Here is a 57,671-nt window from a genome sequence, read left to right as displayed (position 1 = left end):
GCGCTCGCCCCAAATTGCGGATGGTTACGGTATAAGCAAAAACGTAACGTTCATCACCAGGTGAAGATTGCGCCTCAATGTAGACGCTTTGTACCTGAACACATACTCGGGGCGAATTGATCATGCTTAACTCTCCTTCGAAGGCGCGTTTTCTGACAGATAGTTCGCCATCTGGCAGTACTGCGCGACAGAGATATTTTCCGCTCGCATAGCCGGGTCAACGCCCAGTTTCGTCAGAACCTCAACGCTGAACAGATTGCTGAGGCTGTTACGAATCGTTTTACGACGCTGGTTAAAGGCTTCGGTCGTGATGCGACTCAGAACACGAATATCCTTAACCGGATGAGGCATCGTGGCATGAGGTACCAGGCGTACGACGGCAGAATCCACTTTAGGTGGCGGCGTGAAGGCAGATGGTGGTACTTCAAGCACCGGGATCACATTGCAATAATATTGCGCCATAACGCTCAATCGACCATACGCTTTACTGTTCGGACCTGCAACCAGACGGTTAACCACCTCTTTTTGCAACATGAAGTGCATGTCAGCAATGGCATCAGTATAGCTAAACAGGTGGAACATCAGCGGCGTGGAGATGTTATACGGCAGATTGCCAAACACGCGCAGCGGTTGTCCCATCTTTTCAGACAGTTCGCCAAAGTTCATGGTCATGGCGTCTTGCTGGTAAATGGTCAGCTTTGGCCCTAAAAACGGGTGCGTTTGCAGACGCGCAGCCAGGTCGCGATCAAGCTCGATAACGGTGAGCTTGTCCAGACGTTCGCCTACCGGCTCGGTCAGCGCAGCCAGACCCGGACCGATTTCGACCATTGCCTGATCTTTTTGCGGGTTAATGGCCGAAACAATACTGTCGATCACAAACTGATCGTTGAGAAAGTTTTGCCCGAAACGTTTGCGGGCTAAGTGGCCCTGATGGACTCGATTATTCATTGGGTATTAACAATCATTTTGATGGCGAGATTAAGCGCCGTAATAAAACTGCCGACATCTGCGACACCCCGGCCCGCCAGTTCAAGGGCGGTGCCGTGGTCAACGGATGTGCGAATAAAGGGCAGGCCCAGCGTGATATTCACGCCACGGCCAAATCCCTGGTATTTTAGCACGGGGAGACCCTGATCGTGGTACATTGCCAGTACGGCATCCGCGTGGTCGAGATATTTGGCCTGAAACAGCGTATCGGCGGGCAATGGACCGTTTAGTTTCATCCCCTGCGCGCGCAATTTGTCGAGAACCGGAATAATGATGTCGATCTCTTCGCTGCCCATATGGCCGCCTTCACCCGCATGCGGATTGAGGCCACACACCAGAATATGCGGATCGGTAATACCGAATTTGGTGCGCAGATCGTGATGCAGGATGCCGATCACCTCATGCAACAGCGCGGGCGTAATGGCATCAGCCACTGCACGAAGCTGCAGGTGAGTGGTCGCCAGCGCCACACGTAGTTCTTCCGTTGCCAGCATCATCACGACTTTCTTCGCCTGTGAGCGCTCTTCAAAGAACTCCGTGTGTCCGGTGAAGGGGACGCCAGCGTCATTGATGACACCTTTGTGTACCGGGCCGGTAATCAGCGCGGCAAATTCACCTTGCAGGCAACCGTCACAGGCACGCGCCAGCGTATCCACCACGTATTGCCCATTTTCTATCGCCAGCTCACCAGGAACAACGGAGGCACGCAGCGCGACCGGCAGCAGGGTCAGCGTTCCGGCGGCCTGGGGGATGGCCTGGGTATGGGGAGACCAGGGGCGGAGCGAGAGGGGAAGACCGAGCAGTTTTGCCCGGTCGGAGAGTAGCGCGGCATCGGCACAGACGACAAGTTCTACCGGCCACTCACGCTGTGCAAGCTGGACCACAAGGTCCGGACCAATCCCGGCGGGCTCGCCAGGAGTGATTGCTACACGTTGAACAATAGTCATTAATTGCCCAGGATTTTAACGTAAGCGCTGGCGCGCTGTTCCTGCATCCAGGTTGCTGCTTCTTCCGAGAACTTACGGTTCATCAGCATACGATAGGCTCGATCTTTCTGCGCTGCGTCAGTTTTATCAACGTTACGCGTATCCAGCAGTTCGATCAGGTGCCAGCCAAAGGAAGAGTGCACCGGTGCGCTCATCTGGCCTTTGTTCAGACGGGTCAGCGCGTCACGGAAAGCAGGATCGAAAATATCCGCGGCTGCCCAGCCCAGATCGCCGCCCTGGTTGGCAGACCCCGGATCCTGAGAGAACTCTTTTGCCGCATTAGCGAATGTGGTTTTTCCGCTCTTGATATCGGCTGCAATCTGTTCCAGCTTCAGGCGTGCCTGCTGATCGGTCATAATTGGCGACGGCTTAAGCAGAATATGGCGAGCATGAACTTCGGTCACGGAAATACTCTGGCTTTGACCGCGCATGTCGTTCACTTTCAGGATATGGAAACCCACACCTGAACGAATCGGACCAACGATATCGCCTTTCTTCGCCGTACTCAGCGCCTGAGCAAAGATGCCCGGCAGTTCCTGAATACGTCCCCAGCCCATCTGGCCGCCTTTCAGCGCCTGCTGATCGGCCGAATAGGTGATGGCCAGTTTGCCGAAATCGCTACCGTTACGCGCCTCATCCACAATGGAGCGCGCCTGACTTTCTGCTTCATTTACCTGATCGGACGTTGGGTTTTCCGGCAGCGGGATCAGGATGTGGCTCAGGTTCAGCTCGGTGCTGGCATCGTTTTGATTACCGACCTGCTGTGCCAGCGCGTCAACTTCCTGCGGCAGGATTGTTACGCGGCGGCGAACTTCGTTGTTACGCACTTCAGAGATGATCATCTCTTTACGGATCTGGCTACGATAGGTGGAGTAGTTCAGGCCGTCGTAAGCCAGACGGCTGCGCATCTGATCCATCGTCATATTGTTCTGTTTGGCGATGTTGGCGATAGCCTGATCCAACTGCTCGTCAGAGATCTTCACCCCCATCTTTTGGCCCATCTGCAGAATGATTTGATCCATAATCAAACGTTCCAGGATCTGATGACGCAGCGTGGCATCATCCGGAAGCTGTTGACCAGCCTGACCTGCGTTGAGTTTTACGGATTGCATTAAGCCATCGACGTCGCTTTCCAGCACAACGCCGTTATTGACGACGGCTGCAACTTTATCGACTACCTGCGGGGCAGCGAAACTGGTATTCGCGATCATGGCGATACCGAGAAGCAGCGTTTTCCAGTTCTTCATACTTTTTCCATTATTAATTAACCGCAATGCGGATTACGTTGTATACCCGTCGTCTTTCAGGCTGCATTTTTGTTGGCTGCCTTCACTCACCCCGGTCATTTACTGCTGTAAGCGCCGGGGGATTCTCTCAGTTGCCGCCTCAATGCAGCTCGAAATTCATTGGGTATAAATCAATCAAATCACAAAGAGCTTTGATACGGCAGAATGTTCGAACGCAGCATCTCTTTCGTGCCGAGACCATAGTTGGAGCTCAGGCCGCGAAGTTCGATGTTGAAGCCAATCGTGTCATCATAAACCGCATGTTGTTTGTCATTATCCCAGCCGTTCAGCTTACGCTCGTAACCGACACGAATCGCATAACAGCAGGAGTTGTACTGCAAGCCGAGCATGGAATCCGCAGCTTTGTTCACATTGGTATCGAAGTAATAAGCACCGACGATCGACCAACGATCGGCAATCGGCCAGCTTGCCACGCCGCCAACCTGCGAAATCCCGTTTTTATACTGCTCTGCGGTGGAATAATTTTTCGGCAGCGTGGCCTGAATATATTCCGGGCTGGCGTAACGGTAGTTCAACTGCACCATGCGGTTTTCATCACGACGGTATTCGAGACTGGTGCTGCTGGTGGCAACGTTGTCCAGACGGGTGTCGTACTGGATCCCACCACGCAAACCCCAGCGATCGGTCATCCGCCAGTATGTGTCGCCCGCCCATACCAGTGAGCCGGTTTTGTCATCTTTCTCCCAGTTAATGTTGTCATCGCCGGTGCGTGACTCCGTGAAATAGTAGATTTGACCCACGGAAACATTAAAACGTTCAACGGCGACATCATCATATACACGAGATGTGATACCGGTCGAAACCTGGTTGGCGGAAGCGATACGGTCCAGGCCGCCATAAGTACGATCGCGGAACAGGCCGGTATAATCCGATTGCAGAAGAGAGGAGTCGTAGTTGTAGATTTTGCTCTGGTCGCGGTATGGCACGTACAGATACTGCGCGCGCGGCTCCAGCGTCTGGGTATAGCCTGGCGCAAGCATGTTCATGTCGCGCTCAAAAACCATCTTGCCGTCAACTTTAAACTGCGGCATGACGCGGTTGGCGGAATCATCGAGCTTGTTAACGTTACCCGGGTTGTTGTTGTACCAGTCCAGGTTGGTCTGCTGGTAGTGCGTCGCCATCAGCTTCGCTTCAGTATTGATGCTGCCCCAGTTGTTCGACAACGGCAGATTAATGGTCGGCTCCAGGTGCACACGGGTTGCTTCTGGCATGTTATCTTTCGTGTTAACAAATTTTACGGCCTGACCATAAATACGCGTATCAAACGGACCGACGTCATTCTGGTAGAAATTGACGTCTAACTGCGGTTCAGCGGAATAGCTACTTCTGTTCTGATCGTCAAAGACCTGGAACTGTTTGGTGGAGACTGTCGCATTAAAATTCTGTACCGCATAGCCAACGCTGAATTTTTGCGTGGCGTAACCGTCGGTACTGGAGCCGTACTTGTTGTCAAAATCGTTAAAGTAGCTGGAGTCGCTGACTTTGGTGTAATCGACGTTAAAACGCCAGACCTGATCCATGACGCCAGAGTGCTGCCAGTAGAACAGCCAGCGACGGGAGTTACTGTCGTTCGGATGTTCATCGTCATAAACGCGATCGGAATTCAGGTAATCGAGCTCCATCAAACCCGCACCGGCCTGGCTGAGGTAGCGGAATTCGTTTTCCCACATGATACCGCCACGACGGTGCATATAGTGCGGCGTGATGGTGGCGTCCATGTTCGGCGCGATATTCCAGTAGTACGGCAGATAGAACTCAAAATAGTTCTTGGTACTGTATTTCGCGTTCGGGATCAGGAAGCCGGATCGACGTTTGTCACCAACCGGCAGCTGGAGATATGGGCTATAAAAGACCGGAACCGGACCCAGTTTGAAGCGGGCGTTCCAGATTTCTGCGACCTGTTCTTCACGGTCGTGAATGACTTCGCTACCGACAACGCTCCAGGTATCAGATCCAGGCAGGCAGGAGGTGAAGCTACCGTTTTCCAGAATGGTGTAGCGATTTTCACCACGCTGCTTCATCAGATCCGCTTTGCCGCGCCCCTGACGTCCCACCATTTGGTAATCACCTTCCCAGACGTTGGTATCTTTGGTGTTGAGGTTTGCCCAACCCTTTGGCCCCTTCAGAATGACCTGATTGTCGTCGTAATGAACGTTACCGAGCGCATCGACGGTGCGTATTGGCTCTGGCTGGCCCTGCGCCTCTTTTTGATGGAGCTGCACCTCGTCGGCTTGCAGACGACTGTTGCCCTGCATGATATCCACATTGCCGGTAAACACTGCATCGTCAGGGTAATTCCCTTTGGCATGGTCGGCATTGATGGTCACAGGTAATTCGTTCGTATCGCCCTTCACCAGAGGACGGTCGTAACTTGGCACGCCCAGCATGCACTGTGAGGCGAGATCGGCTGCCAGACCCTGTTGACTATAAAGGGCGGTGGCAATCATGGTGGCCAGGAAGGTGGGAATACGTTTTTTCATACGTTGTATTTTATTGTTCCATCATCGGTAGCGTTGCGCGTGACAAACGGTCAGAGACTAACTTACTCATCATCATAGCGCTAGTGTTAATCATACACGTCATCCTTCAGGCTGCCTCTGCGTTAGCTGCATTCGTTATTCGGCCATCCCTGCGCCTCACCCCAGGAGGGCTGCTGCTTGCTACCTTGATGCAGCCTGAATGATTTTGTGTATCTACCCTTTATCGTCATGATGCTTTCCACAATCGAGCGGGTATCACGTTTGTGGGGTTAGGCACGGCATTGAATGACAGGTATGATAATGCAAATTATAGGCGATGTCCCACAATTGACCGTGACCGTGAAACGGTAAAAGCGTCCTGTACCCAATGGATTTCGAATTGCATTGAAGCGGCAACTGAGAGAATCCCCCTGGCGCTTACAGCAGTAAGTGTCCGGGGTGAGCGAAGGCTGCCAACAAAAATGCGGCTTGAAAGACGAAGGGGATATATTGTGGGGGATCGCTTGAGAGCATGACGCTTAACAGCGTGAAGATTTGGGGAACGTATGCAGTACTGGGGAAAAATAATTGGTGTGGCCGTGGCTCTGATGATGGGCGGCGGCTTCTGGGGCGTGGTGCTGGGGCTGCTGGTTGGGCATATGTTTGACAAAGCCCGTAGCCGCAAAATGGCGTGGTTTGCGAATCAACGAGAGCGTCAGGCGCTGTTTTTTGCCACGACCTTTGAGGTTATGGGCCATTTAACCAAATCGAAAGGACGGGTCACCGAGGCCGATATTCATATCGCCAGCGTATTGATGGATCGCATGAACCTGCATGGGGATTCCCGCTCCGCGGCGCAGAATGCCTTCCGGGTGGGAAAATCAGACAATTACCCGTTACGTGAAAAAATGCGCCAGTTTCGCAGCGTCTGCTTTGGCCGTTTTGACCTGATTCGCATGTTTCTGGAGATTCAGATTCAGGCTGCGTTTGCCGATGGTTCATTGCACCCTAACGAACGCGAAGTGTTGTATGTCATTGCGGAAGAGCTGGGTATCTCCCGGACGCAGTTTGATCAATTCCTGCGGATGATGCAGGGCGGCGCGCAGTTTGGCGGGGGGTATCAGCAGCAGTCTGGCGGTGCCGGCTGGCAGCAGGCGCAGCGGGGACCCACGCTTGAGGATGCCTGTAATGTGCTGGGTGTGAAGCAGACTGACGATGCCACCACGATCAAGCGCGCCTACCGTAAGCTGATGAGTGAGCACCACCCGGACAAACTGGTGGCGAAAGGCTTGCCACCGGAAATGATGGAGATGGCGAAGCAGAAAGCGCAAGAGATTCAGAAAGCCTACGAGCTCATCAAAGAGCAGAAAGGGTTTAAGTAAATATACACGGCATCCTTCAGGCTGCCTCTTTGTTGGCTGCGCTGTGAAACCCCAGTCACATAGTTATCTATGCTGCTGGGGATTTCTTCGCTTGCCGCCTCGAGGCATCTCGAATGATTTGTGTCGATAACCCGAGACATAAAGCCAGTAGGCCGGGCAAGCGAAGCGCTCCCGGCACAAGCAGGTACAGAATTTAAAAATCCACCGGGGCTTTGAAGGTCATACTGTTGCCGTAGGCGGGATGGGTGATGGTCAGCATCTCAGCATGCAGCAGCAGGCGCGGCGCCATCGCCAGCGCTTTTGGTGAAGCGTAGAAGCGATCGCCAAGAATCGGGTGCCCGAGCGCCAGCATATGGACGCGCAGCTGATGAGAACGCCCGGTGATGGGTTTAAGCACCACCCTGGCGGTATTATCGTCAGCAAACTCGACGACGTCATACTCAGTTTGCGCCGGTTTGCCGGTCTCATAACACACCTTCTGTTTTGGCCGGTTCGGCCAGTCACATATCAGCGGTAAATCAACCAGCCCTCTGGCCGGAGTTGGATGGCCCCACACGCGCGCAACATATTGCTTTTTCGGCTCGCGCTCGCGGAACTGGCGCTTCAGCTCGCGTTCGGCCGCTTTGGTCAGCGCCACGACAATCACGCCGCTGGTCGCCATATCCAGACGATGCACCGATTCTGCCTGCGGGAAATCACGCTGAATGCGCGTCATTACGCTGTCCTTGTGCTCTTCCTGGCGACCAGGCACGGACAACAAGCCGCTCGGCTTGTTGACCACCATAATGTGCTCATCCTGATACAGAGTGACCAGCCAGGGCTCCTGCGGCGGATTATAGTTTTCCATCCCCATTTCCGGCTCCGTTACTGATGCGTCACGACGATCAGGCGTAAGGCATCCAGACGCCAGCTGGCCTGATCCAGGCTTTCCATTACCTGCTGACGGTTGCTCTCAATCGCGGTAAGTTCGTCATCACGGATGTTTGGGTTAACGGCGCGCAGCGCTTCCAGACGCGACAGCTCGGCAGACAGTTTTTCATCCGCTTCATGACGTGCCGCGTCGATCAGCGCACGAGCAGACTTCTCAACCTGTGCTTCACCCAGTTGCAAAATGGCATGGACATCCTGCTGAACGGCGTTGACCAGCTTACTGCCGGTATGACGGTTAACGGCGCTTAACTGACGGTTGAAGGTTTCAAACTCCACCTGTGCGGCCAGGTTGTTGCCGTTCTTATCCAGCAACATGCGGACCGGGGTCGCTGGCAGGAAACGGTTCAACTGCAGTTGCTTCGGCGCCTGCGCTTCGACAACGTATACCAGTTCAACGAGCAGTGTACCAACAGGTAAGGCTTTGTTTTTCAACAAAGAAATGGTGCTGCTGCCGGTTTCGCCAGAAAGGATCAGATCCAGCCCGTTGCGAATCAGCGGATGCTCCCAGGTAATGAACTGCGCATCTTCGCGCGACAGCGCCACGTCCCGTTCGAAAGTGATCGTGCAGCCATCCTCCGGCAGACCAGGGAAGTCCGGCACCAGCATATGGTCAGATGGCGTCAGGACAATCAGATTCTCACCACGATCGTCCTGGTTAATTCCCACAATATCAAACAGGTTCATGGCGAAGGCGATAAGGCTTGTATCATCATCCTGTTCTTCAATACTTTCAGCAAGCTGCTGCGCCTTTTCACCGCCGTTGGAGTGGATTTCCAGCAGGCGGTCACGACCTTGTTCCAGCTGTGCTTTCAGCGCTTCATGCTGCTCACGGCAGGTTTTAATCAACTCATCGAAACCGTCCGTCTCTTCCGGTGCTGCCAGATAGCCGATCAGGTTGTTGTACACCGTGTCATAAATGGTACGACCGGTCGGGCAGGTGTGCTCGAACGCATCCAGACCTTCGTGATACCAGCGAACCAGTACTGACTGCGCGGTTTTTTCCAGATACGGAATGTGGATCTGGATATCGTGCGCCTGGCCAATACGATCCAGACGGCCAATGCGCTGCTCCAGGAGATCCGGGTTAAACGGCAGATCAAACATCACCAGATTGCTGGCAAACTGGAAGTTGCGTCCTTCAGAGCCGATTTCTGAGCACAGCAGAACCTGCGCACCGCTGTCTTCTTCAGCGAACCAGGCGGCAGCACGGTCGCGCTCGATGATGGACATCCCTTCATGGAACACGGCGGCGCGGATACCTTCACGTTCGCGAAGAACCTGCTCCAGCTGTAGCGCGGTGGCGGCTTTGGCGCAGATCACCAACACTTTTTGCGAACGGTGGCTGGTCAGATACCCCATTAGCCATTCAACGCGTGGATCAAAGTTCCACCAGGTGCCGCTATCCCCTTCGAATTCCTGATAAATCTGCTCCGGGTAGAGCATGTCGCGTGCTCTGTCTTCTGCGCTTTTGCGCGTGCCCATGATGCCGGAGACTTTTATCGCCGTCTGATATTGGGTCGGCAGCGGCAACTTGATGGTATGGAGTTCGCGTTTCGGGAAGCCTTTTACGCCATTGCGCGTGTTGCGGAACAGCACGCGGCTGGTGCCGTGGCGGTCCATTAACATGGAGACCAGCTCCTGACGGGCGCTTTCTGCATCCTCGCTGCTGCTGTTTGCGGCCTGCAGCAGCGGTTCGATATCCTGCTCGCCAATGAGCTCGCCGAGCATGTTCAGCTCGTCGTTGCTGAGCATATTACCAGCCAGCAGCATGGCGACGGCATCGGCCACCGGGCGGTAATTCTTTTGTTCTTCAACAAACAGCGCAAAGTCGTGGAAACGATTTGGATCCAGTAAACGCAGACGGGCAAAGTGGCTTTCCATACCCAGCTGTTCCGGCGTCGCGGTCAGCAGCAGGATACCAGGAATACGCTCTGCCAGCTGTTCTATCGCCGCGTATTCGCGACTCGGCGCGTCTTCGCTCCACACCAGATGGTGCGCTTCGTCGACGACCAGCAGATCCCACTCGGCATCGCACAGATGCTCCAGGCGCTGCTTGTTACGGCGGGCAAAATCCAGCGAGCAGATAATCAGCTGTTCGGTTTCAAACGGATTACAGGCGTCGTGCTGAGCCTCCGCGTAACGTTCGTCATCAAACAGGGCGAAGCGCAGGTTGAAACGGCGCAGCATTTCTACCAGCCACTGATGCTGTAATGTCTCCGGGACGATAATCAGTACGCGCTCTGCCGCACCTGACAGCAGCTGTTGATGCAGAATCATCCCGGCTTCAATGGTCTTTCCTAAGCCCACTTCGTCGGCCAGCAGGACGCGCGGCGCGTGGCGACGACCGACATCATGGGCAATGTTGAGCTGATGAGGGATCAGGCTTGCACGCTGACCGCGCAGGCCACTCCACGGCATACGATATTGCTCGCTCTGGAATTTACGTGCACGGTAACGCAGGGCAAAACGGTCCATGCGGTCAATCTGACCCGCGAACAGACGGTCCTGAGGTTTGCTGAAGACCAGCTTACTGTCGAGCAGAACTTCACGCAGCGTGACGTTTGCTTCCTCGGTATCAAGGCGGGTACCCGTATAAGCAAGCAAACCGTTTTCTTCTTTTACATCATCGATTTGCAGTTGCCAGCCTTCATGGCTGGTGATGGTATCACCAGGGTTAAACATCACGCGGGTCACCGGAGAGTCACTGCGCGCATACAGACGGTTTTCACCTGTGGCCGGGAAAAGTAAAGTGACAGTTCGCGCATCCATTGCGACAACGGTTCCAAGTCCCAGTTCGCTTTCTGTATCGCTGATCCAGCGTTGACCAAGTGTAAAAGGCATATTTGTCGGCTCTATATCTTTAATTGCAGGCAATACTCGTCATATTTCAGTCTGCGGGCTCGCCAGTCACCTGGTTATACAGGCTCCCGGAGATTTGCGGCTTCGCCGCCCGTCTGCGACTCGAATTATTAAGAGTAAACGACATCGCTACCCGCAAAATGGGCAGCAATGTACATTGGGTCCAGGAATGGAAAGGGCGCTATGGTAATGGATGGCGGCGCATTCGTCACGTGTCAAAATAACCCTAATTGTCCAGTGAGCAGTGTAGCAAAGTTATCATCAATAAAGGGAAGTATCCCCTCTGCCACCGGCTGTAGCTGGCGTGTGAGATAATGTTCATAATCCAGCGGTGAACGTCGGTAATCAAGCGGTTCCGGACCGTTTGTCGTCCAGACATATTTGATGGTCCCCCGGTTTTGATACTGCGCAGCGCGCCCCAGCTGGAGATTTTGTTCATCTGCGAGCCTGGCGGCACGCACGTGTGGTGGAACGTTGCGCTGGTATTCGCTGAGCGGACGGCGCAGACGCTTGCGGTAAACCAGCAGCGAATCCAGCTCTCCCGCCATCAGTTTGTCGATGGTCTCGCGAACATACTCCTGATACGGTTCGTTACGGAAAATACGCAAATACAGCGCCTGTTGAAACTGCTGCGCCAGCGGCGTCCAGTCGGTACGTACCGTTTCCAGCCCCTTGAACACCATGCGTTGTGTCTCACCGTCCTGAATCATCCCGGCGTAACGCTTTTTACTGCCGGTATCCGCACCGCGGATGGTGGGCATCAGAAAGCGACAAAAATGGGTTTCAAATTCCAGTTCCAGCGCGCTGGTTAGCCGTTGCTGCTGTAGCGACTCCGCCCACCAGTTATTGACATACTGTACCAACGAATGGCCAATTTTTGCGGCATCGTCTTCAGAATGCGCCTGTTTCAGCCAGACGAAAGTGGAATCGGTATCGCCATAGATCACGTCATAGCCTTGTGCTTCAATCAGCGCTTTGGTCTGACGCATGATCGCGTGGCCGCGCATGGTGATCGACGACGCCAGTCGGGGATCGAAAAAACGGCAGGCGGTGGTGCCAAGTACGCCGTAGAAGGCATTCATGATGATCTTCAGCGCCTGAGACAGTGGTTTATTACCCTGACGCCTGGCGTTGTCGCGTCCCTGCCAGATTTGGGTCACGATTTCCGGCAGGCAGTGCTTTTCTCGTGAAAACCAGGCGTCGAGGAAACCCTCGGTGCTGTGCGCGGGATCCGGCTGCGCCATTCCTTCTATCAGACCCACCGGGTCGATCAAAAAGGTGCGGATAATGGACGGGTACAGGCTCTTGTAATCCAGTACCAGCACCGAATCATACAGGCCGGGACGCGAATCCATCACGTAACCGCCGGGGCTGGCATGTGGCGGAACCTCTCCCAGATTTGGCGCAACATAACCCGCGCGATGCATGCGTGGAAAATAGAGATGACCAAAAGCGGCGACCGAACCGCCGTGCCTGTCGACAGGCAGGCCGTTAACCGTTGAACGCTCCAGTAGAAAGGGCATTATTTCGGTTTTATGAAAAATCCGTGTGACCAGTTCGCAGTCTTTGAGGTTGTAAGTGGCGAGCGCGGGCTTATCTTCGGCGAACCGGCGGTCAATCTCGTCCATTCTGTCCCAGGGGTTATCAATGGACTTACCTTCACCAAGCAGCTCCTGCGCGACGGTTTCCAGCGAAAATGAGGAGAAATTCCAGAAGGCGGATTTGAGCGCCTCAATACCGTCAACGATCAGGCGTCCCCTGGCCTGGGCAAAAAATACGCCGTTTTTAAAACCGTGTTCGCGCCATTCCAGTTCGCTGTTATCGCGGCCAAAGCGTAAGGGTATTCGGTAACGTTCGGCGTGTTTTTGCAGGACGCGAAGATCGAATTGCACCACGTTCCAGCCGATGATGACATCCGGGTCGTGGCGGGCAAGCCATTCATTTAGCTTTTCCAGCAACTGCGGGCGGCTCGTCACATACTCAAGCTGGAAATCGAGCGCGGAGGCATCGCCATTTGCCGGGCCGAGCATATAAACGATGCGCTGTCCGCAACCTTCCAGACCAATACAGTACAGCTCGCCGTGGCGGGTGGTTTCGATATCCAGCGAGACCCACTTCAGCGGCGGGCGGTAATCCGGGTACGGTTTCAGGCGTGCGTTGACGATAGCGCCATTACGCCTGTCGCCGTCAATCCAGACGGGCGAGGTGATAAAGCGTTCCATCAGATAACGTTCCGGGGGGCGCACGTCGGCTTCATAAACCGTCACGCCATTTCCGCGCAGCAGCTTTTCCAGACGCATGAGCTGGCGATGAGAACGACAGTACAGACCCGAAACGGGCTGGCGATGAAAATCCTGCAGATTGAGAGGGGAAAGCCGATAGCCATTTTCCGCACTCAGCAGCGAGGTGACGCGGGAGTGTTGGTGTGTGGGGATAAACGCCACCGATTCCTGCGGCGCAAGCGTTACCTGCAAAGGACCGTCGTCCGTTGCCAGCCAGAATGAAACCTCCGTTCCCTGCGATGTATCCCGCCAGTGCCGGGTTAAAATAAAACCTGCCTGCGCCACGCTGAGTATCCGTCAAACAAACCAACGACAATTATAACCTAGTTTACTCGATAATACTGTTATTTTGTACAGGCGTGAGGCGCAGAACGCCATGCCCACTGAAAAGGTCTCACGAAGTAAAAGCGCGCCAGCGAGCCGCAGACCAACAGTGTCGTTTTCCACGGCGGTTATTTATATTTAAGTGATGAATGAAGAACTAATATTCAGTGCGTGTGATTTGTTGTATTCCTGTGGTTTATTTCTTTTTCCTGTTTATTTCCCTTAATTGATATGTTTAATTGTGCATTCAAGTCCATTCTCAGATAATCATCGGTTTTTAGGAATTATGCCTGTTTAATTCTGTTACATATTTCTCGGAACAGTAAAAAAATGGTTTTTAGATTTGTTTTTATTTATGGTTAATGTAAGAATTTATTTAAAACATCCGAATGATTTGATTGAATATAATATATATTTAAATGGGTTACTATTGCTGAATAAAAATGGATTTTCAGTTCGATCTCGTCGGGATATCTCTCTGTATAATTTTATTTTTATTTCTGGCTATACTCTAAATAATTCGAGTTGCGGGACAAAAAGCGTAGTCGTTTTGAACAGCGCTTGCCTGGCCCCGAAGAGGCGAGGCCGAAGGCCGAGTAATAAAGCCAACGCACCCGCAACCTGGAGTATGACGAGTATATAAATTATTTTCAGAGAATTGTCCGGATGTTTTTCAATGAATATCTGGGAGGGTTTATGAATATTTATACTCAGGCGCTGCAGGTAGGGTACAACCACTACCTGTTTGTTAACACTCAGTTATCTAATCCATCCATTAAAAACGTATGCAAATATATTGAGTATAAAACATGGACGGGGCAAATTTGGCGTGCTGAGATTATTGAACACGGTAACGCTTTTTTTCACTGGCAAGGTCATGACAGACGAAATGGACATCGCGATACGGTGATCAATTATCTGTTACACGGGCAGCGATGGCAGTCAACTATTGCGGATTATATTTTCTTTCATTCGCTGGAAGGAGAAGAGCAGCAGGGGCATTATGACAACGTGATTGATTATCTTTGCTCGAATAATTGTGTGTATCGAAGCGAGTTTGCTGAATATATTTCTGAGTATACTCTAAATAATTCGAGTTGCGGGAAGGCGGCAAGCGAGTGAGTCTCCAGCAGCATAGATAACTATGTGACTGGGGTGAGCGACAAATCTGCCGGGAGCAGATTTGAACGCTGCTTGCAGCGGCCCCGAAGATGGGCCGAGTAACAACGCCAGCACAGAGGCAGCTTGAAGGATGACGTGTGTAATATGAAAGCGCACCCCGTTCAGGATGCGCGGCTTATGTTTATTGCTGTCCGTAATAGGCTTTTGCACCATGTTTACGCAAGTAATGTTTATCTAACAGCGTTTGCTGCATATCGGGCAACTGCGGTGCGAGCTGACGACAGAAGATCCCCATATAGGCGACTTCTTCCAGCACGATAGCATTATGTACCGCATCTTCGGCATTTTTCCCCCATGCGAAAGGACCGTGGGAATGCACCAGTACGCCCGGCATTTGGGCTGCATCTATTCCTTTTTTTTCAAAGGTTTCCACAATGACATTACCCGTTTCCCATTCATATTCGCCGTTAATTTCCGTGTCGGTCATTTTGCGCGTACAGGGAATCGAACCGTAGAAATAGTCGGCATGAGTGGTGCCCGTTGCCGGGATGGATTGCCCCGCCTGCGCCCAGATGGTCGCATGGCGTGAGTGGGTATGTACGATGCCGCCAATCGTCGGAAATGCCTGATACAGCAGGCGATGGGTTGGCGTATCGGAGGAGGGTTTTTTAGTCCCCTCGACAACTTCGCCCGTGGCGATGCTGACGACCACCATATCGTCTGCGCTCATGACGCTGTAATCGACGCCGGAAGGCTTAATCACGAAGACACCATGCTCACGGTCAACGGCGCTGACGTTCCCCCAGGTGAGGGTGACCAGGTTGTGTTGTGGCAGCGCAAGGTTGGCTTCCAGTACCTGACGTTTAAGATCTTCAAGCATGTTGATTCCTCTGTGCCGGATGACGGGCAAGCGCAGCGCCATCCGGCAGCAACATAATTAACGTTTAAAACCGTAATACACTTCGTTCCAGCGCAGTGCGTCTTTAAATGCAGGCAGGCGGGTATCGTTATCAATCACCGTGATTTCGATATCGTGCATTTCGGCGAACTGGCGCATGTCATTCAGATCCAGCGCATGGCTGAAAACGGTGTGGTGCGCGCCACCGGCCAGGATCCAGGCTTCGGAAGCGGTTGGCAGATCCGGCTGGGCTTTCCACAAGGCGTTGGCTACCGGCAGTTTTGGCAGGTCGTGAGGCGTTTTTACCGTGTCGATGCAGTTAACCAGCAGACGATAACGATCGCCGAGGTCGATCAGGCTGGCAACGATCGCCGGGCCGGTTTGGGTGTTGAAGATCAGACGCGCGGGGGCGTCTTTACCGCCGATACCCAGATGCTGGACGTCGAGGATCGGTTTTTCTTCCACAGCGATGGTTGGACACACTTCCAGCATATGCGAGCCGAGCACCAGATCGTTGCCCTTCTCAAAGTGGTAGGTGTAATCCTCCATAAATGAGGTGCCGCCCTGCAGACCGGTTGACATCACCTTCATGATGCGAAGCAGAGCGGCAGTTTTCCAGTCGCCTTCGCCAGCGAAACCATAGCCCTGCTGCATCAGGCGCTGTACGGCCAGACCCGGAAGTTGCTTCAGGCCGTGCAAATCTTCAAAGGTGGTGGTGAAAGCATGAAATCCCCCCTGTTCGAGAAAACGCTTCATCCCCAGTTCAATGCGCGCAGCTTCCAGCACGTTCTGCCGTTTTTCGCCGTGGATCTGCGTGGCGGCGGTCATGGTATAGCTGCTTTCGTATTCGTCGATTAGCGCGTTGATATCCCCGTCGCTGACAGCGTTAACCACCTGGACCAGATCGCCTACAGCCCAGGTATTGACGGAGAAACCAAACTTAATCTGCGCGGCAACTTTGTCACCGTCGGTCACTGCGACCTCACGCATGTTGTCGCCAAAGCGGCATACCTTCAGATGACGGGTATCCTGTCTGGAGACCGCCTGACGCATCCATGAACCGATGCGTTCCTGCGCCTCTGCATCCTGCCAGTGTCCGGTCACCACCGCGTGCTGTTGACGCATGCGTGCGCCGATAAAGCCGAACTCACGGCCACCGTGCGCGGTCTGGTTCAGGTTCATAAAGTCCATATCAATGCTGTCCCACGGCAGTGCGGCATTGAACTGGGTGTGGAACTGGAGCAGCGGCTTGTTGAGAAGGGTCAGGCCGTTGATCCACATTTTGGCCGGAGAGAAGGTATGCAGCCAGACCACCAGGCCTGCGCAGCGATCGTCATAGTTGGCGTCACGACAAATCGCGGTGATTTCGTCAGGCGTGGTGCCCAGCGGTTTCAGCACCACTTTGCAGGGCAGTCTGGCTTCGCTGTTCAGCGCCTTAACGACGTGCTCAGCATGCTGATTGACCTGGCGCAGCGTTTCAGAGCCATACAGATGCTGGCTACCAATCACAAACCACACTTCATAGTTATCAAAAATCGTCATTGTCGTGTCCTTAATGAGTCAGGGTTGCCTGGTGGGCCGGATTTTTTTGTGCCGGCGCGGCGGTCGGAAGGTATTGTTGTTCAGCGCTGAGCGCCCACTGCTGATAGCGGCGATAAAGCTGTTCAAAGCGTTGTGCCTGTTCCGGGCGTGGTTGCAACGTGTTTTCAACGGCGCTGGCCATTTTTTGCTGGGCGGTCGGGATATCGACATGCACTTTTGCGGCAACGGCGGCAAAGATGGCGGCACCGAGCGCACAGCACTGATCGGATGCGACAATCTGTAGCGGACGGTTAAGCACGTCGCAGCAGGCCTGCATGATGACCTGGTTTTTGCGTGCGATTCCGCCCAGTGCCATGACGTTGTTGACCGCAATCCCCTGTTCGGTAAAACACTCCATAATGGCACGTGCGCCAAATGCGGTTGCCGCAATCAGGCCGCCAAACAGCGCCGGGGCGTCGGTGGCGAGGTTCAGATCTGTAATGACGCCTTTCAGACGCTGATTAGCGTTTGGCGTGCGGCGACCGTTAAACCAGTCGAGCACTACCGGCAGGTGGTCCAGCGATGGATTATTGGCCCATGCTTCGGTCAGCGCCGGGAGGAGCTGCTTCTGGCTGGCTTTAATCTGATCCTCAAGCTCCGGATGCCGGGCGGCGAGCTGCTCCAGCGGCCAGCCGAGAATGCGGCCAAACCAGGCATAGATATCGCCAAAGGCGGACTGTCCCGCCTCCAGACCAATAAAGTCAGGCACCACGCTGCCGTCGACCTGGCCACAAATACCTTTCACCGCGCGTTCGCCGACGCTGGCTTTGTCGGCAATCAGGATGTCGCAGGTGGAGGTGCCAATGACTTTTACCAGTGCATTTGGCTGCGCTCCCGCCCCCACCGCGCCCATGTGACAGTCGAAGGCACCGCCGGAGATGACCACGCTTTCCGGCAGGCCGAGGCGTTGCGCCCACTCGCTGCACAACGTGCCAACCGGCAGATCGGCGGTGCAGGTATCCGTAAACATGGGATAGTGCAGGTGGCGGTTGATTATGGGGTCGAGTTCATCAAAGAAACTTGCTGGCGGCAGGCCGCCCCAGCTTTCGTGCCACAGGGATTTATGCCCGGCGCTACAGCGACCGCGACGAATATCCTGTGGGCGAGTGGTACCAGAAAGCAGGGCGGGCACCCAGTCGCACAGTTCAATCCAGGAGGCCGCGGCTTGTGCAACGGCGCTGTCCTGACGGGTAACGTGGAGGATTTTCGCCCAGAACCATTCACTGGAGTAGATGCCGCCAATGTAGCGGGAATAATCGATCTTGCCCGGTGTATGGCACAGACGGGTAATCTCTTCCGCCTCTTCCACCGAGGTGTGATCTTTCCACAGAACAAACATCGCATTCGGGTTTTCTGCAAATTCCGGGCGTAGCGCCAGTACGTGACCGTCGGTATCAATGGGGGCTGGCGTGGAGCCGGTACTATCGACGCCGATGCCGACGACATTCGCCCGTTGGTCGGCGCTCAGTTCGGCAAGAACGCTTTTCAGCGCCGCTTCCATGGACTCGATGTAGTCGCGTGGATGATGGCGGAACTGGTTGTTCGGGCCGTCGCAGTAACGACCTTCCTGCCAGCGTGGATACCATTCCACACTGGTGGCGATCTCTTCTCCGGTGGCGCATTCCACCGCCAGAGCTCGCACTGAATCACTGCCAAAATCGAGGCCAATTGCAATCGCCATCGTCTAACTCCATCCAAGAATACGGTATGGAGAAACAGTAGTGAGTGGGGATAAAAAACGTCAGGTCGGATCCGCTAATCTTATGGACTAAAATGCTATGAGGATGCAAAGTGTGACGCCGTGCAAATAATCAATGTGGACATTTCTGCCGTAGTTATAGACACTTTTGTTACCCGTTTTTGTCGCTGCCATTGCTCGTCTTTATTACAGGATGCTTTTCACATGCGGGGTTGGTGGTAGGACATGTCGCACATCGTCCGGGCGCAGGGGTAAAATCAATGCGGCCTCGCGCAATATGGACGATTTGTTTCCTGAACGCACGTCGGGAGTATTGAATTTATGGCTGAAACGCAAAACGATCCCCTGCTGCCTGGTTACTCATTTAACGCCCACCTGGTGGCGGGGTTGACGCCGATTGACGCGAACGGATATCTGGATTTTTTTATCGACCGTCCACTGGGCATGAAGGGTTATATTCTTAATCTCACCATTCGTGGCGAAGGGGTAATCAATAATCAGGGCAAGCAGTTTATCTGTCGACCGGGCGATATCTTGCTGTTTCCGCCTGGAGAGATTCACCACTATGGTCGCCATCCTGACGCCAGTGAGTGGTATCACCAGTGGGTCTACTTCCGTCCACGCGCTTACTGGCAGGAGTGGCTGGCCTGGCCGGCCATCTTTGCTCAGACCGGCTTTTTCCGTCCGGATGAGGTGCATCAACCGCACTTTAATACGCTGTTTGGTCAGATTATCAACGCCGGGCAGGGGGAGGGGCGCTACTCGGAGCTGCTGGCAATAAACTTGCTGGAACAGCTACTCCTGAGACGCATGGAGGCGATCAACGAGTCGCTGCATCCACCGATGGATAACCGTGTGCGCGACGCCTGCCAGTACATCAGCGACCATCTGGCTGACAGCCATTTTGATATTGCCAGTGTGGCGCAGCACGTCTGCCTGTCGCCTTCCCGCCTGTCGCATTTATTCCGCCAGCAGCTGGGGATTAGCGTATTAAGCTGGCGTGAAGATCAGCGAATCAGTCAGGCAAAGCTGCTGCTCAGCACCACGCGGATGCCGATAGCCACCGTCGGGCGCAACGTCGGCTTTGACGATCAGCTCTATTTCTCACGCGTGTTCAAGAAGTGTACCGGTGCCAGCCCGAGCGAGTTCCGTGCGGGATGTGAAGAAAAAGTGAATGATGTATTGGTAAGGTTGTCATAGTCTGTAACTATTCAGAAAATTGACCGCTTGACGAAGCTGGACAAGGTTTGCAGAATCCCTGCTTCGTAAATCTGACGGGCATCTTATGCAAGCACTGCTGGAACACTTTATTCTCCAGTCCGCCATCTACTCGTTGATCGCCGTGGCGCTGGTGGCTTTCCTGGAATCGCTGGCGCTGGTCGGTCTGATTTTACCCGGCACCGTGATGATGGCGGGGCTGGGGGCACTCATTGGCAGTGGTGAACTTAATTTCTGGCATGCATGGCTGGCGGGGATTATCGGTTGCCTGTTGGGGGACTGGATCTCCTTCTGGCTGGGCTGGCGTTTCAAAAGGCCGCTGCACCGCTGGTCCTTCATGAAAAAGAACAAAGCGTTGCTGGATAAAACGGAACATGCGCTGCATCAGCACAGCATGTTCACTATTCTGGTGGGTCGCTTTGTTGGACCGACGCGCCCGCTGGTGCCAATGGTGGCGGGTATGCTGGATCTGCCGGTCGCTAAATTTATCACGCCAAATATTCTTGGTTGCCTGCTCTGGCCGCCGTTTTACTTTCTGCCGGGGATCCTGGCGGGGGCGGCGATTGATATTCCTGCGGGGATGCAGAGCGGGAACTTCAAATGGCTGCTGCTGGCGACGGCGCTGTTGCTGTGGACCGGCGGCTGGCTGTGCTGGCGCTTGTGGCGTAGCAACAAAGCGGGGCAAGATCGCTTAACTCAGTATTTGCCCCGTGGTCGTTTGCTGTGGCTGGCTCCGCTGATGCTGGGGGTGGGAATTGTCGCGCTGGTTGCGCTGATTCGTCATCCGCTGATGCCGGTATATATCGGTATCTTGCAGAAAGTTGTGGGTTACTGATTTTTGATGCCCAGCAGCGCCGAGGCGCTGACATTACCGCTTAATAGTTCAGCCGTTTTTCCCTGCCAGGCAATCCGCCCGTCGGCGACCACGATGGCGCGCGAGGCAATTCGCGCCGCGTCCTCCACGCTGTGCGATACCATCAGCAGCGTCAGCTGCTGATCACGGCAAATGTCACTCACCAGCGTCAGCATCTCCTGCCTTAATGCCGGGTCGAGGGCTGAGAACGGTTCATCCAGCAGCAACACCGGCTGCTCACGCACCAGACAGCGCGCCAGCGCCGCGCGCTGACGCTGGCCGCCGGAAAGCGCTCCCGGCAGGCGTTCCAGCAGGTCATCAATCCCCATTTGTCGCGCGATATGGTGCATTTTCTCTTTCTGAATCGCGTTCAACTTCAATCCTGGATCCAGCCCCAGTGCAATGTTTTGCCGCACGGTCAGATGGCTGAACAGGTTGTTCTCCTGAAAAAGCATCGAAACCGGACGACGCGAAGGTGGTGTCGCGGTGTGATCCTCATTGCCGATCGTCAATGATCCGCTGACCGGGGCAAGGAAACCGGCGATCAGGTTTAACAGTGTGCTTTTCCCGGCGCCGCTGGGACCAAGAACCGCCACCTGTTCGCCGCGTTCTACGGACAACGTAAAGCGCATCGGCAAATGGTTGTACAGCCAGGTGATATCAGTCAGTGTTAGCATTTCGCCCCGGAAGCTTTTCAATAATGGTAAACAGCATAAAACAGAGCAGCAGCAACAGCAGCGCCGTTACCGCGCCATCCTGACTGCGGTAAGAGCCGATTTGCTGATACAGATAAAACGGCAGCGTGCGGAAATCATCATTGCCGAACAGTGCCACCACGCCAAAATCGCCGATAGAGAGCACGCAGGCAAAGGCCAGCGCCTGCGCCAGAGGACGCTTCAGCGCGCGCAGCTCCACCACTTTCATTCGCGACCAGCCTTCAATACCCAACGACTGACACAGCATACCGTAGCGTGCGGTGATATCACGCATTGGGTTTTCCAGCACTTTTAGCGCGTAAGGAATAGCCATCAGGGCGTTGGTGAAAATCACGATGCCGTCGGCAGATTCCGGTAATCCAGTACTGTTGTTCAGCAGCAGGAAGAAGCCGGTCGCCAGCACAATGCCCGGCATGGCGAGTATTAACATTCCGCTGAGTTCCAGCGCCTGCCCCGCCAGCATCCGCTGCCGTGCGCGCAGTTCCCGACTGCTCCACAACAGCATCATCGTCAGAACGACACACAGCAGTCCGGCGGCAAGCGCAATGCGCAGTGACGTCCACAGCGCCTGCCAGAGGACTGGCTGAACAAGCACCTCCGGCAGCTGGTGGTTAATACCGTCAACAACGACCGCCAGCAGCGGCGGTAACAACAGCAGGAGCGCCAGCACGATCAACAGCGTATCGGCCAGGCGGCTGTGCAGACGGTCATCCGGATCGCGCCAGCCCTGAACCAGCGTGGCGCCGGGGGCAATGGCGCGGCTCAGACGTTGGCTGAGCAGCACCAGCGCAAGGCAGCACACCATCTGAATCAGCGCCAGCATTGCGGCGCGGGCAGGATCGTAATCGAAGTTCAACGCCTGATAAATCGCCAGCTCTATGGTTGTGGCCTGCGGCCCACCCCCCAGGGAGAGCACGGTGGCAAAACTGGCGAAACAGAGCATAAAGATGAGCGCCGCGACGGGAGGAATCTGCCGACGCAGCCAGGGCCACTCAACGAAACGGAAGAAATTCCAGCCGCGCAGACCCAGCTGTGCGGCAAGCTGGCGCTGCTCGCCGGGAATATTTTCCAGCGACTGTAATAATAAGCGGCTCGCCATCGGCAGGTTAAAAAAGACGTGAGCCAGCAGAATGCCCTGCAACCCATAAGGGGAAAAACGCCATTCCAGCCCCAGCGTCTGCCAGAGCGAGGCCAGCCAGCCCTGGCGACCGTAGACGCTCAGAATGCCGAACACGGCAACCAGCACCGGGAGGATCAGCGTCATGGCGCACAGACGCAGCAATGCCTGTCGTCCAGGAAAGCGTCGTCGGTAGAGCGCCCGGGCGAGGAAAATCGCCGGAACCACGGAAAGCGCCGCCGACAAAAAAGCCTGCCAGAAGGAAAAACGCACCACGTGCCACAGGTAGCTATCCTGCCAGATGGCGGACCACTCTCCCTGCGGCGCGTTAAGCCATAGCGCCAGAAAAGCCGCCAGGGCGACGGCCACCATTAATGTGGCAGCACAGAGTCCGGGTATCAGCCAGCCGGGAATTAACGGCTGACGGCGCGTTGCCATTCACTAATCCAGGACTGACGCCGGGAGGCCACTTCTGCCGGGGTAAACTCCAGCGTGGCGGCAGGTTGGGCTAACGGTTCGAAACCCGCAGGCAAGGGGACATGGGTCACCGGATACATCCAGTTGCCGGTTGGGATGGCGTTCTGGAATGCCGGAGAGATTACAAACTGGAGGAATTTTTCTGCGAGCACAGGCTGCTTACTGGCAGCGGTACGGGCCGCCACTTCCACCTGTAGATAATGGCCTTCACTGAAGTTTGCGGCAGCGTAGTTATCTTTCTTCTCTTCGATGATGTGATACGCCGGAGAGGTGGTATAGCTCAGCACCAGATCGCTTTCACCTTTCAGGAACAGACCATAGGCTTCGCTCCAGCCTTTGGTGACGGTGACGGTTTTTGCCGCCAGTTTTTGCCAGGCCTCCGCTGACTTATCGCCATAAACTTTTTGCATCCACAGCAGCAGCCCCAGACCCGGCGTGCTGGTACGCGGATCTTCATAGATGACGCGCCATTTTTCCGGGCTTTCCACCAGCTCTTGCAGACTCTTCGGCGGGTTTTTCAGCTTGTTTTTATCGTAGACGAAGGCGAAATAGCCGTAATCAAAGGGGACGAAGGTGTCGTTGTTCCAGCCGCCGGGGACGTTAACGGCGTCGTTCGCCACACCGCTTTTGGCAAACAGCTTAGTTTGCGTGGCGGCTTCCAGCAGATTGTTATCCAGCCCCAGAACCACATCGGCTTTGCTGTTTTTCCCCTCCATGCGCAGACGGTTGAGCAGAGAAACGCCATCTTCCAGCGCCACCAGCTTTAGCTCGCAGTCGCAGTCGGCTTCAAAGGCTTTCTTGATGGTCGGTCCGGGGCCCCAGTCAGCGGCGAAGGAGTCGTAGGTATAAACGGTGAGTACCGGTTTGGCGAAGACCGGCGCTGCGCACAGGAGTAGCAGGGGAAGATATCTGTTTAACACTTTGCACCTCAATACGTTTGGGTGGCAAAGGATTTTGAGCTATAGCCTCAAATCCCTTCGCCGGCATTATCCGGATCAGGTTCGACGGGTATCTCTCAGCCCATACACGTCATCCATTCACGCTGCCTCTGTGTTAGCTGCGTTACTCGGCCCATCCCCGGGCCTCGCCCCTTCGGGGCCGCTGCAAGCAGCGTTCAAATCTGCTCCCGGCAGATTTGTCGCTCACCCCAGTCACATAGTTATCTATGCTGCTGGGGACTCACTCGCTTGCCGCCTTGAGGCATCATGAATGATTTTGTGTATGTTTTTTTATTTGGCACCCCGTTGAGAACGGCGTTAGTGTAATGATTTTGTTGCTATGCGGCAATCAAGAGGCAAGGCTCTATGGATCTGGCGGCGCAAACCACGCAGATTTAAAGTCGAACCAGCCCAGCGTGTTCATGCGCAGCCCGCGCATACTGCGCTGCCCCTGGATGATCAGCCAGTGGTGGATCAACGGAACGATCGCTTTACTGGCAAGTAATTGCTGACACCATGCCGCGAGGTTCATTTCGCCGGTACGCCAACGGGCAGCATCGGTTTCCCAGTCCCGTGGAATACAGTTTTGCAGCAGGGGGACTTCGCATAAATGGGCGAACAGTGAGAAGTCGAGCGGAAGAGTAAAGTTGGCGCTGTTGAGCCAGATATCGCTCTCGATTTCACCGGCATACCACTCATCGTAGCTAATTTCCTGAATTTCCAGCGTTACCTGATGTTTCGCCAACAGTTGACTCATAATCTGCGCGATAATCCGGTGTTCAATGTGATCGTGATAGTAAGTGAGGGTCAGGGTTTCCAGTCCGGCAGGCTTTTCTCCCTGACCCGGGCGGGCATGATGCCAGCGAGGTAACAACCCGTAAGCCGGAAACCAGTGCCGCTGATACTGCTCGTCGGCAAAGTAGAGCAGATTACTGGGAGAAAGCACGCGGCTTACCCACTCTCTGACTTCCTGATTTCCTCCGCGATGAGTCCGGGCGTCAAAAAGCAGGTAATAGCAGCCCTCTTCCAGTCGGCTTTCAATCGCTTTTTCATCGTCAGTGGGACCTTTCAGCGTTAAACCACCGTTCGGCTCGTCGCCAATATCCGGAAGCACCCAGACATTCACTTCATCAATCAGCGCCCGGTAGCCGAAGAAATCATCAAAGGCATGAATCTTTAGTTGATTACGCGTATTTCGCATCACCGCATAGGGGCCGGTACCAATTGGCTGGCTGGCGAAATTACTCAGCGTTTCCCATTCTCGCGGCAGGATCATCGCCGGAACCTGCCCAAGCAACAGCGGCAGCCAGCGGTCTGGTTGCGACAGATGGATATCCAGCGTCCAGGCGGTGGGAGAGACGATCCGGGTGATATGCGAGTAGAGCGGAAGGGCATTAATTCGCGTGAGCGAGGCAATGACATCTTCCATCTCCAGCTCGCGACCGTGGTGAAAATGAATGCCTGGACGCAGAAAAAATCGCCATTGCAAAGGTGAAATCTGCTGCCAGTGGTGGGCGATATCGGCTTCCAGTTCCCCATTTTCCTCATTTATGCGGGTCAGGGCGCTGAAGATTTGTCGGGCGATATGGGTTTCTGAACGGCGCAGCGCCGTTCCCGGCAGCAGGTTTTGCATTGGCCGGTAGTAGAGGACGCGCAGGATATGTCGCCCCTGGCGGAAGCTGCGTCCCAGATGAGAAACCAGCATCTGCCGGACGGCGGTTTTATCGCCAACCAGCTGTACCAGCTGATCGATACGATCCTGCTCCAGCAGGTCTTCCGCCCGCTGTTGCTGTAACGCCAGACCGGTATAAAGGAAGGTCAGGCGTGAACGTTTTCCGCGACCTACTTCGGCCTCCCATGTCAGCCAGCCGCGCTCCTGCATGGTGTTAAGCAGGGTGCGCATATGGCGACGGGAGCAGCTCAGCAGTTCCGCCAGTTCGTTCAGCGTCGTGTCCTGTGTTTTACCGTCGCAGCACTGCCAAAGACGGATGAACTGTTGTTGCAAACGGCCTGAAGACATAAAAGGGGAACTCCTGCGGAAAACTCAGCAATTTTATAATCCCTATATTAAGCCAATAATAGAATCCGATGAAGCGAAGAGGTGAATATGAAGAGGTCATCTATGCGTCAGTTTTACTTGCAGTACTTTACCGCGATCCAGAAAGGGTCCTGGTTGGCTTGCCTGAGCGTACCGCAACGCTTAAAGATGCTCGAAGAACTGATGCAGTGGGAGGTGACAGCCTGACCTCGGATTTCCGACTTGCAGACATCATGTGTGACTGAGTATTGGTGCTGGCTGTATCCTGCCATTATCCCTGAGCGTTGATGCCAGGTATAATGGCAGGATACAGCCTCGATTCACCCGCCAGCAGATTATTTCTGCTGGCTTTTTTCGTTTCAGCTGCGCTTAAGGAACTGGTAATGCTCTGGATTATGACGATGGGACGACGCCTTAACGGTGTTTACGCGGCATTTATGCTGGTCGCTTTTATGATGGGCGTTGCCGGTGCGCTCCAGGCGCCGACGCTAAGCCTGTTTCTCAGCAGGGAGGTGGGGGCGCAGCCGTTCTGGGTTGGGCTATTTTATACCGTTAACGCCATCGCCGGGATTCTGGTCAGCCTTACGCTCGCCAGACGTTCGGACAGCCGGGGCGATCGCCGTAAGCTCATTATGTTTTGCTGCCTGATGGCGATTGGCAACGCGCTGCTGTTTGCCTTTAATCGTCATTATTTAACCCTGATTACCTGTGGCGTTTTGCTGGCGTCGCTGGCGAACACGGCGATGCCGCAGCTGTTTGCGCTGGCGCGGGAGTATGCCGATAACTCGGCGCGTGAAGTGGTGATGTTCAGTTCCGTCATGCGTGCGCAGCTTTCACTGGCGTGGGTGATTGGCCCGCCTCTGGCCTTTATGCTGGCGCTGAACTACGGTTTTACGGTGATGTTTTCCATTGCCGCCGCCATTTTCGCTATCAGTTTGCTATTGATTACCTTCATCCTGCCATCGGTGGCGCGGGTCGAACAGCCGGCTGACGTGCCCGTTACGCAGGTTAGCGGCTGGCAAGATAAAAACGTGCGTATGCTGTTTATCGCTTCCACGCTGATGTGGACCTGCAACACCATGTACATCATCGATATGCCGCTATGGATTAGCGTGGATCTGGGGCTGCCGGACAAGCTCGCCGGTATCCTGATGGGGACCGCGGCAGGGCTGGAAATTCCGGCAATGATACTGGCGGGTTACTACGTAAAACGATTCGGTAAGCGCCGGATGATGGTCGCCGCCGTTGCCGCAGGCGTGCTGTTTTATCTCGGTCTGATTTTCTTTCACAGCCGGACGGCGCTGTTGGTTTTGCAGCTGTTCAATGCGGTGTTTATCGGCATTATCGCCGGGATCGGCATGTTATGGTTTCAGGATCTGATGCCGGGCAGGGCCGGTTCGGCGACAACGTTGTTTACCAACAGCATTTCGACTGGCGTGATTCTGGCCGGGGTGATTCAGGGGGCGATCGCGCAAAGCTACGGACACTTTGCCGTTTACTGGGTAATTGCGGCAATTTCTGTGGTGACGCTGGTGATGACCGGACGGGTGACGGAGGCATAAAGCCGAATGGCGCTTTTGCGTCACCATCCGGCATGCTGAGAATCAGCGTATAAACGCCGGTTGTTTATCTTCGTATGCGGCAATGGCGTCTTCGTGTTGCAGCGTCAGGCCGATGCTGTCCAGACCGTTGATCATGCAGTGACGGCGAAAATCATCGATGACGAAGGCGTAAGGCTTTTCTCCCGCTTTCACTACCTGCGCCTGCAGATCCACTTCAAAGCGAATGCCCGGATTCGCCTGCACCTGTTTGAACAACTCATCCACTTCTTCTTCGCTCAGCTTCACCGGCAGCAGTTGGTTGTTAAAGCTGTTGCCGTAGAAGATATCCGCGAAGCTCGGCGCAATCACCACTTTAAAGCCATAATCGGTCAGCGCCCACGGCGCGTGTTCACGCGAAGAACCACAGCCAAAGTTTTCCCGCGCCAGCAGAATCGACGCGCCTTTATACTCGGGAAAATTCAGTACAAACTCCGGATTAGGTTGTTGGCCCTTTTCATCCAGAAAGCGCCAGTCGTTAAACAGATGTGCGCCAAAACCTGTACGGGTGACCTTCTGTAAAAACTGCTTGGGAATAATCGCGTCAGTATCAACGTTAGCGGCATCCAGGGGGACAACCAGGCCTGTATGTTGGGTAAATTTCTCTGCCATAGTGGTTCTCCTTATTTGATACTGCGAATGTCGGCAAAATGACCGCTGACGGCGGCGGCGGCGGCCATCGCCGGGCTTACCAGATGAGTACGCCCGCCGCGACCCTGACGACCTTCAAAGTTACGATTGCTGGTGGAGGCACAACGTTCACCTGGGTTCAGCCGGTCATTGTTCATTGCCAGACACATGGAGCAACCCGGCAGACGCCACTCAAAGCCGGCTTCAATAAAGATCTTATCCAGCCCTTCCGCCTCTGCCTGTGCTTTTACCGGACCAGAACCGGGAACAACCAGCGCCTGTACGCCCGGAGCGACTTTACGTCCTTTCGCAACCTCTGCGGCGGCGCGCAAATCTTCAATGCGCGAGTTGGTGCAGGAACCAATAAAGACTTTATCGACAGCCACTTCGGTCAGTGGAATACCCGGTTTTAAGCCCATATAAGCCAACGCTTTCTCAACCGATGCGCGCTCTACCGGATCGGCAAAGGATGCCGGATCGGGGATGTTGTCATTGACGGCGATCACCTGGCCTGGGTTGGTGCCCCAGGTTACCTGCGGTGCAATCTCTTCGGCCTGCAGGGTCACAACGCTATCGAATATGGCACCGTCGTCGGTCTTCAGGGTTTTCCAGTATTCGACGGCATCGTCAAAATCTTTGCCTTTCGGGGCGTGCAAACGACCGTTCACATAGTTAAACGTGGTTTCGTCCGGTGCGACCAGACCGGCTTTTGCCCCCATCTCGATCGCCATGTTGCACAGGGTCATACGACCTTCCATGCTCAGGGCGCGAATCGCATCGCCGCAAAACTCCACTACGTGGCCGGTACCGCCTGCGCTGCCGGTTTTACCGATAATCGCCAGTACAATATCTTTGGCAGTAATACCCGGTGCGGCGGTGCCTTTCACTTCAATCTTCATGGTTTTCGCACGACCCTGCTTCAGGGTTTGCGTTGCCAGCACGTGCTCAACTTCGGAAGTCCCGATGCCAAACGCCAGCGCGCCAAACGCGCCGTGGGTGGCGGTGTGCGAGTCGCCGCAGACGATAGTCATACCCGGCAACGTGACGCCTTGCTCTGGTCCCATCACGTGGACGATCCCCTGATACGGGTGGTTCAGGTCGTACAATTCCACGCCGAACTCATTGCAGTTTTTAATCAACTCCTGCATCTGAATACGTGCCATCTCGCCGGACGCGTTGATGTCTTTGGTTTGCGTGGAGACGTTATGGTCCATTGTCGCAAAGGTTTTGCCCGGCTGGCGTACCGGACGGCCGTGTGCGCGCAGACCGTCAAACGCCTGCGGAGAGGTCACTTCGTGTACCAGATGTCTGTCGATATACAACAGTGGGGTTTCGTTTTGCGCTTCATAAACCACGTGCGCGTCAAATAATTTCTCGTATAACGTTTTAGCCATGATTACACCCCTTGCGCAACGTAGCGGGCAATGATATCGCCCATTTCATCGGTACTGACTGCAGCAGCGCCACGGGCTAAATCACCCGTGCGGATACCCTCTTCTAATGCCTGATTAACCGCGCTTTCAATTGCGCTGGCAGCTTCATTGGCGTCCAGGCTGTAGCGTAACAGCAGCGCCAGCGACAGGATCTGCGCTATCGGGTTGGCAATGTTTTTACCTGCGATATCCGGAGCGGAACCGCCAGCGGGCTCATACAGGCCAAAACCCTGCTCATTCAGACTGGCTGAAGGCAGCATACCCATTGAACCGGTAATCATGGCGCACTCGTCAGACAGGATGTCGCCAAACAGGTTAGAGCAGAGCAACACATCAAACTGAGAAGGATCTTTGATCAGCTGCATGGTGGCATTGTCGATGTACATGTGTGCCAGCTCAACGTCCGGATACGCTTTGGCGACCTCGTTAACAATTTCGCGCCACAGAATGGACGTTTGCAGCACGTTAGCTTTATCCACCGAAGTGACTTTGCGGCGGCGCTTGCGTGCCGACTCAAAGGCGATACGCGCGATACGTTCGATTTCAAAACGGTGATAGACCTCGGTATCAAACGCTTTTTCATGTTGACCACTGCCTTCGCGGCCTTTGGGTTGCCCGAAGTAGATCCCCCCCGTCAGTTCACGTACGCACAGGATGTCAAAACCATTGGCGGCGATGTCGGCACGCAGTGGGCAAAAAGCTTCCAGGCCCTGGTACAGCTTTGCCGGACGCAGGTTGCTGAATAATTTGAAATGTTTACGCAGTGGTAACAGCGCACCGCGCTCTGGCTGCTGGTCTGGCGGCAGATGTTCCCATTTTGGGCCGCCGACGGAGCCAAACAGAACGGCATCAGCCTGCTCGCAGCCTTCAATCGTGGCCTTCGGCAGCGGCTGACCGTGGTTGTCGATGGCGGCGCCGCCTACATCGTAATGGCTGGTGGTAATGCGCATATCAAAACGTTGGCGAATTGAGTCCAGTACTTTCAGGGCCTGCGCCATGACTTCCGGACCAATACCGTCGCCCGGCAAAACAGCAATATGGTAATTCTTCGACATTACACGGTTTCCTTGTTGTTCTCGTTATTCTGAGCTTTGCGTTGCAACTCTTTTTCGACTTCTGCAGCACGCCAGATATTATTCAGGACATGCACCATTGCTTTGGCGGACGATTCGACAATGTCTGTGGCCAGACCGACACCGTGGAAACGACGACCGTGATAGTTAGCGACGATATCGACCTGACCCAGCGCATCTTTACCATGACCTTTTGCCGTCAGGCTGTATTTCACCAGTTCAACGTGATAATCGGTAATTCGGTTGATGGCCTGATAGATGGCATCAACAGGGCCGTTACCGTTTGCGGCTTCCGCTTTGACATCGTCACCACAGACCAGCTTAACGGCGGCCGTAGCGATATCATTAGAGCCTGACTGAACGCTAAAGTAATCCAGACGGAAATGCTCTGGCTCTTCCTGCTGTTTATTAATGAACGCCAGCGCTTCCAGGTCGTAGTCAAATACCTGACCTTTTTTATCCGCCAGCTTCAGGAATGCGTCATACAGATTGTCCAGGCTGTATTCGCTCTCTTTATAGCCCATCTCATCCATACGGTGTTTTACCGCCGCACGTCCGGAACGGGAGGTCAGATTTAACTGCACCTGGTTCAGACCGATAGACTCCGGGGTCATGATTTCGTAGTTCTCGCGATTCTTCAGCACGCCATCCTGATGAATGCCGGAGGAGTGGGCAAACGCGCCGCTTCCGACAATCGCTTTGTTTGCCGGTATGGGCATATTGCAGATTTGGCTGACTAACTGGCTGGTGCGCCAGATCTCCTGGTGATTGATGCGGGTATCGACGTTCAGGATATCCTTGCGTACTTTGATCGCCATGATCACTTCTTCCAGCGAACAGTTACCGGCACGTTCACCGATGCCGTTCATTGCGCCTTCGACCTGGCGCGCCCCGGCATGCACCGCAGCCAGGGCGTTACCGACACCCAGACCTAAATCATCATGGGTGTGTACGGAAATGATTGCTTTGTCGATATTCGGAACTCGTTCATACAGACCGGAAATGATTCCACCAAACTCGAAGGGCATGGTATAGCCGACGGTATCGGGAATATTGATGGTTTTTGCTCCGGCATTAATCGCTGCTTCTACCACTCGCGCCAGGTCGGCTATTGGGGTGCGACCCGCATCTTCGCATGAGAACTCCACGTCATCGGTGTAATTACGTGCACGCTTAACCATGTAGATAGCACGTTCAATCACTTCATCCAGCGTACTACGCAATTTGGTGGCGATATGCATCGGCGAGGTGGCAATAAAAGTGTGAATACGGAATGCTTCTGCGACTTTCAGCGACTCAGCCGCCACATCGATATCCTTCTCCACACAGCGGGCCAGCGCGCAGACGCGGCTGTTTTTAACCTGGCGGGCGATAGTCTGTACAGATTCAAAGTCACCCGGTGAAGAGACAGGGAAACCGACCTCCATCACGTCAACCCCCATACGCTCAAGGGCCAGGGCAATCTGCAGCTTTTCTTTCACACTCAGACTTGCCTGTAATGCCTGTTCACCGTCGCGTAAGGTGGTATCGAAAATAATGACTTGCTGGCTCATGGTTTAGGTCCTTGGTCTTTAGGGCGCCTTGCTTCGAGCATAAAAAAACCCGCGCAACGGCGCGGGTTTTTATGTTGACTCTGTGCTGACTTAATGCTGAATGCCGCTCACGAGTCTACCGCGCAACGAGGATGCGGTTAGTAGTAGTAGACCGTTAAAGTGAGCGATACGAATCATTAATCAACTCCAGGCGAATGCGATAGGCTTTTAGTGGTACTGGATACGATGGCGGATGTCAACCCCGGCAGGCTGAAATCCCCTCGCTTATGGCGGTGTAATTGCTCAGTTCATTAGCTAATTGTGCTGAACTTTGCGATTAATACAAAATTAATATTTTTACGGGTAAACATATTTTTCATCTTTTGACATATTTAGGTATCAATTTTTGCACTTACCGATGGAAAGTCCTAAAAAGGACAATTGAGATAATAGAGTTATCTTTATGATTTGCTTATAGTTATAATTGTAGTGAATTAATTAATTTTCACTTAAATTATATTTTTGATAAATTAATGTTAAGGGTTAATGTTTTATTAATATAAATTTTTAATTAAAATTGTTTTTGTTATTCGTTTGCTGGATGATTGTTTATTCACTTGGCTTATGTTTATATTGCTGAAGTATTTTAGACATTATGAATAGACCTGTTGTGACGTAACCACATTGCATGAATGCCGAATTTTCATTCTCTGGAACCGGTATCTTTATGTTTTCCTAATTTTTGTATTTTCTCTTTTTCTTATTTTATATGCATGGTAAATCATATTTTCAGCAGTTATTTCTGCATTCCTGCAAGAGAAAGGGAGTTCAGCGTGAAAGTGGAGTTAAGTATGCCAGAGCTAAAATTAGATAAGCCAAATCCTAATCTTGTGGATATGGGTAAACCGCAACTTCGCATGGTTGATTTGAATTTATTGACCGTTTTTGATGCGGTAATGCAAGAACAGAATATCACGCGCGCGGCGCATACTTTGGGCATGTCTCAGCCTGCGGTAAGTAACGCGGTCGCGCGCCTGAAAATTATGTTTAACGACGAACTGTTCGTTCGCTATGGACGAGGGATCCAACCGACCGCGCGCGCTTTTCAGCTATTTGGCTCCGTTCGTCAGGCACTGCAATTGGTGCAAAATGAATTGCCGGGGTCCGGGTTTGAACCTGCCAGTAGCGAGCGTGTATTTAATCTTTGCGTTTGCAGTCCACTGGACAATGTCCTGACTTCGTTGATTTATAATCGAGTAGAGCAAATCGCGCCAAATATTCATGTTGTATTTAAGTCATCCTTAAATCAGAACACTGAACATCAGCTACGTTACCAGGAAACGGAGTTTGTCATCAGTTACGAAGAATTCCGTCGTCCGGAATTTACCAGTGTTCCCTTGTTTAAAGATGAAATGGTTTTAGTGGCAAGCAGAAAACATCCGCGTATCAGCGGGCCTCTGCTGGAAAGCGACGTTTATAATGAACAGCATGCGGTAGTGTCACTCGATCGCTATGCGTCATTTAGTCAGCACTGGTATGACACGCCAGATAAACAATCCAGCGTTGCCTATCAGGGAATGGCATTAATCAGCGTACTTAATGTGGTTTCTCAGACGCAGCTGGTTTCTATTGCTCCACGTTGGTTGGCAGAAGAGTTTGCCGATTCTCTGGAACTGCAGGTATTGCCGTTGCCTTTAAAACTCAACAGCAGAACGTGTTACCTCTCCTGGCATGATGCGGCTGGTCGGGATAAAGGTCATCAGTGGATGGAAGAGCTATTAGTATCAGTCTGTAAACGCTGAGTATCGGGCAGAGTAAATCAGATCTTTGAATTTGGTTTATTCTGCTGTTGTTTGTTTATCTGGCATTTTATTCTAAATTGAGCCGATGCGGTGCCGCCGGATAGGCTAAAAAATAGATGAATTCCTGTAACTCTGCATTTTCATGCGATTAATTATCACCACGTTTATCCATTCTGGTTTTTTTCACCATTTCTTTGCGGCTTTCCTCCTTTTTCTACTTATTTCTTCCTGATTGACGCTGTCTGTCCGAATTGCCTGAGGTCTGGCGAGCGGTTAAGGTGTTTTACACATCGTTATTCGTCATATAGTGAGGCAAGCCATGGAGATGTTGTCAGGAGCCGAGATGGTCGTCCGATCGCTCATCGATCAGGGCGTTAAGCAGGTATTCGGTTATCCCGGGGGCGCAGTCCTCGATATTTACGATGCGTTGCATACGGTAGGGGGGATCGATCACGTACTTGTTCGTCATGAGCAGGCAGCGGTACATATGGCTGATGGACTGGCGCGCGCGACGGGAGACGTGGGCGTTGTGCTGGTGACGTCGGGGCCAGGAGCCACCAATGCGATTACGGGGATTGCTACCGCCTATATGGATTCTATTCCGCTGGTCATTCTCTCCGGCCAGGTCGCGACTTCGCTGATCGGCTACGATGCCTTCCAGGAGTGTGACATGGTGGGGATCTCGCGGCCGGTGGTGAAACACAGCTTTCTGGTAAAGCAGACGGAAGATATCCCTCAGGTATTGAAAAAGGCCTTCTGGCTGGCGGCAAGCGGTCGTCCTGGTCCGGTAGTGGTCGATTTACCTAAAGACATTTTAAATCCAGCCAAAAAACTCCCTTATTGTTGGCCGGATTCCGTGAGCATGCGCTCTTATAATCCTACGACAACAGGTCATAAAGGGCAGATTAAGCGCGCCCTGCAAACGCTGGTGGCGGCAAAAAAACCGGTACTTTATGTTGGTGGCGGGGCGATAACTGCGGGATGCCACGAGCAGCTGCGGCAAACTATTGAAACGCTCAACCTGCCAGTGGTCTCTTCACTGATGGGGCTGGGCGCGTTTCCGGCGACCCATCGTCAGTCGCTAGGGATGCTGGGGATGCACGGCACCTATGAAGCAAATATGACGATGCACAACGCGGACGTGATTTTTGCCGTCGGGGTGCGTTTTGACGATCGTACGACCAACAATCTGGCAAAGTATTGCCCGAATGCGACGGTGCTGCATATCGATATCGACCCGACATCGATCTCCAAAACGGTGACCGCAGATATTCCGATTGTGGGTGATGCGCAGCAGGTGCTGGAGCAGATGCTGGAATTATTGCCACAAGAATCGCCCCAGCAGCCATTGGATGACATTCGCGACTGGTGGCAGCAGATTGAGCGTTGGCGCGCCCGCCAGTGTCTGAAATATGACTCGCACAGTGAAAGTATCAAACCGCAGGCCGTGATTGAAGCCATCTGGCGCCTGACAAAAGGCGACGCGTATGTTACTTCCGACGTTGGGCAGCATCAGATGTTTGCCGCGCTCTATTATCCCTTTGATAAGCCGCGTCGTTGGATCAACTCCGGCGGCCTGGGGACGATGGGCTTTGGCTTGCCCGCCGCGCTTGGTGTGAAGATGGCTTTGCCAGACGAAACCGTGGTGTGTGTAACGGGGGATGGCAGTATTCAGATGAATATTCAGGAACTGTCGACGGCATTGCAGTACGAGTTGCCGGTGCTGGTACTTAATCTGAACAACCGCTATCTGGGGATGGTGAAACAGTGGCAGGACATGATCTATTCTGGCCGCCATTCACAGTCCTATATGCAGTCGCTACCGGATTTTGTCCGCCTGGCGGAAGCCTACGGACATGTTGGGATCCAGATTACCCGTCCGGATGATCTGGAAAGCAAACTTAGCGAAGCGCTCGGGCATGTGCGGAACAACCGGCTGGTGTTTGTCGATGTCACCGTTGATGGCAGCGAACATGTCTACCCGATGCAGATTCGCGGGGGTGGGATGGACGAAATGTGGTTAAGCAAAACGGAGAGGACCTGATTATGCGCCGGATATTATCAGTATTGCTGGAGAACGAATCCGGGGCGCTGTCGCGCGTGATCGGCCTCTTTTCGCAACGTGGCTATAATATTGAAAGTCTGACCGTGGCGCCGACTGACGATCCTACACTTTCGAGAATGACCATCCAGACCGTTGGTGATGAGAAGGTGCTTGAGCAGATTGAGAAACAGCTGCACAAGCTGGTCGACGTTCTGCGCGTAAGTGAACTGGGTCAGGGGGCGCACGTTGAGCGGGAAATCATGCTGGTGAAGATTCAGGCCAGCGGCTATGGTCGCGAAGAGGTGAAACGCAATACGGAAATTTTCCGTGGGCAGATCATCGATGTCACACCGTCCATCTACACCGTCCAGCTGGCGGGCACCAGCGATAAGCTGGATGCTTTCCTGGCGACATTACGTGAGGTGGCGAAAATCGTTGAGGTTGCGCGTTCCGGCGTCGTCGGACTGTCGCGCGGCGATAAGATCATGCGCTAATCAGAGACATGCTCTTCATTTGCAGGCCCAGCGGAATGCGTTGGGCTTTTTTTTGCGAAATCAGTGGTAACCCAGAATAAAAGCGGTTGCCGCAGTCACTATTCTGCGCTTAGATGTTAAAGAATTTAATCCATGCCGCTGCAATGGTTATGGTTTGTACATTTTACGCAAGGGGCAATTGTGAAACTGGATGAAATCGCTCGGCTGGCGGGTGTATCGCGAACGACTGCAAGCTACGTTATTAACGGAAAAGCAAAGCAATACCGCGTGAGCGACAAGACCGTTGAAAAAGTCATGGCGGTGGTGCGTGAGCACAATTATCACCCAAATGCCGTGGCGGCCGGGCTGCGTGCTGGACGCACACGTTCTATTGGACTGGTGATCCCCGATCTGGAGAACACGAGCTATACCCGTATTGCTAACTATCTGGAACGCCAGGCACGTCAGCGTGGCTATCAGCTGCTGATTGCCTGCTCTGAAGATCAGCCGGATAACGAGATGCGTTGTATTGAGCATCTGCTACAGCGCCAGGTGGATGCCATTATCGTCTCCACGTCATTACCACCAGAACATCCGTTTTACCAACGCTGGGCTAACGGCACCTTCCCCATTGTCGCGCTGGATCGCGCGCTGGATCGTGAGCATTTCACCAGCGTCGTTGGAGCGGATCAGGATGATGCTGAGATGCTGGCGGCAGAGTTACGTAAATTCCCGGCAGAGACGGTGCTCTATCTGGGGGCGCTGCCGGAGCTATCCGTCAGCTTCCTGCGCGAGCAGGGGTTCCGCGCCGCCTGGAAAGACGATCCGCGTGAAGTTCACTATCTGTACGCCAACAGCTATGAGCGTGAAGCCGCGGCCCAGTTGTTTGAAAAATGGCTGGAGACGCATCCGATGCCACAGGCGTTGTTCACCACCTCATTTGCTCTGTTGCAGGGAGTGATGGACGTCACGCTGCGCCGCGACGGAAAACTGCCGTCCGATCTGGCGATCGCCACCTTTGGGGATAATGAGCTTCTCGATTTCCTGCAATGTCCGGTGCTGGCGGTGGCGCAACGTCATCGCGACGTCGCGGAGCGGGTACTGGAGATTGTGCTGGCAAGCCTGGATGAGCCGCGTAAGCCGAAGCCGGGCTTAACGCGTATTAAGCGCAACCTGTATCGTCGTGGCGTACTGAGCCGCAGCTAATCATTTTCTGGCGCCGGGGAGGAATCTCTTCTGGCGCTGCTTAAATTTTTCTCTCCAACAATATCCGCATCATAATTAAGATTATTCCTCATAATTATCTGAATTCCTCTTCAAATATGCTGATTTTAAACCAGGTATCTCCGCCTTCTGGTTATTGAAAAGCCATATTCGCTTTGTTTTGTATTATTTTGTTACATGCCTGGCGGTGAATTGTCGAATTAACAAACACTTTTGGCTTTGCAGTTCCTGGATTGCGTCTGGCTTGTTGGCGCGGGGCGCAGAGAGGGGCTAACAGGGGACTGTTATCCCGAAGCATATTGTCCTAAAATGCCGCTCGCGTCGCAAACTGACACTTTATATTTTCCGCAGATGATATTGAGTCGTTTTAAAACGGTGATGAGTTTTGGGATTTTTTTCTTACAAATATTCATGACGTTAATTTGCTTCGTTCGTTGGACGGAATTTAATCAACGCTGATATTAGCCGTAAACATTGGGTTTTTTGCTCCGGTAAGCATCCTGACTTGCTTGACAAGCTTTTCCTCCGCTCCGTAAACTCCTTTAAGTGGGAATTTGTGGGGCAAAGTGGTGATAAGGGGTGAGGCTGGCATGTTCCGGGGAGCAACGTTAGTCAATCTCGACAGTAAAGGGCGCCTGGCGGTGCCAACCCGATATCGGGATCAACTGATCGAGAACGCTGCCGGTCAAATGGTATGTACCATTGACATTCATCACCCGTGCCTGCTGCTTTACCCCCTGCCTGAATGGGAAATTATCGAGCAAAAATTATCGCGTCTGTCGAGCATGAACCCGTTGGAGCGCCGCGTGCAGCGCTTGCTGTTGGGGCATGCCAGCGAATGTCAGATGGACAGCGCCGGTCGATTGCTGGTCGCGCCGGTTCTGCGGCAGCATGCTGGTCTGACAAAAGAAGTGATGCTGGTTGGGCAGTTCAATAAGTTTGAGCTGTGGGACGAAACGACCTGGTATCAACAGGTCAGGGAAGATATCGACGCTGAGCAGTCCGTTACCGAAACTCTGTCGGAACGCCTGCAGGACTTGTCTCTATAAGATGATGGAAAATTATAAACACACCACGGTGCTGCTGGACGAGGCCGTAAACGGTCTGAACATTCGCCCTGACGGCATCTACATTGATGGGACCTTTGGTCGCGGTGGTCACTCACGTCTGATCCTCTCGCAGCTCGGCGAAGAGGGACGTCTGCTGGCGATCGATCGCGATCCGCAGGCGATTGCCGTTGCGCAGTCCATTAATGACCCTCGCTTCTCCATCATTCATGGACCCTTTTCCGCGCTGGCTGAATATGTAAGCGAGCGCGAACTTACCGGGAAGATCGACGGGATTCTTCTCGATCTTGGCGTCTCTTCCCCGCAGCTTGATGACGCCGGGCGCGGTTTTTCCTTTATGCGTGACGGTCCACTGGACATGCGCATGGATCCAACGCGCGGTCAGTCAGCGGCCGAGTGGCTGCAAACAGCGGAAGAAGCTGATATTGCGTGGGTGCTGAAGACCTTTGGCGAAGAGCGTTTTGCCAAACGTATTGCTCGCGCCATTGTTGAACGCAATCGCGAACAGCCGATGACTCGCACTAAAGAGCTGGCGGACGTGGTAGTGACAGCCACACCGATAAAAGACAAATTCAAACATCCCGCGACCCGTACCTTCCAGGCGGTGCGCATTTGGGTGAACAGTGAACTGGAGGAGATAGAGCAGGCGCTAAAAAGCTCGCTCAGCGTGCTGGCCCCGGGGGGGCGGCTTTCGATTATCAGTTTCCACTCGCTGGAAGACCGCATTGTGAAGCGTTTTATGCGTGAACAGAGCCGCGGTCCGCAGGTTCCGGCGGGATTACCGATGACCGAAGAGCAGCTCAAAAAACTGGGCGGCCGTGAGTTACGAGCACTAGGCAAGTTAATGCCGGGTGAAGAAGAGATCGCTGAGAATCCTCGTGCCCGTAGTTCAGTTCTGCGTATTGCAGAGAGGACGAACGCATGATCAGCAGAGTGACAGAAGCCCTAAGCAAAGTTAAAGGATCGATAGGAAGCAACGAGCGCCATGCCTTGCCTGGCGTGATCGGTGACGATCTTTTGCGGTTTGGGAAGCTGCCACTCTGTCTGTTCATTTGCATCATTTTGACGGCGATAACCGTGGTGACCACTGCGCACCATACACGCCTGTTGACCGCACAGCGTGAACAGCTGGTTCTGGAACGTGACGCGCTGGACATTGAGTGGCGCAATCTGATCCTTGAGGAGAATGCGCTTGGCGATCATAGCCGGGTGGAACGGATCGCAACGGATAAGCTGCAAATGCAGCATGTTGATCCCTCACAAGAAAATATCGTAGTGCAAAAATAAGGATAAACGCGACGCATGAAAGCAGCGGCAAAAACGCTATATGCAGAATCATTCAAGGTGCATCAAGGCGGCAGGCACGTGAATCCTCAGGAGCTTACTCAGGTAAGTGGCTGGGGTAGTTGCGTGCAGTCACCGCAGAGGCAACTTGAAGGATGAAGCCTGTAAAACCAAAACGCCAGGAAGAACAGACCAACTTTATCAGTTGGCGTTTTGCGTTGCTGTGCGGCTGTATTTTACTGGCGATGGGGTTCCTGCTTGGGCGTGTGGCCTGGCTGCAAATCATCGCGCCGGATATGCTGGTACGTCAGGGCGATATGCGCTCTTTACGCGTACAGGAAGTGGCGACCTCTCGCGGGATGATCACCGATCGTTCCGGGCGTCCGCTGGCGGTGAGCGTGCCGGTAAAAGCGATTTGGGCTGACCCGAAAGAGGTGCATGATGCAGGCGGTATCAGCGTGGACGATCGCTGGAAGGCTCTGTCCACGGCGCTGAATATCCCGCTGGATCAGCTTTCAGCAAGAATCAATTCCAACCCGAAAGGGCGTTTTATCTATCTGGCGCGTCAGCTTAACCCTGACATGGCTGATTACATTAAAAAACTGAAGCTGCCGGGGATTCATCTGCGCGAAGAATCGCGTCGTTACTATCCTTCCGGGGAAGTGACCGCTCACCTCATCGGATTTACTAACGTCGACAGTCAGGGCATTGAAGGCGTTGAGAAGAGCTTTGATAAATGGCTCACCGGGCAACCGGGTGAGCGTATTGTGCGTAAAGACCGCTATGGCCGCGTGATTGAGGATATCTCGTCCACTGACAGCCAGGCGGCGCATAACCTGACTTTGAGTATTGACGAGCGCTTGCAAGCGCTGGTCTACCGTGAACTGAATAACGCCGTGGCGTTCAACAAAGCGGAGTCGGGCAGCGCGGTGCTGGTGGACGTGAGCACTGGTGAAGTGCTGGCGATGGCGAACAGCCCATCCTACAACCCGAACAACCTCAGCGGCACGCCGAAAGATGCAATGCGTAACCGTACCATTACCGACGTTTTCGAGCCGGGCTCTACCGTCAAACCGATGGTGGTCATGACCGCGCTACAGCGTGGCGTGGTGCGCGAAAATACCGTACTCAACACCATTCCTTATCGAATTAACGGCCATGAAATCAAAGATGTGGCGCGCTACAGCGAATTAACCCTGACCGGGGTTTTACAGAAGTCGAGTAACGTCGGTGTTTCTAAGCTGGCGTTAGCGATGCCGTCCTCAGCGTTAGTAGATACTTACTCTCGTTTTGGGCTGGGAAAGGCGACCAATTTGGGGTTGGTCGGAGAACGCAGTGGCTTATATCCTCAAAAACAACGGTGGTCTGACATAGAGAGGGCCACCTTCTCTTTCGGCTACGGGCTAATGGTAACCCCGTTACAGTTAGCGCGAGTCTACGCAACGATTGGCAGCTATGGCGTATATCGTCCGCTGTCGATTACTAAAGTTGATCCACCGGTCCCTGGCGAACGTATCTTCCCGGAAGCGACCGTTCGTACCGTTGTCCACATGATGGAAAGCGTGGCGCTGCCCGGCGGGGGCGGCGTGAAAGCGGCTATCAAAGGCTATCGCATCGCGATTAAAACCGGTACGGCGAAGAAAGTGGGGCCAGATGGCCGCTACATCAACAAATACATTGCTTATACCGCAGGCGTTGCACCTGCGAGTCAGCCGCGCTTCGCGCTGGTTGTTGTTATCAACGATCCGCAGGCGGGTAAATACTACGGCGGCGCCGTTTCAGCGCCGGTCTTTGGTGCCATCATGGGGGGCGTGCTGCGCACCATGAACATCGAGCCGGACGCGCTGGCAACGGGCGAAAAAAGTGAATTCGTAATTAATCGAGGCGAGGGAACAGGTGGCAGATCGTAATTTGCGCGACCTTCTTGCTCCGTGGGTAGCGGGACTACCTGCGAGAGAACTGCGAGAGATGACACTCGACAGCCGTGTGGCTGCGTCGGGCGATCTTTTTGTCGCAGTGGTTGGTCATCAGGCGGACGGGCGTCGATATATCCCGCAGGCGATAGCGCAAGGTGTGGCTGCCATTATTGCAGAGGCTAAAGATGAGGCGACCGACGGTGAAGTCCGTGAAATGCACGGCGTACCGGTCATCTACCTGAGCCAGCTCAACGAGCGTTTATCTGCACTGGCGGGCCGCTTTTACCACGAGCCATCTGAAAAAATGCGTCTGGTGGCGGTGACCGGTACCAACGGTAAGACCACCACCTCGCAGCTGCTGGCCCAATGGAGCCAACTGCTCGGCGAAACCAGCGCGGTGATGGGTACGGTAGGCAACGGTCTGCTGGGCAAAGCGATCCCGACGGAAAACACGACTGGCTCGGCCGTTGACGTTCAGCATGTGCTGGCGGGACTGGCAGCGCAAGGCGCTACCTTTGGCGCGATGGAAGTCTCTTCCCACGGTCTGGTACAGCATCGTGTGGCGGCCCTGAAGTTTGCAGCCTCCGTGTTTACCAATTTAAGCCGTGACCATCTCGATTACCACGGTGATATGGCGCAGTACGAAGCGGCAAAATGGCTGTTGTACTCCACGCACCACTGCGGCCAGGCCATCGTCAATGCGGATGATGAAGTCGGTCGTCGCTGGCTCGCTAAGCTGCCGGATGCGGTTGCGGTATCGATGGAAGGCAATATTAACCCTGGCTGCCACGGCCGCTGGCTGAAGGCGGTTGAGGTGAACTATCACGACAGCGGCGCGACTATTCGCTTCTCTTCAGGCTGGGGCGAAGGTGAAATTGAAAGTCGTCTTATGGGCGCATTTAACGTCAGCAATCTACTCCTGGCTCTGGCGACGCTGCTGGCGCTGGGCTATCCGTTGGCGGATCTGCTGAAAACCGCGGCGCGTCTGCAACCGGTTTGTGGTCGTATGGAAGTCTTTAGCGCGCCGGGTAAACCGACTGTGGTGGTGGATTATGCTCACACGCCGGATGCGCTGGAAAAAGCGTTGCAGGCTGCGCGGCTGCACTGTTCCGGTCAACTGTGGTGTGTCTTTGGCTGCGGCGGCGATCGTGACAAAGGCAAACGTCCGCTGATGGGGGCGATTGCCGAGCAATTTGCCGATGTTGCGGTGGTCACTGATGATAATCCGCGCACCGAAGAACCCCGCGCCATCATCGACGATATCCTGGCAGGAATGCTGGATGCCGGCAGGGCAAAAGTGATGGAAGGGCGCGCCGAAGCGGTAACCTGCGCCATTATGCAGGCCAAAGAAAACGATGTCGTGCTGGTTGCCGGGAAAGGTCATGAAGATTATCAGATTGTCGGCACTCAGCGTCTCGACTATTCCGATCGGGTCACGGCTGCGCGTCTGCTGGGGGTTATCGCATGATTAGCGTAACTCTCAGCCAACTTGCCGGGATCCTGAATGGCGAGCTGAAAGGCGGCGATCTGACTCTGGACGCCGTGACGACCGATACGCGTAAACTAACGCCGGGCTGCCTGTTTGTGGCGCTGAAAGGTGAGCGCTTCGACGCCCACGATTTTGCTGATAAGGCAAAAGAGGGGGGAGCAGGTGCGCTGTTGGTCAGTCGTCCGCTGGATATCGATCTGCCGCAACTGATTGTGAAAGATACACGCCTCGCGTTTGGCGAACTGGCGGCGTGGGTTCGCGCTCAGGTTCCGGCGCGCGTTGTAGCGTTAACCGGTTCTTCCGGTAAAACATCCGTCAAAGAGATGACGGCGGCGATTCTGAGCCAGTGCGGCAACACCTTATATACCGCTGGCAACCTGAATAACGACATCGGCGTGCCAATGACGCTGCTGCGTTTAACCCACGATTATGACTATGCCGTCATTGAATTAGGCGCCAATCACCAGGGCGAAATTGCCTGGACAGTCAGCCTGACGCGTCCTGAAGCGGCACTGGTCAATAACCTGGCCGCTGCCCATCTGGAAGGGTTCGGATCGCTGGCTGGCGTGGCGAAAGCGAAAGGTGAAATCTTTACCGGTCTTCCGGTGAACGGTATCGCCATCATGAACGCTGATAATAATGACTGGCTGAACTGGCAGAGCATCATTGGCGATCGCAAAGTCTGGCGCTTCTCGCCGAATGCCGCCAACAGCGATTTCACGGCGACCAGCATCCACGTGACATCGCATGGTACTGAGTTTTCGCTGCAAACCCCAACGGGCAGCATTGATGTGCTGCTGCCGTTGCCGGGGCGTCATAATATCGCAAACGCGCTGGCGGCAGCTGCGCTGTCGATGGCGGTAGGGGCCCCCCTTGAAGCGATCAAAACCGGTCTGGCGAACTTAAAAGCGGTACCGGGGCGTCTTTTCCCGATTCAGTTAGGTGAAAACCAGCTGCTGCTGGATGACTCCTATAACGCCAATGTCGGTTCGATGACCGCCGCAGTACAGGTGCTCTCTGAGCTGCCGGGTTACCGGGTGCTGGTTGTCGGCGATATGGCGGAACTGGGGGCGGAAAGTGACGCCTGCCACGTTCAGGTGGGCATTGCTGCGAAAGCGGCGGGTATCGACAGCGTGCTGAGTACAGGGAAACTGAGCCAGGCTATCAGCGATGCCAGCGGCGTGGGCGAGCATTTTGCGGATAAATTCGCGCTGATCGCACGTCTTAAGGCGCTGATCGTAGAGCAGCAGATGATTACCATTTTAGTGAAGGGTTCACGTAGTGCCGCCATGGAAGAGGTAGTACGCGCATTACAGGAGAATGGAACATGTTAGTTTGGCTGGCCGAACATTTGGTCAAATATTATTCCGGCTTTAACGTCTTTTCCTATCTGACGTTTCGCGCCATCGTCAGCCTGCTGACCGCGCTGTTCATCTCTTTATGGATGGGCCCGCGCATGATCGCCCGTCTGCAAAAATTGTCATTTGGTCAGGTCGTGCGTAACGACGGCCCGGAATCACACTTCAGTAAACGCGGTACGCCGACGATGGGCGGCATTATGATTCTCACGGCGATTGTTATCTCCGTTCTGCTGTGGGCCTATCCATCGAATCCCTACGTCTGGTGCGTGCTGGTGGTGCTGGTAGGCTACGGCATCATCGGCTTTGTTGATGACTATCGCAAAGTTGTGCGTAAAGACACCCGGGGCCTTATTGCCCGCTGGAAATATTTCTGGATGTCGGTGATTGCGCTGGGGGTGGCGTTCGCGCTGTATCTGGCGGGTAAAGATACGCCAGCGACCGAGCTGGTGGTGCCGTTCTTTAAAGACGTGATGCCGCAGCTGGGGCTGTTCTACGTTTTACTGGCTTATTTCGTTATTGTCGGCACCGGCAATGCGGTCAACCTGACCGATGGTCTGGACGGACTGGCGATTATGCCAACCGTATTTGTTGCCGCAGGTTTTGCGCTGGTGGCGTGGGCAACCGGTAACATGAATTTTGCGAACTACCTGCACATTCCGTATTTACGTCATGCGGGTGAACTGGTGATCGTCTGTACGGCGATTGTTGGCGCGGGTTTAGGCTTCCTGTGGTTTAACACCTATCCGGCACAGGTCTTTATGGGCGATGTCGGTTCTCTGGCGCTGGGCGGCGCGCTGGGCGTCATTGCCGTACTGCTGCGTCAGGAGTTCCTGCTGGTGATCATGGGCGGCGTATTTGTGGTGGAAACCCTGTCGGTGATTCTGCAGGTAGGCTCCTTCAAACTGCGCGGACAGCGTATCTTCCGCATGGCGCCGATTCACCACCACTATGAACTGAAAGGCTGGCCGGAACCGCGCGTCATCGTGCGCTTCTGGATTATTTCGCTGATGCTGGTGCTGATTGGCCTGGCAACGCTGAAGGTACGTTAATCATGGCTGATTACCAGGGTAAAAACATCGTCATTATTGGTCTGGGTTTAACCGGGCTTTCTTGCGTGGACTTTTTCCTGGCTCGCGGCGTTACCCCTCGTGTGATGGATACCCGTGCGACGCCGCCGGGGCTGGATAAATTACCGGAAGCCGTTGAGCGTCACGCTGGGAGCCTGAATGATGACTGGCTGCTGGCGGCTGATCTGATCGTTGCCAGTCCAGGGATTGCCCTGGCGCATCCTGCGTTAAGCGCAGCCGCTGACGCGGGGATCGAGATTGTTGGCGACATAGAGCTATTTTGCCGTGAAGCGCAGGCACCAGTTGTGGCGATCACCGGATCTAACGGTAAAAGCACCGTGACTACCCTGGTCGGCGAGATGGCGAAAGCGGCAGGCGTAAACGTCGGCGTTGGCGGCAATATTGGTCTGCCGGCCCTGATGCTGCTGGACGCCGAGCGTGAGCTATATGTGCTTGAATTGTCCAGCTTTCAGCTGGAGACCACCTCCAGCCTGCAGGCGGCTGCGGCAACGATTCTCAACGTCACTGAAGATCATATGGACCGATATCCGTTTGGTCTGCAGCAGTATCGCGCGGCGAAGCTGCGGGTCTACGAGAATGCGAAGGTGTGCGTGGTCAATGCGGATGATGCGTTAACCATGCCAGTGCGCGGCGCCGATGAGCGTTGCGTCAGCTTTGGCGTCAATATGGGTGACTATCATCTCAATCGCCAGCAGGGCGAAACCTGGCTGCGGGTGAAGGGTGAGAAAGTGCTGAACGTGAAAGAGATGAAACTCTCCGGGCAGCATAACTACACCAATGCGTTAGCGGCCCTGGCGCTGGCTGATGCCGTTGGGTTACCGCGAGCCACCAGCCTGAAAGCGTTGACCACCTTTACCGGTCTGGCGCACCGCTTCCAGCTGGCGCTGGATCATAACGGCGTGCGCTGGATTAACGATTCGAAAGCAACCAACGTCGGCAGCACCGAAGCCGCGCTGAACGGTCTGCACGTTGATGGCACGCTGCATCTGCTTTTGGGCGGCGACGGCAAGTCTGCGGATTTTTCCTCACTGACCCGCTATCTGACCGGCGATCGCGTGCGCTTGTACTGCTTTGGACGTGATGGCGCGCAGCTGGCGGCGCTGCGTCCGGATATCGCGCAACAAACTGAGACGATGGAAGAGGCGATGCGTCTGCTCGCGCCGCACGTTAAGCCAGGCGATATGGTGCTGCTGTCTCCGGCCTGTGCCAGCCTCGATCAGTTTAAGAATTTTGAGCAACGGGGTGATGTCTTTACCCGACTGGCGAAGGAGTTGGGTTGATGCGTTTATCTCTCCCTCGCCTGAGAATGCCGCGCCTGCCAGGATTTGGCATCCTGGGATGGATCTTTGCGGCGCTAAAAGGCTGGGTGATGGCCTCGCGGGAAAAAGATACCGACAGCCTGATCATGTACGATCGCACACTGCTGTGGCTGACTTTCGGCCTTGCGGCGATCGGTTTTGTCATGGTGACGTCGGCATCAATGCCGGTCGGGCAGCGTCTGGCGGGCGATCCGTTTCTGTTTGCCAAGCGTGATGCGCTCTATATTTTCCTGGCGTTTTGTCTGGCGATGATCACGCTGCGTTTACCGATGGAGTTCTGGCAGAAGTACAGCACCACGATGTTGATCTCCTCGATCATTATGCTGCTGATTGTACTGGTGGTTGGTAGCGCAGTTAACGGGGCATCGCGCTGGATTGCGCTGGGGCCGCTGCGTATTCAGCCTGCGGAATTTACCAAGCTGTCGCTGTTCTGCTACCTCGCCAACTATCTGGTGCGGAAGGTGGATGAGGTGCGTAACAACCTGCGCGGCTTCTTAAAACCGATGGGTGTGATCCTGGTGCTGGCTATCCTGCTGCTGGCGCAGCCTGACCTCGGTACGGTGGTTGTGCTGTTTGTGACCACGCTGGCGATGCTGTTTCTCGCCGGAGCGAAACTGTGGCAGTTCATTGCCATTATCGGTATGGGGATTTCTGCGGTGGTGCTGCTGATCCTTGCAGAACCGTATCGTATTCGTCGTGTGACCTCTTTCTGGAACCCGTGGGAGGATCCGTTCGGCAGCGGCTACCAGTTAACGCAATCGCTGATGGCTTTTGGTCGCGGAGAACTATGGGGGCAAGGCTTAGGCAACTCGGTGCAAAAACTGGAGTATCTGCCGGAAGCGCACACTGACTTTATCTTCGCCATTATTGGGGAAGAGCTGGGTTATATCGGTGTGGTACTGGCACTTTTAATGGTATTCTTCGTCGCTTTTCGTGCGATGTCGATTGGTCGTAAGGCGTTGCTGATCGATCACCGTTTTTCCGGTTTTTTAGCCTGTTCTATCGGGATCTGGTTTAGCTTTCAGGCGCTGGTAAACGTCGGTGCGGCAGCAGGTATGCTGCCAACGAAAGGCCTGACGCTGCCGCTGATCAGTTATGGTGGTTCCAGTTTGTTGATCATGTCGACAGCCATCATGTTTTTGTTACGTATTGATTATGAAACGCGTCTGGAAAAAGCGCAGGCGTTTACACGGGGTTCACGATGAGTGGTCAAGGGAAGCGGTTAATGGTGATGGCAGGCGGGACCGGCGGGCATGTGTTCCCGGGACTGGCGGTTGCGCACCATTTAATGGCCCAGGGCTGGGAAGTTCGCTGGTTGGGTACCGCCGATCGTATGGAAGCGGACTTAGTGCCAAAGCATGGCATTGAGATTGACTTTATTCGTATCTCTGGTCTGCGCGGGAAAGGTGTCAAAGCACTGCTGGCCGCGCCGCTGCGCATTTTTAACGCCTGGCGTCAGGCTCGCGCGATTATGAAAGCCTTCAAGCCTGACGTGGTGCTCGGTATGGGCGGCTATGTCTCTGGCCCAGGTGGGCTTGCTGCCTGGTCTTTGGGGATCCCGGTTGTTCTGCACGAGCAGAACGGCATTGCAGGGTTAACAAATAAATGGCTGGCAAAGATCGCCACGAAGGTGATGCAGGCCTTTCCCGGCGCATTCCCGAACGCAGAAGTTGTGGGAAATCCGGTGCGTACTGACGTACTGGCGCTGCCGCTGCCCCAGGCGCGTCTGGCCGGGCGCGAAGGTCCGGTCCGTGTGCTGGTTGTTGGTGGTTCGCAGGGGGCTCGCGTCCTGAATCAGACGCTACCGCAGGTTGCGGAAAAGCTGGGGGATGCGGTGACCATCTGGCATCAGAGCGGCAAAGGCGCGCAGCAGATGGTCGAGCAAGCTTATGCCGACGCAGGGCAACCGCAGCATAAGGTCACTGAGTTTATTGACGATATGGCAGCGGCCTATGCGTGGGCGGATGTGGTCGTCTGCCGTTCCGGTGCACTTACGGTGAGTGAAATCGCCGCAGCGGGGTTACCTGCGCTGTTTGTGCCGTTCCAGCATAAAGACAGGCAGCAGTACTGGAATGCGCTACCGCTGGAGAAAGCGGGCGCAGCCAAAATTTTAGAGCAGCCGCAGTTTACCGTGGATGCTGTCGCTGACACCCTTTCGGGGTGGTCGCGAGAAACCTTATTAACCATGGCAGAACGGGCCCGCGCTGCATCCATTCCGGATGCCACCGAGCGCGTTGCAAATGAAGTGAGCCGGGCTGCCCGGGCGTAATTGTGGCGGTGCCTTACTGCACCGCAGGATATTTTGAAGTTAATGGCGTAAAGAATGAATACACAACAATTGGCAAAACTGCGTTCCATCGTGCCCGAAATGCGTCGCGTTCGGCACATTCACTTTGTCGGCATCGGTGGTGCCGGTATGGGCGGTATTGCCGAAGTTCTGGCCAACGAAGGTTATCAGATCAGTGGTTCCGATTTAGCGCCGAATCCGGTCACGCAGCAGCTGGCCCGTCTGGGTGCGGCGATTTTCTTCAACCATCGCCCGGAAAACGTGCGCGATGCGAGTGTGGTGGTGGTTTCCAGCGCGATCTCTGCGGATAACCCGGAGATCGTGGCGGCGCATGAAGCGCGTATCCCGGTGATCCGCCGTGCGGAGATGCTGGCTGAGTTGATGCGTTTTCGTCACGGTATCGCCATTGCCGGGACGCACGGTAAAACGACGACGACCGCCATGGTCTCCAGCATCTATGCGGAAGCAGGTCTGGATCCGACCTTCGTTAACGGTGGGCTGGTGAAAGCGGCGGGCGTGCATGCGCGCCTGGGACACAGCCGTTATCTGATTGCTGAGGCGGATGAGAGCGATGCGTCGTTCCTGCATCTGCAACCGATGGTGGCGATTGTCACCAATATCGAAGCCGACCATATGGATACCTACCATGGCGATTTCGAAAATTTAAAGCAGACGTTTATTAATTTTCTGCATAATTTGCCGTTTTATGGTCGGGCAGTCATGTGTGTCGATGACCCGGTAATCCGCGAGCTGCTGCCGCGTGTGGGCCGTCAGACAACGACCTACGGCTTTAGCGATGACGCTGATGTGCGTGTGGAAGATTACCGGCAGGTTGGTCCGCAGGGACACTTCACCCTGTTGCGCCAGGACAAGCCTGCGCTGCAGGTGACGCTGAATGCGCCTGGTCGCCATAATGCGCTGAATGCGGCGGCGGCGGTGGCGGTTGCCACGGAAGAAGGAATCGAGGACGAGGCTATTCTGCGTGCGCTGGAAAGTTTTCAGGGTACCGGGCGTCGTTTTGATTTCCTGGGCGAATTTCCGCTTGAGCCGGTGAATGGTAAAACCGGAACGGCAATGCTTGTCGACGATTACGGTCACCATCCAACGGAAGTGGACGCGACAATCAAAGCTGCACGTGCGGGCTGGCCGGATAAAAATCTGGTGATGTTGTTCCAGCCGCACCGTTTCACGCGGACACGCGATCTGTACGATGACTTCGCCAACGTGCTGACTCAGGTTGATGCGCTGCTGATGCTGGACGTGTATGCCGCTGGCGAAGCGCCGATTCCGGGGGCGGATAGCCGTTCACTGTGTCGCACCATTCGTGGGCGTGGCAAGATTGACCCGATTCTGGTATCTGACCCGGTTCAGGTCGCGGAAATGCTGGCCCCGGTTTTAACCGGCAATGATTTGATTCTGGTGCAGGGTGCGGGAAATATCGGCAAAATCGCACGTTCCTTAGCTGAAATCAAACTCAGGCCGCAAACTCAGGAGGACGAGCAGCATGGCTGATAAAATCGCAGTCCTGTTGGGGGGAACCTCCGCGGAGCGTGAAGTCTCGCTGAACTCCGGCGCCGCCGTACTGGCGGGGTTACGCGAAGGAGGCGTGGATGCACATCCGGTCGATCCGAAAGCGGTTGATGTGACCTTACTGAAATCAATGGGGTTTCAGAAGGTGTTTATTGCACTGCACGGCCGTGGCGGCGAGGATGGTACGTTGCAAGGGGTGCTGGAGCTGATGGGGCTGCCGTATACCGGCAGCGGCGTGATGGCTTCCGCGATCTCAATGGACAAACTGCGCAGCAAATTGCTGTGGCAGGGGGCGGGTTTACCCGTTGCGCCATGGGTGGCGCTTACGCGTACTGAATTTGAAAAAGGTCTTAATGATGAAGTGGTTGCGCAGATTTCTGCTTTAGGTTTGCCACTGATTGTTAAGCCGAGCCGTGAAGGCTCCAGCGTCGGAATGTCAAAAGTTGTAGAACAACATGCTTTGCAAAATGCATTAGCATTGGCATTTCAGCATGATGAAGAAGTTCTGATTGAGAAATGGCTCAGTGGGCCGGAATTTACGGTTGCGATAGTGGGTGAAGAAATTTTACCGTCAATTCGTATCCAACCCGCCGGAACCTTCTATGATTATGAGGCGAAGTATCTGTCTGATGAGACACAATATTTCTGCCCGGCAGGTCTGGAAGCGGAACAAGAGACAGCTTTACAGGCGTTAGTCCTGAAAGCATGGACGACGTTAGGCTGCAAAGGCTGGGGGCGAATTGACGTCATGCTGGACAGCGATGGGCAGTTTTATCTGCTGGAAGCGAATACCTCTCCGGGCATGACCAGCCACAGCCTGGTGCCGATGGCGGCGCGCCAGGCGGGGATGAGCTTCTCGCAGTTGGTGGTACGAATTCTGGAGTTGGCGGACTGATATGTCGCAGGCTGCGCTGAACACGCGAAACAGTGAGGAAGAAACCTCTTCCTCACGTCGCAATAATGGAACGCGCCTTGCAGGGATCATTTTCCTGCTGGCGGTACTGTGCACCGTGTTTGTGAGCGGCTGGGTAGTCCTGGGGTGGATGGAAGATGCGCAGCGTTTGCCGTTATCAAAACTGGTGTTAACCGGCGAGCGGCACTACACGCGCAATGATGATATCCGCCAGTCGATTCTGGCGCTGGGCGAGCCGGGGACGTTTATGACCCAGGATGTGAATATCATCCAGAGCCAGATTGAGCGCTTGCCGTGGATTAAGCAGGCGAGCGTAAGAAAGCAGTGGCCTGATGAATTGAAGATTCATCTGGTTGAATATGTGCCAATTGCGCGTTGGAATGATCAGCATATGGTGGATGCCGAAGGGAATGCCTTCAGCGTTCCTCCTGACAGAACCAGCAAGCAGGTATTGCCCATGCTGTACGGCCCGGAAGGTAGCGCAAGTGAAGTGCTGCAGGGGTACCGCGAGATGGGCTCCGTGCTGGCGAAGGACAGGTTTACCCTGAAGGAAGCGGCAATGACCGCACGTCGTTCCTGGCAGTTGACGCTCAATAACGATATTAAGCTCAACCTCGGCAGGGGCGATACGATGAAACGTTTGGCTCGCTTTGTAGAACTTTACCCGGTTCTACAGCAGCAGGCGCAAACCGATGGCAAACGGATTGGCTACGTTGATTTGCGTTATGACTCAGGGGCGGCAGTAGGGTGGGTTCCCTTACCTCCTGAGGAATCTAATCAGCAACAGAATCAGGCACAGGCAGAACAACAATGATCAAGGCGACGGACAGAAAACTGGTAGTTGGACTGGAGATAGGCACCGCGAAGGTTGCCGCTTTAGTAGGGGAAGTTCTGCCCGACGGTATGGTCAATATCATTGGCGTAGGCAGTTGCCCGTCACGTGGTATGGATAAAGGCGGGGTTAATGACCTCGAGTCAGTGGTAAAATGCGTACAGCGCGCCATTGACCAGGCAGAATTGATGGCGGATTGCCAGATCTCCTCGGTGTATCTGGCGCTTTCGGGTAAGCATATTAGCTGCCAGAATGAGATTGGCATGGTGCCGATTTCTGAAGAAGAAGTCACGCAGGAAGACGTTGAGAACGTTGTACATACCGCGAAGTCAGTGCGTGTGCGCGACGAGCACCGCGTTCTGCACGTTATTCCGCAGGAATATGCGATTGACTATCAGGAAGGCATTAAAAATCCGGTCGGTCTTTCTGGCGTGCGGATGCAGGCAAAAGTGCACTTGATCACATGCCACAACGATATGGCGAAAAACATTGTTAAAGCCGTTGAACGTTGTGGCCTGAAAGTTGACCAACTGATATTTGCCGGTCTGGCGGCCAGTTATTCCGTATTAACGGAAGATGAGCGTGAACTGGGCGTCTGCGTCGTGGATATTGGTGGTGGTACAATGGATATCGCCGTTTATACTGGCGGGGCGTTGCGCCACACCAAAGTGATCCCCTACGCCGGGAATGTGGTGACCAGCGATATCGCTTATGCCTTCGGTACGCCGCCGAGCGATGCGGAGGCCATTAAGGTTCGTCACGGTTGCGCATTAGGTTCTATCGTGGGTAAAGACGAGAGTGTTGAAGTGCCGAGCGTAGGTGGGCGCCCGCCGCGCAGTCTGCAACGTCAGACACTGGCAGAGGTGATTGAGCCGCGTTATACCGAGCTGCTCAACCTGGTCAACGAAGAGATATTGCAATTACAAGAACAGCTTCGCCAGCAGGGGGTAAAACATCATCTGGCGGCGGGGATTGTGCTAACCGGTGGCGCGGCGCAAATTGAAGGCCTTGCAGCCTGTGCCCAGCGTGTATTCCATACGCAGGTGCGTATTGGTGCGCCGTTGAATATTACTGGTCTGACGGATTATGCCCAGGAGCCGTACTACTCTACGGCCGTGGGGTTGCTTCACTATGGGAAAGAGTCCCATTTGAGTGGTGAAGCAGAAGTTGAAAAACGTGTTACGGCATCAGTTGGCTCGTGGATCAAGCGACTTAATAGCTGGTTGCGAAAAGAGTTTTAATTTTTATGAGGCTGACGAAAATTACGGCCTCAGGCGACAGGCACAATACACAAAGCTCTTCAGGTTGTATCGAGGCGGCGACGGCGTGAATCCCCAGGTGCTTACATAAGTAAGTGGTCGGGGTGAACGAAGGCGCTAACAAAGAGGCGGTTTGAAGGGATAAGTGTAAAACGGAGAGAGAAACTATGTTTGAACCTATGGAACTAACCAATGACGCGGTGATTAAAGTCATCGGCGTCGGCGGCGGCGGCGGTAATGCCGTTGAACACATGGTGCGCGAGCGCATTGAAGGTGTTGAATTCTTCGCGGTGAATACCGACGCGCAGGCGTTGCGTAAAACGGCGGTTGGGCAGACCATTCAGATTGGTAGCGGCATTACCAAAGGTCTGGGCGCGGGTGCAAACCCGGAAGTCGGTCGCAACGCGGCGGACGAAGATCGTGAAGCACTGCGTGCGGCGCTTGACGGCGCAGACATGGTGTTCATCGCCGCAGGCATGGGCGGCGGTACCGGTACGGGTGCCGCGCCAGTGGTTGCTGAAGTGGCAAAAGATTTAGGTATCCTGACCGTAGCGGTCGTGACGAAGCCTTTCAACTTTGAAGGCAAGAAGCGCATGGCATTTGCGGAGCAGGGTATTACAGAGCTGTCCAAGCATGTGGATTCGCTGATCACTATCCCGAACGACAAACTGCTGAAAGTGCTGGGTCGCGGTATCTCTCTGCTCGACGCCTTCGGCGCGGCGAATGATGTGCTGAAAGGCGCTGTCCAGGGGATCGCGGAACTGATTACCCGTCCGGGTCTGATGAACGTCGACTTTGCTGATGTGCGCACCGTGATGTCCGAAATGGGCTATGCAATGATGGGGTCCGGTGTGGCAAGCGGTGAAGACCGTGCGGAAGAAGCGGCTGAAATGGCTATCTCTTCTCCGCTGCTCGAAGATATCGATCTGTCCGGCGCGCGCGGCGTACTGGTCAACATCACTGCGGGCTTCGACCTGCGTCTGGATGAGTTTGAAACCGTCGGTAACACTATCCGTGCCTTTGCATCGGATAACGCGACCGTGGTTATCGGTACCTCGCTGGACCCGGATATGAACGACGAGCTGCGCGTTACCGTAGTTGCCACTGGAATTGGTATGGACAAACGTCCTGAAATCACTCTGGTTACCAACAAGCAGGTACAGCAGCCGGTGATGGATCGTTACCAGCAGCACGGTATGGCACCGTTGACGCAAGAGCAGAAACCGGTAGCAAAAGTGGTTAACGACAATACGCCGCAGACCGCGAAAGAGCCGGATTATCTGGATATCCCCGCATTCCTGCGTAAGCAAGCCGATTAAGACAAGGCTGAATTTGGGATTCGAGGCTCTTTGTGCTAAACTGGCCCACCGAATGTATAGTACACTTCGGTTGGATAGGTAATTTGGCGAGATTATACGATGATCAAACAAAGGACACTTAAACGTATCGTTCAGGCGACTGGCGTCGGTTTGCATACCGGCAAAAAAGTCACCCTGACATTACGCCCTGCGCCGGCCAACACCGGGGTCATCTATCGTCGCACCGACTTGAATCCACCGGTAGATTTCCCGGCCGATGCCAAATCTGTGCGTGATACCATGCTCTGTACGTGTCTGGTCAATGAGCATGATGTACGGATTTCAACCGTGGAGCACCTTAATGCTGCTCTGGCGGGGTTGGGTATCGATAACATCGTTATTGAAGTCGATGCACCGGAAATCCCGATCATGGATGGCAGTGCTGCTCCGTTTGTCTACCTGCTGCTTGATGCGGGTATTGATGAACTGAACTGCGCCAAAAAATTCCTGCGCATCAAAGAGACGGTTCGTGTCGAAGATGGCGATAAGTGGGCTGAATTTAAGCCGTACAATGGTTTTACGTTGGATTTCACTATCGACTTTAACCATCCGGCGATTGACTCCAGCAGCCAGCGCTATGCGATGAACTTCTCTGCGGATGCGTTCATGCGCCAGATTAGCCGTGCGCGTACGTTCGGCTTCATGCGTGATATTGAATATCTGCAGTCCCGTGGTTTGTGCCTGGGCGGCAGCTTCGATTGTGCCATCGTTGTTGACGATTATCGCGTACTGAACGAAGACGGCCTGCGTTTTGAAGATGAATTTGTTCGTCACAAAATGCTCGACGCGATTGGTGATTTGTTCATGTGTGGTCACAATATTATTGGTGCGTTTACCGCGTATAAATCCGGTCACGCATTGAATAACAAATTATTGCAGGCGGTCCTGGCAAAACAGGAAAGCTGGGAATATGTGACCTTCCAGGACGACGCAGAACTGCCGCTGGCTTTCAAAGCGCCTTCGACAGTACTGGCATAACGACATATCAACTGTCGTATAAATTCGACTGGTTAATCTGGCACCCTCTCCGGCCAGGTAAGCCAGTCGTTTTTTTTTTGCTCATATTCCGCTGAATTTTTCCCGGACGATTTTACTGTTACAAAGAGTGAAACGCAGTGCGAACGCTGCTTTCTTAAGCATTTTACCGGCAACTTCTTATCAATACTGCTGTAGAGCGTACGCATTAATGATAAGATTTGTACCCGTCATACTTTAAGTTACAGGACAAAATGACTCAGACATTTTGTCCTGTAACTCGAATTATTCAGGGTATAGACGCAAAAACATTGAATACTAAAGGGTGGCATTAACGTGAGTGGGATACTGACGCGCTGGCGACAGTTAGGCAGACGGTACTTCTGGCCGCATCTCTTATTAGGGATGGTCGCGGCTGGCTTTGGCCTGCCCGCACTCAGCAGTGCTGCCGAACCCAATACGCCAGCGAAGGCTACCGCCAGCAACCACGATCAAAGCGCTAAAGTTAACTTTAGTCAGCTTGCGTTACTCGAAGCGTCCAATCGTCGACCCAATTTTACCGTTGATTACTGGCATCAGCACGCCATTCGCACGGTTATCCGCCACCTTTCCTTTGCAATGGCGCCTCAGGCGCTGCCCGTAGCTGAAGAACCTTTACCGCTTCAGGCGCATCATCTGGCCTTGCTGAACACGCTCAGCGCGATGTTGACGCAGGAAGGACGACCACCTGCGGTGGTTGATCTTGTGGCGTATGCGCATTTCACATCTCAGGCTTCCTTTAGCGCTCCTGTCTGGATAAGCCAGGCTCAGGGAATTCGCGCGGGTCCTCAACGTCTCAGCTAAAAAATAAAGAACCTTCAATTAATTATTGTGACTCCGCACAGCGGGGCGTTTGAGATTTTAATATGTTAATCAAATTATTAACCAAAGTATTCGGTAGCCGTAACGATCGTACGTTGCGTCGTATGCGTAAAGCGGTCGGTGTTATCAATGCCATGGAACCGGAGATGG

General features: G+C 54.1%; 48 protein-coding genes (2 of these 48 cut by a window edge). 28 read left to right on the top strand and 20 right to left on the bottom strand.

Translation table 11 applies throughout. From position 1 onward, the window contains the following. The 5 genes from apaG to lptD all read right to left on the bottom strand — a co-directional run. A protein-coding gene (apaG, locus tag C3432_RS18555) for a Co2+/Mg2+ efflux protein ApaG (protein WP_103778035.1) crosses the window boundary here: on the bottom strand, positions 1 to 124 show its 5' portion. 254 nt of this gene lie to the left of the window's left edge; only the first 124 of its 378 coding nucleotides appear in the window; its start codon is at positions 122 to 124; its stop codon lies beyond the left edge, outside the window. Between the two features lie 2 nt (positions 125 to 126). After that, a complete protein-coding gene (rsmA, locus tag C3432_RS18550; RefSeq protein ID WP_103778034.1) occupies positions 127 to 948 on the bottom strand; it encodes a 16S rRNA (adenine(1518)-N(6)/adenine(1519)-N(6))-dimethyltransferase RsmA in 822 nt (273 codons plus the stop codon). Then, entirely contained in the window at positions 945 to 1,934 is a 990-nt protein-coding gene (pdxA, locus tag C3432_RS18545; RefSeq protein ID WP_103778033.1) for a 4-hydroxythreonine-4-phosphate dehydrogenase PdxA, read from the bottom strand. The genes rsmA and pdxA overlap by 4 nt, the downstream gene beginning before the upstream one ends. Beyond that, the gene (gene surA / locus C3432_RS18540) at positions 1,934 to 3,220 is read right to left on the bottom strand and encodes a peptidylprolyl isomerase SurA (protein WP_103778032.1); all 1,287 of its coding nucleotides are present in this window, start codon (positions 3,218 to 3,220) and stop codon (positions 1,934 to 1,936) included. The genes pdxA and surA overlap by 1 nt, the downstream gene beginning before the upstream one ends. A 179-nt stretch (positions 3,221 to 3,399) precedes the next feature. After that, positions 3,400 to 5,760, bottom strand: a complete 2,361-nt coding sequence (gene lptD, locus C3432_RS18535) for an LPS assembly protein LptD (protein ID WP_103778031.1) — start codon at positions 5,758 to 5,760, stop codon at positions 3,400 to 3,402. A 545-nt stretch (positions 5,761 to 6,305) separates the two neighbouring features. Between lptD and djlA the strand changes: the two genes are divergently transcribed. After that, positions 6,306 to 7,121, top strand: a complete 816-nt coding sequence (djlA, locus tag C3432_RS18530) for a co-chaperone DjlA (RefSeq protein WP_103778030.1) — start codon at positions 6,306 to 6,308, stop codon at positions 7,119 to 7,121. A 193-nt stretch (positions 7,122 to 7,314) separates the two neighbouring features. Here the strand turns inward: djlA and rluA are convergent, their stop codons facing one another. The 3 genes from rluA to polB form a co-directional block, all read right to left on the bottom strand. Further along, a complete protein-coding gene (rluA, locus tag C3432_RS18525) occupies positions 7,315 to 7,974 on the bottom strand; it encodes a bifunctional tRNA pseudouridine(32) synthase/23S rRNA pseudouridine(746) synthase RluA (RefSeq protein WP_103778029.1) in 660 nt (219 codons plus the stop codon). 11 nt (positions 7,975 to 7,985) lie between these two features. Continuing rightward, positions 7,986 to 10,892 (bottom strand): RNA polymerase-associated protein RapA, encoded by a 2,907-nt coding sequence (rapA, locus tag C3432_RS18520; RefSeq protein ID WP_103778028.1) that lies wholly within the window; start codon positions 10,890 to 10,892, stop codon positions 7,986 to 7,988. A 233-nt stretch (positions 10,893 to 11,125) separates the two neighbouring features. Then, positions 11,126 to 13,477 (bottom strand): DNA polymerase II, encoded by a 2,352-nt coding sequence (gene polB, locus C3432_RS18515; protein WP_103778027.1) that lies wholly within the window; start codon positions 13,475 to 13,477, stop codon positions 11,126 to 11,128. A 735-nt stretch (positions 13,478 to 14,212) separates the two neighbouring features. Here polB and C3432_RS18510 point away from each other — a divergent pair. Further along, a complete protein-coding gene (locus tag C3432_RS18510) occupies positions 14,213 to 14,638 on the top strand; it encodes a DUF4751 family protein (protein ID WP_103778277.1) in 426 nt (141 codons plus the stop codon). Positions 14,639 to 14,819: 181 nt separating this feature from the next. Here C3432_RS18510 and araD read toward each other — a convergent pair whose 3' ends face one another. The 3 genes from araD to araB are packed head-to-tail and all read right to left on the bottom strand — an operon-like array spanning position 14,820 to position 18,798. Further along, complete coding sequence (gene araD / locus C3432_RS18500; protein WP_103778025.1) at positions 14,820 to 15,518, bottom strand: L-ribulose-5-phosphate 4-epimerase; 699 nt, start codon at positions 15,516 to 15,518, stop codon at positions 14,820 to 14,822. 57 nt (positions 15,519 to 15,575) lie between these two features. Further along, positions 15,576 to 17,078, bottom strand: coding sequence for an L-arabinose isomerase (araA, locus tag C3432_RS18495; RefSeq protein WP_103778024.1), 1,503 nt, complete (start codon positions 17,076 to 17,078; stop codon positions 15,576 to 15,578). A 10-nt stretch (positions 17,079 to 17,088) separates the two neighbouring features. Beyond that, complete coding sequence (gene araB / locus C3432_RS18490; RefSeq protein WP_103778023.1) at positions 17,089 to 18,798, bottom strand: ribulokinase; 1,710 nt, start codon at positions 18,796 to 18,798, stop codon at positions 17,089 to 17,091. A gap of 339 nt (positions 18,799 to 19,137) precedes the next feature. Between araB and araC the strand changes: the two genes are divergently transcribed. Continuing rightward, the gene (gene araC / locus C3432_RS18485) at positions 19,138 to 20,016 is read left to right on the top strand and encodes an arabinose operon transcriptional regulator AraC (RefSeq protein WP_103778022.1); all 879 of its coding nucleotides are present in this window, start codon (positions 19,138 to 19,140) and stop codon (positions 20,014 to 20,016) included. A gap of 85 nt (positions 20,017 to 20,101) precedes the next feature. Further along, the gene (locus C3432_RS18480; RefSeq protein WP_103778021.1) at positions 20,102 to 20,869 is read left to right on the top strand and encodes a DedA family protein; all 768 of its coding nucleotides are present in this window, start codon (positions 20,102 to 20,104) and stop codon (positions 20,867 to 20,869) included. Here the strand turns inward: C3432_RS18480 and thiQ are convergent. The 4 genes from thiQ to sgrR form a co-directional block, all read right to left on the bottom strand. Next, positions 20,863 to 21,564 carry a thiamine ABC transporter ATP-binding protein ThiQ gene (thiQ, locus tag C3432_RS18475; RefSeq protein WP_103778020.1) on the bottom strand — a complete coding sequence of 234 codons (702 nt, stop codon included), beginning with the start codon at positions 21,562 to 21,564 and terminating at the stop codon, positions 20,863 to 20,865. The genes C3432_RS18480 and thiQ overlap by 7 nt on opposite strands. After that, positions 21,548 to 23,158, bottom strand: coding sequence for a thiamine/thiamine pyrophosphate ABC transporter permease ThiP (thiP, locus tag C3432_RS18470; RefSeq protein WP_103778019.1), 1,611 nt, complete (start codon positions 23,156 to 23,158; stop codon positions 21,548 to 21,550). Before thiP ends, thiQ begins: the two co-directional genes overlap by 17 nt. Then, complete coding sequence (gene thiB / locus C3432_RS18465; protein WP_103778018.1) at positions 23,134 to 24,117, bottom strand: thiamine ABC transporter substrate binding subunit; 984 nt, start codon at positions 24,115 to 24,117, stop codon at positions 23,134 to 23,136. Before thiB ends, thiP begins: the two co-directional genes overlap by 25 nt. A 382-nt stretch (positions 24,118 to 24,499) precedes the next feature. Further along, positions 24,500 to 26,155 carry an HTH-type transcriptional regulator SgrR gene (gene sgrR / locus C3432_RS18460; protein ID WP_103778017.1) on the bottom strand — a complete coding sequence of 552 codons (1,656 nt, stop codon included), beginning with the start codon at positions 26,153 to 26,155 and terminating at the stop codon, positions 24,500 to 24,502. 102 nt (positions 26,156 to 26,257) lie between these two features. On the opposite strand from sgrR, the gene sgrT reads away from it, so the two are divergent. Together sgrT and C3432_RS18450 are read left to right on the top strand one after the other, a co-directional pair. Beyond that, a complete protein-coding gene (gene sgrT, locus C3432_RS18455; protein WP_103778016.1) occupies positions 26,258 to 26,380 on the top strand; it encodes a glucose uptake inhibitor SgrT in 123 nt (40 codons plus the stop codon). 176 nt (positions 26,381 to 26,556) lie between these two features. Next, on the top strand, positions 26,557 to 27,735 hold the full coding sequence (locus C3432_RS18450) for a sugar efflux transporter (protein WP_103778276.1): 1,179 nt from the start codon (positions 26,557 to 26,559) through the stop codon (positions 27,733 to 27,735). Between the two features lie 42 nt (positions 27,736 to 27,777). Here the strand turns inward: C3432_RS18450 and leuD are convergent, their stop codons facing one another. From leuD to leuL, 5 genes are all read right to left on the bottom strand, one after another. Continuing rightward, positions 27,778 to 28,383, bottom strand: a complete 606-nt coding sequence (gene leuD / locus C3432_RS18445; RefSeq protein ID WP_103778015.1) for a 3-isopropylmalate dehydratase small subunit — start codon at positions 28,381 to 28,383, stop codon at positions 27,778 to 27,780. A gap of 11 nt (positions 28,384 to 28,394) precedes the next feature. Then, positions 28,395 to 29,795 carry a 3-isopropylmalate dehydratase large subunit gene (gene leuC, locus C3432_RS18440; RefSeq protein ID WP_103778014.1) on the bottom strand — a complete coding sequence of 467 codons (1,401 nt, stop codon included), beginning with the start codon at positions 29,793 to 29,795 and terminating at the stop codon, positions 28,395 to 28,397. A 2-nt stretch (positions 29,796 to 29,797) separates the two neighbouring features. After that, positions 29,798 to 30,889 carry a 3-isopropylmalate dehydrogenase gene (gene leuB, locus C3432_RS18435; protein WP_103778013.1) on the bottom strand — a complete coding sequence of 364 codons (1,092 nt, stop codon included), beginning with the start codon at positions 30,887 to 30,889 and terminating at the stop codon, positions 29,798 to 29,800. After that, positions 30,889 to 32,460 carry a 2-isopropylmalate synthase gene (gene leuA / locus C3432_RS18430; RefSeq protein WP_103778012.1) on the bottom strand — a complete coding sequence of 524 codons (1,572 nt, stop codon included), beginning with the start codon at positions 32,458 to 32,460 and terminating at the stop codon, positions 30,889 to 30,891. The genes leuB and leuA overlap by 1 nt, the downstream gene beginning before the upstream one ends. A 90-nt stretch (positions 32,461 to 32,550) precedes the next feature. Then, positions 32,551 to 32,637 carry a leu operon leader peptide gene (gene leuL / locus C3432_RS28390; RefSeq protein WP_103778011.1) on the bottom strand — a complete coding sequence of 29 codons (87 nt, stop codon included), beginning with the start codon at positions 32,635 to 32,637 and terminating at the stop codon, positions 32,551 to 32,553. Positions 32,638 to 33,290: 653 nt separating this feature from the next. On the opposite strand from leuL, the gene leuO reads away from it, so the two are divergent. From leuO to secA, 22 genes are all read left to right on the top strand, one after another. Next, positions 33,291 to 34,241 carry a transcriptional regulator LeuO gene (leuO, locus tag C3432_RS18420; protein WP_103778010.1) on the top strand — a complete coding sequence of 317 codons (951 nt, stop codon included), beginning with the start codon at positions 33,291 to 33,293 and terminating at the stop codon, positions 34,239 to 34,241. Between the two features lie 319 nt (positions 34,242 to 34,560). Continuing rightward, positions 34,561 to 36,285: an acetolactate synthase 3 large subunit gene (gene ilvI, locus C3432_RS18415; protein ID WP_103778009.1), complete on the top strand. Its 1,725-nt coding sequence runs from the start codon at positions 34,561 to 34,563 to the stop codon at positions 36,283 to 36,285. 2 nt (positions 36,286 to 36,287) lie between these two features. Continuing rightward, positions 36,288 to 36,779, top strand: coding sequence for an acetolactate synthase small subunit (gene ilvN, locus C3432_RS18410; protein ID WP_103778008.1), 492 nt, complete (start codon positions 36,288 to 36,290; stop codon positions 36,777 to 36,779). Between the two features lie 180 nt (positions 36,780 to 36,959). Then, a complete protein-coding gene (gene cra / locus C3432_RS18405) occupies positions 36,960 to 37,964 on the top strand; it encodes a catabolite repressor/activator (RefSeq protein WP_103778007.1) in 1,005 nt (334 codons plus the stop codon). Between the two features lie 608 nt (positions 37,965 to 38,572). Next, entirely contained in the window at positions 38,573 to 39,031 is a 459-nt protein-coding gene (mraZ, locus tag C3432_RS18400; protein WP_103778006.1) for a division/cell wall cluster transcriptional repressor MraZ, read from the top strand. Position 39,032: 1 nt separating this feature from the next. Next, the gene (gene rsmH, locus C3432_RS18395; protein WP_103778005.1) at positions 39,033 to 39,974 is read left to right on the top strand and encodes a 16S rRNA (cytosine(1402)-N(4))-methyltransferase RsmH; all 942 of its coding nucleotides are present in this window, start codon (positions 39,033 to 39,035) and stop codon (positions 39,972 to 39,974) included. After that, a complete protein-coding gene (gene ftsL, locus C3432_RS18390; RefSeq protein ID WP_103778004.1) occupies positions 39,971 to 40,336 on the top strand; it encodes a cell division protein FtsL in 366 nt (121 codons plus the stop codon). Before rsmH ends, ftsL begins: the two co-directional genes overlap by 4 nt. A gap of 152 nt (positions 40,337 to 40,488) precedes the next feature. Next, positions 40,489 to 42,243, top strand: a complete 1,755-nt coding sequence (gene ftsI / locus C3432_RS18380) for a peptidoglycan glycosyltransferase FtsI (RefSeq protein ID WP_103778002.1) — start codon at positions 40,489 to 40,491, stop codon at positions 42,241 to 42,243. Continuing rightward, complete coding sequence (gene murE, locus C3432_RS18375; protein ID WP_103778001.1) at positions 42,230 to 43,717, top strand: UDP-N-acetylmuramoyl-L-alanyl-D-glutamate--2,6-diaminopimelate ligase; 1,488 nt, start codon at positions 42,230 to 42,232, stop codon at positions 43,715 to 43,717. Before ftsI ends, murE begins: the two co-directional genes overlap by 14 nt. Further along, positions 43,714 to 45,072, top strand: a complete 1,359-nt coding sequence (gene murF / locus C3432_RS18370) for a UDP-N-acetylmuramoyl-tripeptide--D-alanyl-D-alanine ligase (protein ID WP_103778000.1) — start codon at positions 43,714 to 43,716, stop codon at positions 45,070 to 45,072. The genes murE and murF overlap by 4 nt, the downstream gene beginning before the upstream one ends. Next, positions 45,066 to 46,148, top strand: a complete 1,083-nt coding sequence (mraY, locus tag C3432_RS18365; protein WP_103777999.1) for a phospho-N-acetylmuramoyl-pentapeptide-transferase — start codon at positions 45,066 to 45,068, stop codon at positions 46,146 to 46,148. The genes murF and mraY overlap by 7 nt, the downstream gene beginning before the upstream one ends. A gap of 2 nt (positions 46,149 to 46,150) precedes the next feature. Beyond that, positions 46,151 to 47,467 carry a UDP-N-acetylmuramoyl-L-alanine--D-glutamate ligase gene (gene murD / locus C3432_RS18360; protein WP_103777998.1) on the top strand — a complete coding sequence of 439 codons (1,317 nt, stop codon included), beginning with the start codon at positions 46,151 to 46,153 and terminating at the stop codon, positions 47,465 to 47,467. Continuing rightward, positions 47,467 to 48,711: a cell division protein FtsW gene (gene ftsW, locus C3432_RS18355; protein WP_103777997.1), complete on the top strand. Its 1,245-nt coding sequence runs from the start codon at positions 47,467 to 47,469 to the stop codon at positions 48,709 to 48,711. Before murD ends, ftsW begins: the two co-directional genes overlap by 1 nt. After that, positions 48,708 to 49,775, top strand: a complete 1,068-nt coding sequence (gene murG / locus C3432_RS18350; protein ID WP_103777996.1) for an undecaprenyldiphospho-muramoylpentapeptide beta-N-acetylglucosaminyltransferase — start codon at positions 48,708 to 48,710, stop codon at positions 49,773 to 49,775. The genes ftsW and murG overlap by 4 nt, the downstream gene beginning before the upstream one ends. 54 nt (positions 49,776 to 49,829) lie before the next feature. Continuing rightward, positions 49,830 to 51,305 carry a UDP-N-acetylmuramate--L-alanine ligase gene (gene murC / locus C3432_RS18345; protein ID WP_103777995.1) on the top strand — a complete coding sequence of 492 codons (1,476 nt, stop codon included), beginning with the start codon at positions 49,830 to 49,832 and terminating at the stop codon, positions 51,303 to 51,305. Continuing rightward, positions 51,298 to 52,218 carry a D-alanine--D-alanine ligase gene (locus C3432_RS18340; protein ID WP_103777994.1) on the top strand — a complete coding sequence of 307 codons (921 nt, stop codon included), beginning with the start codon at positions 51,298 to 51,300 and terminating at the stop codon, positions 52,216 to 52,218. The genes murC and C3432_RS18340 overlap by 8 nt, the downstream gene beginning before the upstream one ends. A gap of 1 nt (position 52,219) precedes the next feature. Continuing rightward, positions 52,220 to 53,050: a cell division protein FtsQ gene (ftsQ, locus tag C3432_RS18335; RefSeq protein WP_103777993.1), complete on the top strand. Its 831-nt coding sequence runs from the start codon at positions 52,220 to 52,222 to the stop codon at positions 53,048 to 53,050. Further along, positions 53,047 to 54,309 (top strand): cell division protein FtsA, encoded by a 1,263-nt coding sequence (ftsA, locus tag C3432_RS18330; protein ID WP_003018755.1) that lies wholly within the window; start codon positions 53,047 to 53,049, stop codon positions 54,307 to 54,309. Before ftsQ ends, ftsA begins: the two co-directional genes overlap by 4 nt. A 185-nt stretch (positions 54,310 to 54,494) precedes the next feature. Beyond that, positions 54,495 to 55,646 carry a cell division protein FtsZ gene (ftsZ, locus tag C3432_RS18320; RefSeq protein WP_004857884.1) on the top strand — a complete coding sequence of 384 codons (1,152 nt, stop codon included), beginning with the start codon at positions 54,495 to 54,497 and terminating at the stop codon, positions 55,644 to 55,646. A 99-nt stretch (positions 55,647 to 55,745) separates the two neighbouring features. Next, the gene (gene lpxC, locus C3432_RS18315) at positions 55,746 to 56,663 is read left to right on the top strand and encodes a UDP-3-O-acyl-N-acetylglucosamine deacetylase (RefSeq protein ID WP_103777991.1); all 918 of its coding nucleotides are present in this window, start codon (positions 55,746 to 55,748) and stop codon (positions 56,661 to 56,663) included. Positions 56,664 to 56,996: 333 nt separating this feature from the next. Then, positions 56,997 to 57,503, top strand: coding sequence for a secA translation cis-regulator SecM (gene secM, locus C3432_RS18310; protein WP_103777990.1), 507 nt, complete (start codon positions 56,997 to 56,999; stop codon positions 57,501 to 57,503). Positions 57,504 to 57,565: 62 nt separating this feature from the next. Beyond that, a protein-coding gene (secA, locus tag C3432_RS18305) for a preprotein translocase subunit SecA (protein ID WP_103777989.1) crosses the window boundary here: on the top strand, positions 57,566 to 57,671 show its 5' portion. The gene runs 2,600 nt beyond the window's last position; the window shows 106 of its 2,706 coding nt (coding positions 1-106); its start codon is at positions 57,566 to 57,568; its stop codon lies beyond the right edge, outside the window.

It is taken from the genome of Citrobacter amalonaticus, from assembly GCF_002918555.1.
GTDB classification, from domain to species: Bacteria; Pseudomonadota; Gammaproteobacteria; order Enterobacterales; family Enterobacteriaceae; genus Citrobacter_C; species Citrobacter_C amalonaticus_A.
Note: the sequence above shows the minus strand (reverse complement) of the source record. Positions and strands in the feature narration are given on the sequence as shown.

Bases quoted from the DNA above. Each gene is read 5' to 3' on its own strand.
- C3432_RS18480 (WP_103778021.1), top strand. From the start codon at position 20,102: ATGCAAGCACTGCTGGAACACTTTATTCTCCAGTCCGCCATCTACTCG.
- lpxC (WP_103777991.1), top strand. From the start codon at position 55,746: ATGATCAAACAAAGGACACTTAAACGTATCGTTCAGGCGACTGGCGTC.
- leuC (WP_103778014.1), bottom strand. From the start codon at position 29,795: ATGGCTAAAACGTTATACGAGAAATTATTTGACGCGCACGTGGTTTAT.
- ilvI (WP_103778009.1), top strand. From the start codon at position 34,561: ATGGAGATGTTGTCAGGAGCCGAGATGGTCGTCCGATCGCTCATCGAT.
- surA (WP_103778032.1), bottom strand. From the start codon at position 3,220: ATGAAGAACTGGAAAACGCTGCTTCTCGGTATCGCCATGATCGCGAAT.
- araC (WP_103778022.1), top strand. From the start codon at position 19,138: ATGGCTGAAACGCAAAACGATCCCCTGCTGCCTGGTTACTCATTTAAC.
- sgrR (WP_103778017.1), bottom strand. From the start codon at position 26,155: ATGTCTTCAGGCCGTTTGCAACAACAGTTCATCCGTCTTTGGCAGTGC.
- murG (WP_103777996.1), top strand. From the start codon at position 48,708: ATGAGTGGTCAAGGGAAGCGGTTAATGGTGATGGCAGGCGGGACCGGC.
- rsmH (WP_103778005.1), top strand. From the start codon at position 39,033: ATGATGGAAAATTATAAACACACCACGGTGCTGCTGGACGAGGCCGTA.
- sgrT (WP_103778016.1), top strand. From the start codon at position 26,258: ATGCGTCAGTTTTACTTGCAGTACTTTACCGCGATCCAGAAAGGGTCC.
- djlA (WP_103778030.1), top strand. From the start codon at position 6,306: ATGCAGTACTGGGGAAAAATAATTGGTGTGGCCGTGGCTCTGATGATG.
- C3432_RS18450 (WP_103778276.1), top strand. From the start codon at position 26,557: ATGCTCTGGATTATGACGATGGGACGACGCCTTAACGGTGTTTACGCG.
- ftsI (WP_103778002.1), top strand. From the start codon at position 40,489: ATGAAGCCTGTAAAACCAAAACGCCAGGAAGAACAGACCAACTTTATC.
- ilvN (WP_103778008.1), top strand. From the start codon at position 36,288: ATGCGCCGGATATTATCAGTATTGCTGGAGAACGAATCCGGGGCGCTG.
- mraY (WP_103777999.1), top strand. From the start codon at position 45,066: ATGTTAGTTTGGCTGGCCGAACATTTGGTCAAATATTATTCCGGCTTT.
- murC (WP_103777995.1), top strand. From the start codon at position 49,830: ATGAATACACAACAATTGGCAAAACTGCGTTCCATCGTGCCCGAAATG.
- thiQ (WP_103778020.1), bottom strand. From the start codon at position 21,564: ATGCTAACACTGACTGATATCACCTGGCTGTACAACCATTTGCCGATG.
- ftsQ (WP_103777993.1), top strand. From the start codon at position 52,220: ATGTCGCAGGCTGCGCTGAACACGCGAAACAGTGAGGAAGAAACCTCT.
- ftsA (WP_003018755.1), top strand. From the start codon at position 53,047: ATGATCAAGGCGACGGACAGAAAACTGGTAGTTGGACTGGAGATAGGC.
- thiP (WP_103778019.1), bottom strand. From the start codon at position 23,158: ATGGCAACGCGCCGTCAGCCGTTAATTCCCGGCTGGCTGATACCCGGA.
- pdxA (WP_103778033.1), bottom strand. From the start codon at position 1,934: ATGACTATTGTTCAACGTGTAGCAATCACTCCTGGCGAGCCCGCCGGG.
- araD (WP_103778025.1), bottom strand. From the start codon at position 15,518: ATGCTTGAAGATCTTAAACGTCAGGTACTGGAAGCCAACCTTGCGCTG.
- C3432_RS18510 (WP_103778277.1), top strand. From the start codon at position 14,213: ATGAATATTTATACTCAGGCGCTGCAGGTAGGGTACAACCACTACCTG.
- rapA (WP_103778028.1), bottom strand. From the start codon at position 10,892: ATGCCTTTTACACTTGGTCAACGCTGGATCAGCGATACAGAAAGCGAA.
- araB (WP_103778023.1), bottom strand. From the start codon at position 18,798: ATGGCGATTGCAATTGGCCTCGATTTTGGCAGTGATTCAGTGCGAGCT.
- rluA (WP_103778029.1), bottom strand. From the start codon at position 7,974: ATGGGGATGGAAAACTATAATCCGCCGCAGGAGCCCTGGCTGGTCACT.
- lptD (WP_103778031.1), bottom strand. From the start codon at position 5,760: ATGAAAAAACGTATTCCCACCTTCCTGGCCACCATGATTGCCACCGCC.
- rsmA (WP_103778034.1), bottom strand. From the start codon at position 948: ATGAATAATCGAGTCCATCAGGGCCACTTAGCCCGCAAACGTTTCGGG.
- murD (WP_103777998.1), top strand. From the start codon at position 46,151: ATGGCTGATTACCAGGGTAAAAACATCGTCATTATTGGTCTGGGTTTA.
- ftsW (WP_103777997.1), top strand. From the start codon at position 47,467: ATGCGTTTATCTCTCCCTCGCCTGAGAATGCCGCGCCTGCCAGGATTT.
- leuA (WP_103778012.1), bottom strand. From the start codon at position 32,460: ATGAGCCAGCAAGTCATTATTTTCGATACCACCTTACGCGACGGTGAA.
- murF (WP_103778000.1), top strand. From the start codon at position 43,714: ATGATTAGCGTAACTCTCAGCCAACTTGCCGGGATCCTGAATGGCGAG.
- leuO (WP_103778010.1), top strand. From the start codon at position 33,291: ATGCCAGAGCTAAAATTAGATAAGCCAAATCCTAATCTTGTGGATATG.
- araA (WP_103778024.1), bottom strand. From the start codon at position 17,078: ATGACGATTTTTGATAACTATGAAGTGTGGTTTGTGATTGGTAGCCAG.
- leuD (WP_103778015.1), bottom strand. From the start codon at position 28,383: ATGGCAGAGAAATTTACCCAACATACAGGCCTGGTTGTCCCCCTGGAT.
- leuL (WP_103778011.1), bottom strand. From the start codon at position 32,637: ATGATTCGTATCGCTCACTTTAACGGTCTACTACTACTAACCGCATCC.
- leuB (WP_103778013.1), bottom strand. From the start codon at position 30,889: ATGTCGAAGAATTACCATATTGCTGTTTTGCCGGGCGACGGTATTGGT.
- ftsZ (WP_004857884.1), top strand. From the start codon at position 54,495: ATGTTTGAACCTATGGAACTAACCAATGACGCGGTGATTAAAGTCATC.
- mraZ (WP_103778006.1), top strand. From the start codon at position 38,573: ATGTTCCGGGGAGCAACGTTAGTCAATCTCGACAGTAAAGGGCGCCTG.
- ftsL (WP_103778004.1), top strand. From the start codon at position 39,971: ATGATCAGCAGAGTGACAGAAGCCCTAAGCAAAGTTAAAGGATCGATA.
- C3432_RS18340 (WP_103777994.1), top strand. From the start codon at position 51,298: ATGGCTGATAAAATCGCAGTCCTGTTGGGGGGAACCTCCGCGGAGCGT.